The organism is Hafnia alvei (assembly GCF_034424155.1).
Lineage (GTDB): Bacteria > Pseudomonadota > Gammaproteobacteria > Enterobacterales > Enterobacteriaceae > Hafnia > Hafnia alvei.
In genome coordinates, this window is sequence record NZ_CP139992.1 from 921,438 (window position 1) to 979,108 (window position 57,671).

45 protein-coding genes (2 of these 45 cut by a window edge) are annotated in these 57,671 nt (G+C 50.2%); 38 read left to right on the forward strand and 7 right to left on the reverse strand.

The window, feature by feature from the left end; translation table 11 throughout:
* The 7 genes from ydcS to U0008_RS04260 form a co-directional block, all read left to right on the forward strand.
* Positions 1 to 1,027 carry the 3' portion of a putative ABC transporter substrate-binding protein YdcS gene (gene ydcS / locus U0008_RS04230; protein WP_043491187.1) on the forward strand. It extends 137 nt beyond the left edge of the window, so the window shows 1,027 of its 1,164 coding nt (coding positions 138-1,164); its start codon lies off the left edge, out of view; the stop codon is at positions 1,025 to 1,027.
* A gap of 143 nt (positions 1,028 to 1,170) precedes the next feature.
* Positions 1,171 to 2,196 carry an ABC transporter ATP-binding protein gene (locus U0008_RS04235; protein ID WP_043491190.1) on the forward strand — a complete coding sequence of 342 codons (1,026 nt, stop codon included), beginning with the start codon at positions 1,171 to 1,173 and terminating at the stop codon, positions 2,194 to 2,196.
* A 13-nt stretch (positions 2,197 to 2,209) separates the two neighbouring features.
* The gene (locus U0008_RS04240) at positions 2,210 to 3,142 is read left to right on the forward strand and encodes an ABC transporter permease (RefSeq protein ID WP_369828313.1); all 933 of its coding nucleotides are present in this window, start codon (positions 2,210 to 2,212) and stop codon (positions 3,140 to 3,142) included.
* Positions 3,132 to 3,944, forward strand: a complete 813-nt coding sequence (locus U0008_RS04245) for an ABC transporter permease (protein ID WP_040047057.1) — start codon at positions 3,132 to 3,134, stop codon at positions 3,942 to 3,944. The genes U0008_RS04240 and U0008_RS04245 overlap by 11 nt, the downstream gene beginning before the upstream one ends.
* 196 nt (positions 3,945 to 4,140) lie before the next feature.
* Complete coding sequence (gene patD, locus U0008_RS04250; protein WP_025800402.1) at positions 4,141 to 5,568, forward strand: aminobutyraldehyde dehydrogenase; 1,428 nt, start codon at positions 4,141 to 4,143, stop codon at positions 5,566 to 5,568.
* Positions 5,569 to 5,792: 224 nt separating this feature from the next.
* Positions 5,793 to 7,703, forward strand: a complete 1,911-nt coding sequence (locus U0008_RS04255; protein ID WP_043491194.1) for an NAD(P)/FAD-dependent oxidoreductase — start codon at positions 5,793 to 5,795, stop codon at positions 7,701 to 7,703.
* Positions 7,700 to 8,884: a cytochrome c gene (locus U0008_RS04260; RefSeq protein WP_043491196.1), complete on the forward strand. Its 1,185-nt coding sequence runs from the start codon at positions 7,700 to 7,702 to the stop codon at positions 8,882 to 8,884. The genes U0008_RS04255 and U0008_RS04260 overlap by 4 nt, the downstream gene beginning before the upstream one ends.
* 81 nt (positions 8,885 to 8,965) lie before the next feature.
* Here the strand turns inward: U0008_RS04260 and U0008_RS04265 are convergent, their stop codons facing one another.
* Positions 8,966 to 10,165: an ROK family protein gene (locus U0008_RS04265; RefSeq protein WP_043491200.1), complete on the reverse strand. Its 1,200-nt coding sequence runs from the start codon at positions 10,163 to 10,165 to the stop codon at positions 8,966 to 8,968.
* 116 nt (positions 10,166 to 10,281) lie between these two features.
* On the opposite strand from U0008_RS04265, the gene U0008_RS04270 reads away from it, so the two are divergent.
* From U0008_RS04270 to U0008_RS04280, 3 genes are all read left to right on the forward strand, one after another.
* Positions 10,282 to 13,551: a DUF5107 domain-containing protein gene (locus tag U0008_RS04270; protein ID WP_043491202.1), complete on the forward strand. Its 3,270-nt coding sequence runs from the start codon at positions 10,282 to 10,284 to the stop codon at positions 13,549 to 13,551.
* Positions 13,552 to 13,632: 81 nt separating this feature from the next.
* Positions 13,633 to 15,063 (forward strand): sugar porter family MFS transporter, encoded by a 1,431-nt coding sequence (locus tag U0008_RS04275; protein WP_043491204.1) that lies wholly within the window; start codon positions 13,633 to 13,635, stop codon positions 15,061 to 15,063.
* Positions 15,060 to 15,917: an aldose 1-epimerase gene (locus tag U0008_RS04280; protein ID WP_193065674.1), complete on the forward strand. Its 858-nt coding sequence runs from the start codon at positions 15,060 to 15,062 to the stop codon at positions 15,915 to 15,917. Before U0008_RS04275 ends, U0008_RS04280 begins: the two co-directional genes overlap by 4 nt.
* A gap of 548 nt (positions 15,918 to 16,465) precedes the next feature.
* On the opposite strand, the gene hmpA is transcribed toward U0008_RS04280, so the two are convergent.
* On the reverse strand, positions 16,466 to 17,656 hold the full coding sequence (gene hmpA / locus U0008_RS04285; protein ID WP_025800409.1) for an NO-inducible flavohemoprotein: 1,191 nt from the start codon (positions 17,654 to 17,656) through the stop codon (positions 16,466 to 16,468).
* Between the two features lie 370 nt (positions 17,657 to 18,026).
* Here hmpA and glyA point away from each other — a divergent pair, with 370 nt between their 5' ends.
* Positions 18,027 to 19,280, forward strand: a complete 1,254-nt coding sequence (glyA, locus tag U0008_RS04290; protein WP_043491206.1) for a serine hydroxymethyltransferase — start codon at positions 18,027 to 18,029, stop codon at positions 19,278 to 19,280.
* A gap of 61 nt (positions 19,281 to 19,341) precedes the next feature.
* Here glyA and U0008_RS04295 read toward each other — a convergent pair whose 3' ends face one another.
* Positions 19,342 to 20,352, reverse strand: coding sequence for a PRD domain-containing protein (locus tag U0008_RS04295; protein ID WP_043491209.1), 1,011 nt, complete (start codon positions 20,350 to 20,352; stop codon positions 19,342 to 19,344).
* A 179-nt stretch (positions 20,353 to 20,531) separates the two neighbouring features.
* Between U0008_RS04295 and U0008_RS04300 the strand changes: the two genes are divergently transcribed.
* Complete coding sequence (locus U0008_RS04300) at positions 20,532 to 21,197, forward strand: DUF1007 family protein (protein ID WP_043491214.1); 666 nt, start codon at positions 20,532 to 20,534, stop codon at positions 21,195 to 21,197.
* Positions 21,188 to 22,210: a nickel/cobalt transporter gene (locus tag U0008_RS04305; protein ID WP_043491215.1), complete on the forward strand. Its 1,023-nt coding sequence runs from the start codon at positions 21,188 to 21,190 to the stop codon at positions 22,208 to 22,210. The genes U0008_RS04300 and U0008_RS04305 overlap by 10 nt, the downstream gene beginning before the upstream one ends.
* A gap of 599 nt (positions 22,211 to 22,809) precedes the next feature.
* Here U0008_RS04305 and suhB read toward each other — a convergent pair.
* Entirely contained in the window at positions 22,810 to 23,613 is an 804-nt protein-coding gene (gene suhB / locus U0008_RS04310) for an inositol-1-monophosphatase (RefSeq protein ID WP_025800414.1), read from the reverse strand.
* A gap of 251 nt (positions 23,614 to 23,864) precedes the next feature.
* On the opposite strand from suhB, the gene trmJ reads away from it, so the two are divergent.
* The 24 genes from trmJ (at position 23,865) to U0008_RS04430 (ending at position 52,247) form a co-directional block, all read left to right on the forward strand.
* Entirely contained in the window at positions 23,865 to 24,596 is a 732-nt protein-coding gene (gene trmJ / locus U0008_RS04315; protein WP_043491218.1) for a tRNA (cytosine(32)/uridine(32)-2'-O)-methyltransferase TrmJ, read from the forward strand.
* A 232-nt stretch (positions 24,597 to 24,828) separates the two neighbouring features.
* Positions 24,829 to 25,326, forward strand: coding sequence for a Fe-S cluster assembly transcriptional regulator IscR (gene iscR, locus U0008_RS04320; protein WP_004847474.1), 498 nt, complete (start codon positions 24,829 to 24,831; stop codon positions 25,324 to 25,326).
* A 71-nt stretch (positions 25,327 to 25,397) separates the two neighbouring features.
* Complete coding sequence (locus tag U0008_RS04325; protein WP_004847473.1) at positions 25,398 to 26,612, forward strand: IscS subfamily cysteine desulfurase; 1,215 nt, start codon at positions 25,398 to 25,400, stop codon at positions 26,610 to 26,612.
* A gap of 30 nt (positions 26,613 to 26,642) precedes the next feature.
* The gene (iscU, locus tag U0008_RS04330) at positions 26,643 to 27,029 is read left to right on the forward strand and encodes a Fe-S cluster assembly scaffold IscU (protein WP_025800417.1); all 387 of its coding nucleotides are present in this window, start codon (positions 26,643 to 26,645) and stop codon (positions 27,027 to 27,029) included.
* 100 nt (positions 27,030 to 27,129) lie between these two features.
* Positions 27,130 to 27,453, forward strand: a complete 324-nt coding sequence (gene iscA / locus U0008_RS04335) for an iron-sulfur cluster assembly protein IscA (RefSeq protein WP_025800418.1) — start codon at positions 27,130 to 27,132, stop codon at positions 27,451 to 27,453.
* Between the two features lie 195 nt (positions 27,454 to 27,648).
* Entirely contained in the window at positions 27,649 to 28,167 is a 519-nt protein-coding gene (gene hscB / locus U0008_RS04340) for a co-chaperone HscB (protein ID WP_043491221.1), read from the forward strand.
* 80 nt (positions 28,168 to 28,247) lie between these two features.
* Positions 28,248 to 30,098, forward strand: coding sequence for a Fe-S protein assembly chaperone HscA (hscA, locus tag U0008_RS04345; RefSeq protein WP_043491223.1), 1,851 nt, complete (start codon positions 28,248 to 28,250; stop codon positions 30,096 to 30,098).
* A gap of 2 nt (positions 30,099 to 30,100) precedes the next feature.
* Positions 30,101 to 30,436 (forward strand): ISC system 2Fe-2S type ferredoxin, encoded by a 336-nt coding sequence (fdx, locus tag U0008_RS04350; RefSeq protein WP_025800421.1) that lies wholly within the window; start codon positions 30,101 to 30,103, stop codon positions 30,434 to 30,436.
* A 33-nt stretch (positions 30,437 to 30,469) separates the two neighbouring features.
* Complete coding sequence (gene iscX / locus U0008_RS04355; protein ID WP_025800422.1) at positions 30,470 to 30,670, forward strand: Fe-S cluster assembly protein IscX; 201 nt, start codon at positions 30,470 to 30,472, stop codon at positions 30,668 to 30,670.
* A 180-nt stretch (positions 30,671 to 30,850) separates the two neighbouring features.
* Positions 30,851 to 32,149 (forward strand): aminopeptidase PepB, encoded by a 1,299-nt coding sequence (pepB, locus tag U0008_RS04360; RefSeq protein ID WP_025800423.1) that lies wholly within the window; start codon positions 30,851 to 30,853, stop codon positions 32,147 to 32,149.
* Positions 32,150 to 32,298: 149 nt separating this feature from the next.
* The gene (gene sseB, locus U0008_RS04365; protein ID WP_025800424.1) at positions 32,299 to 33,135 is read left to right on the forward strand and encodes an enhanced serine sensitivity protein SseB; all 837 of its coding nucleotides are present in this window, start codon (positions 32,299 to 32,301) and stop codon (positions 33,133 to 33,135) included.
* 125 nt (positions 33,136 to 33,260) lie between these two features.
* Positions 33,261 to 38,270, forward strand: coding sequence for an alpha-2-macroglobulin family protein (locus U0008_RS04370; RefSeq protein ID WP_043491262.1), 5,010 nt, complete (start codon positions 33,261 to 33,263; stop codon positions 38,268 to 38,270).
* Positions 38,271 to 38,283: 13 nt separating this feature from the next.
* Positions 38,284 to 40,605 carry a peptidoglycan glycosyltransferase PbpC gene (gene pbpC, locus U0008_RS04375; protein WP_043491265.1) on the forward strand — a complete coding sequence of 774 codons (2,322 nt, stop codon included), beginning with the start codon at positions 38,284 to 38,286 and terminating at the stop codon, positions 40,603 to 40,605.
* 293 nt (positions 40,606 to 40,898) lie between these two features.
* Entirely contained in the window at positions 40,899 to 41,330 is a 432-nt protein-coding gene (ndk, locus tag U0008_RS04380; protein ID WP_025800427.1) for a nucleoside-diphosphate kinase, read from the forward strand.
* 297 nt (positions 41,331 to 41,627) lie between these two features.
* Complete coding sequence (gene rlmN / locus U0008_RS04385; RefSeq protein ID WP_046359275.1) at positions 41,628 to 42,887, forward strand: dual-specificity RNA methyltransferase RlmN; 1,260 nt, start codon at positions 41,628 to 41,630, stop codon at positions 42,885 to 42,887.
* A gap of 88 nt (positions 42,888 to 42,975) precedes the next feature.
* On the forward strand, positions 42,976 to 43,728 hold the full coding sequence (gene pilW / locus U0008_RS04390) for a type IV pilus biogenesis/stability protein PilW (protein ID WP_043491267.1): 753 nt from the start codon (positions 42,976 to 42,978) through the stop codon (positions 43,726 to 43,728).
* Positions 43,718 to 44,731 carry a cytoskeleton protein RodZ gene (gene rodZ, locus U0008_RS04395; protein ID WP_043491269.1) on the forward strand — a complete coding sequence of 338 codons (1,014 nt, stop codon included), beginning with the start codon at positions 43,718 to 43,720 and terminating at the stop codon, positions 44,729 to 44,731. The genes pilW and rodZ overlap by 11 nt, the downstream gene beginning before the upstream one ends.
* A 203-nt stretch (positions 44,732 to 44,934) precedes the next feature.
* Entirely contained in the window at positions 44,935 to 46,059 is a 1,125-nt protein-coding gene (gene ispG / locus U0008_RS04400; RefSeq protein ID WP_025800431.1) for a flavodoxin-dependent (E)-4-hydroxy-3-methylbut-2-enyl-diphosphate synthase, read from the forward strand.
* 132 nt (positions 46,060 to 46,191) lie between these two features.
* Entirely contained in the window at positions 46,192 to 47,466 is a 1,275-nt protein-coding gene (hisS, locus tag U0008_RS04405) for a histidine--tRNA ligase (RefSeq protein WP_043491271.1), read from the forward strand.
* A 13-nt stretch (positions 47,467 to 47,479) separates the two neighbouring features.
* Complete coding sequence (locus tag U0008_RS04410; protein WP_043491273.1) at positions 47,480 to 48,100, forward strand: YfgM family protein; 621 nt, start codon at positions 47,480 to 47,482, stop codon at positions 48,098 to 48,100.
* 11 nt (positions 48,101 to 48,111) lie between these two features.
* A complete protein-coding gene (bamB, locus tag U0008_RS04415) occupies positions 48,112 to 49,290 on the forward strand; it encodes an outer membrane protein assembly factor BamB (protein ID WP_043491277.1) in 1,179 nt (392 codons plus the stop codon).
* A 147-nt stretch (positions 49,291 to 49,437) separates the two neighbouring features.
* Positions 49,438 to 50,925: a ribosome biogenesis GTPase Der gene (gene der / locus U0008_RS04420; RefSeq protein WP_043491279.1), complete on the forward strand. Its 1,488-nt coding sequence runs from the start codon at positions 49,438 to 49,440 to the stop codon at positions 50,923 to 50,925.
* 131 nt (positions 50,926 to 51,056) lie between these two features.
* Positions 51,057 to 52,013: an AEC family transporter gene (locus U0008_RS04425; protein ID WP_025800436.1), complete on the forward strand. Its 957-nt coding sequence runs from the start codon at positions 51,057 to 51,059 to the stop codon at positions 52,011 to 52,013.
* 9 nt (positions 52,014 to 52,022) lie between these two features.
* Positions 52,023 to 52,247 carry a zinc ribbon domain-containing protein gene (locus tag U0008_RS04430; protein WP_043491283.1) on the forward strand — a complete coding sequence of 75 codons (225 nt, stop codon included), beginning with the start codon at positions 52,023 to 52,025 and terminating at the stop codon, positions 52,245 to 52,247.
* 56 nt (positions 52,248 to 52,303) lie between these two features.
* Here U0008_RS04430 and U0008_RS04435 read toward each other — a convergent pair whose 3' ends face one another.
* From U0008_RS04435 to xseA, 3 genes are all read right to left on the reverse strand, one after another.
* A complete protein-coding gene (locus tag U0008_RS04435; protein WP_043491284.1) occupies positions 52,304 to 53,491 on the reverse strand; it encodes a MalY/PatB family protein in 1,188 nt (395 codons plus the stop codon).
* Positions 53,492 to 53,505: 14 nt separating this feature from the next.
* On the reverse strand, positions 53,506 to 55,077 hold the full coding sequence (malX, locus tag U0008_RS04440) for a maltose/glucose-specific PTS transporter subunit IIBC (RefSeq protein ID WP_043491287.1): 1,572 nt from the start codon (positions 55,075 to 55,077) through the stop codon (positions 53,506 to 53,508).
* 375 nt (positions 55,078 to 55,452) lie between these two features.
* The gene (gene xseA / locus U0008_RS04445) at positions 55,453 to 56,829 is read right to left on the reverse strand and encodes an exodeoxyribonuclease VII large subunit (RefSeq protein WP_043491289.1); all 1,377 of its coding nucleotides are present in this window, start codon (positions 56,827 to 56,829) and stop codon (positions 55,453 to 55,455) included.
* Positions 56,830 to 56,999: 170 nt separating this feature from the next.
* Here xseA and guaB point away from each other — a divergent pair, with 170 nt between their 5' ends.
* A protein-coding gene (guaB, locus tag U0008_RS04450; RefSeq protein WP_040046758.1) for an IMP dehydrogenase crosses the window boundary here: on the forward strand, positions 57,000 to 57,671 show its 5' portion. The gene runs 795 nt beyond the window's last position; the window shows 672 of its 1,467 coding nt (coding positions 1-672); its start codon is at positions 57,000 to 57,002; its stop codon lies beyond the right edge, outside the window.

A 57,671-nucleotide genomic window follows, 5' to 3' on the forward strand; every position in this document is an offset into this window, starting at 1 on the left:
TTATATCGAACGTGGTCAAAGCGATAAAAACTATGACTGGGTGACCCAGTTTGAAAAAGACACCGGCTGCAAAGTTAATATCAAAACGGCAGCTACCTCCGATGAGATGGTTAGCCTGATGGCCAAAGGCGGCTATGACTTGGTCACCGCGTCCGGCGATGCCTCATTGCGCCTGATTTATGGCAAACGCGTTCAGCCGATCAATCCTGCTTTAATTCCGAACTGGAAAAACCTCGATCCTCGAATGGTTAACGGCCCGTGGTACACCGTTAAAGGCGAAGTGTACGGCACCCCGTATCAGTGGGGGCCAAACCTGCTGATGTACAACACCAAAGTATTCCCAAAAGCGCCTGATACGTGGGGCGTGATCTTCGAACCACAAAATCTGCCGGATGGTAAAAGCAACAAAGGGCGTGTACAGGCCTATGACGGCCCAATCTATATCGCCGATGCCGCGCTCTACTTAAAAACCGCCAAGCCTGAGCTAGGGATCAAAGATCCGTATGAGCTGAACGAAACCCAGTATCAGGCTGTGCTCGATTTACTTCGCACTCAACATCCGTTGATTCACCGTTATTGGCACGATGCTTCCGTACAGATGAGCGACTTCAAAAACGAAGGTGTCGCTGCCGGTAGTTCATGGCCATTCCAAGCTAACAGCCTGAAAAACGAAGGCCAGCCAATCAATGCGGTATTCCCGAAAGAGGGCGCGACAGGCTGGGCGGACACCACCATGGTTCATGCACAGGCTAAGCATCTGACCTGCGCCTACAAGTGGATGAACTGGCAGCTCACACCAAAAGTTCAAGGTGACGTCGCCGCATGGTTTGGATCTCTGCCAGCCGTACCGGAAGGCTGTAAAGCCAGCACCTTATTAGGTGGCAACGGTTGCGAAGCGAACGGATATAAATTCTTCGACAAAATTGCCTTCTGGAAAACACCGCAGGCCAAGTGTGAAAGCCAAGGCCAGTGTGTGCCGTATAGCCGTTGGACGCAGGACTATATCGCCATCATGGGTGGCAGATAATTCATTGTTATCTCTTCTGAAACCTTCTTAACGAAGGTCACCGAATCGCGCGGTATTTATATGCGCGTTCGATGTGCTCCTCCCCCTGTTAAGGGGGAGGCTGGGAGGGGGACGCTGTTAAAGTTTTGTCGGAGAACATAAAAATGAGCGGCTCTGTTGAATTAATTGATGTATCCAAACTCTACGGCGACGTTCATGCGGTCGATCGCGTTTCGTTGACGATTAAAGAGGGGGAGTTTTTCTCTCTGCTCGGGCCTTCAGGTTCGGGAAAAACCACCTGTTTGCGTTTGATTGCGGGCTTTGAGCAGCCAACAAGCGGTTCTATTCGTATCCAAGGTCAAGAGGCTGCTGGGCTGCCGCCTTACCAGCGTGATGTGAACACCGTATTTCAGGATTACGCGCTATTTCCCCATATGAGCGTGCTGGAGAATATTGCCTACGGGCTGATGGTGAAAGGCGTCGCTAAAAATGATCGCCTGAGCCGTGCTCGTGAAGCGCTTAATAGTGTTGCGCTGGCCGATTATGGTGAGCGTAAACCTTCCCAACTCTCCGGTGGTCAGCGTCAGCGTGTGGCTTTGGCGCGTGCGCTGGTGAACCGTCCACGCGTTTTGCTGCTGGATGAACCGCTTGGCGCGCTCGATCTCAAACTGCGTGAGCAGATGCAAACCGAGCTGAAAAAGCTCCAACGTCAACTGGGGATCACCTTCATTTTTGTCACCCACGATCAAAGCGAAGCGCTGTCGATGTCCGATCGCGTGGCGGTATTTAGTAAAGGACGGATTGAACAGGTCGATACGCCGCAGAAGCTTTATATGCAGCCGGAAACGGCCTTCGTTGCCGAATTCGTCGGCACTTCAAACGTTATTCGTGGCCCATCGGCAGAAACTCTGCTCGGGCAGCCGGGGATCTTCTCGATCCGCCCAGAACACATTCGTTTTGCGCGTGATGTGGCGAAGCCAGAAGAGATCCACGTTCAGGGCGTTTTACGCGACGTCCATTACCAAGGGGCTGCAACGCGCTATGAAGTGATGATCGACAACGGTGTGCGTTTGTTCGTGAGTCAGGGCAATACGCAAGAGCAGCTTTTACAGCCGGTGCGGAATACCGGTGAACCGGTTCGCCTGTGCTGGGAAAGGAATGCGATGGTGGCGCTGGCGGGAGATCGCTGAGATGGAGATGGGCATGGACTACACCGAAGTTCGTAACCGTCCGGCGCGCCGGTTCTCAACGTTTTTATACCGCCGCCCGACGCTCTATTTACTGCTGTTACTCACGCCGCCGCTGCTGTGGTTTGGAGTGATTTATCTAGGGTCATTGTTCACCTTGCTGTGGCAGGGGGCATATACCTTTGATGATTTCACCATGACGGTGACGCCGGATTTCACGCTCGACAACCTCAAGGCGCTGTTCAACCCATCGAATTACGACATCATTGTGCGCACGCTAACGATGGCGATTCTGGTTTCTCTGGCCTGTGGATTGCTGGCGTTTCCCATCGCGTACTACATGGCACGTTACACCAGCGGCCGTAGCAAAGCCTTCTTCTACATCGCCATTATGATGCCGATGTGGGCCAGCTATATCGTCAAAGTGTATGCGTGGACGCTGCTGTTAGCGAAAGACGGTGTTGCGCAATGGTTCCTGCACTACATGGGATTAGAGCCGGTGCTGGCGTGGGTGCTGGGGATCCCAGATATTGGCGGCAGTACGCTGTCAACGTCAGGCCTTGGGCGCTTCATGGTGTTTGTTTACATCTGGCTGCCGTTCATGATTTTGCCGATTCAGGCTGCGCTGGAGCGCTTGCCGCCAACGCTGTTACAAGCCTCAGCGGATCTCGGTGCGCGTCCGGTTCAAACCTTCCGTCATATCGTGCTGCCCTTGGCGATTCCTGGCATTGCCGCAGGATCGATTTTTACCTTCTCCCTCACGCTAGGTGATTTCATTGTGCCACAGCTGGTGGGGCCTCCCGGTTACTTCATCGGTAGCATGGTCTATGCCCAGCAAGGGGCGATTGGCAATATGCCGATGGCCGCGGCCTTTACGCTGGTGCCTATCGTGCTGATTGCTATCTATCTAACCATCGTGAAACGTTTGGGGGCTTTCGATGCGCTCTGATCTCAACGCTGCACCGTGGGGACTCAAAATCGCCGCGTGGGGTGGCTTAGTGTTTTTACACTTCCCGATTTTAATTATTGCCGCCTATGCCTTTAACACCGAGGACTCGGCGTTCAGCTTCCCGCCAAAAGGCTTCACTCTGCACTGGTTTGAGGTTGCAGCGGGGCGGCAGGATGTTTGGGATGCCCTATGGCTCTCGGTGCAAATCGCCGCAATGGCAACCACCATCGCGCTCATTCTTGGCACGTTGGCGGCGGCTGCGCTGTATCGCCGCGAGTTTTTTGGTAAGCAGACCATCAGCTTTCTGATCCTGTTACCGATTGCGTTACCCGGCATCGTCACGGGTATCGCGCTGCTCTCGGCGTTTAAAACGCTCAACATGGAACCGGGGATGATGACGATTGTGATTGGTCACGCCACTTTCTGTGTGGTGATTGTATTCAATAACGTTATTGCCCGTTTCCGCCGCACGTCGCACAGCTTGATTGAAGCCTCAATGGATTTGGGCGCGGATGGCTGGCAAACCTTCCGTCACGTGATGCTACCGAGTCTGGCATCCGCCATGCTGGCGGGCGGAATGCTGGCGTTCGCTCTGTCATTTGATGAAATTATCGTCACCACCTTCACCGCAGGCCATGAGCGCACCTTGCCGCTGTGGCTGCTAAATCAGCTTAACCGCCCGCGTGATGTACCTGTGACGAACGTGGTTGCGCTGTGCGTGATGTGCCTGACGGCGATCCCAATCTTAGGCGCGTATTACCTGACGAAAAGCTCAGAAGATGTCGAAGGGGCGGGTAAATAAAAGATGCATGCCCCCCCAACCCTCCCCTTGGCAGGGGAGTGAGCCGAGCTTTTCACGGTGATTATTACGAGCTAGGTCTGCTCCTCCCCCTGAGAAGGGGGAGGTTGGGTGGGGGAAAAGGGTGCTCAGATTGCTAAGTGATTCACTAACAACCGGCAGCGCTGCGCTGCCACCTCTCTTAATGAAGGATAAAACAATGCATACACAACTGCTGATTAACGGGCGTTTGGTCGAAGGTCAAGGTTCTGCACTGCCTGTGTACAATCCCGCCACGGGGGAGGTTATTGCACATATTGCACAGGCAAGTGCCGCGCAGGTTGAGGAGGCGGTGAATGCGGCAGACAAAGCGTTCACCGAATGGGGACAAACGACGCCGAAAGAGCGTGCCGCGCTGCTGTTGCAGGTCGCGGATGTGATTGAGCAGCAGGGCGAAGTGCTGGCGAAGCTGGAATCACAAAACTGCGGTAAGCCCTATCAGCGCGTATTGGAAGATGAGATCCCTGCGATTGCCGACGTATTCCGCTTCTTTGCCGGTGCGACCCGCTGCTTAAGCGGCCCCGTTGCCGGTGAGTATCTGCCGGATCACACCTCGATGATCCGCCGCGATCCGGTTGGCGTGATCGCGTCGATCGCACCGTGGAACTACCCGTTGATGATGGCGGCGTGGAAATTAGCACCCGCGCTGGCGGCAGGCAATACCGTGGTGCTGAAACCATCGGAACAAACGCCGCTGACCGCTTTCCACCTGTGCCAAACGCTGGCCGATTTGTTCCCAGCGGGCGTCGTTAACGTTCTGTTCGGTTTGGGTAAAGACGTAGGTGACGTGCTAACAGGCCACCCAAAAGTGCGCATGGTTTCCCTTACCGGCTCTATCGGCACGGGGGCGCATATTATTGAGCACACAGCGTCTACCATTAAACGCACACACATGGAGTTGGGCGGCAAAGCGCCGGTTATCGTGTTTGATGATGCCGATGTGGAAAAAGTGGTCGAAGGCATTCGCATTTTTGGTTTCTATAACGCCGGTCAAGACTGTACAGCGGCTTGTCGCTTGTATGTGCAGAAATCAATCTATCAAAAAGTGGTGGATGCGCTAGCGCAGACGGTTTCTACGCTTGATATGGGGAATCCAGGCGATGAAAGCACCGAGCTAGGGCCATTAATCACCGAGCAGCACCTGCAGCGCGTAGAAGGTTTTGTTGAACGCGCCAAAGCGCTGCCGCATATCACGGTGGCTACCGGTGGTTCGCGCGTCAATGGTCCTGGTTTCTACTTCCAGCCAACCATTTTAGCGGGCGCCAAACAAGACGACGAAATCGTGCAAAAAGAGGTGTTTGGGCCAGTCATCACCATCACACCGTTTGACGATGAAGCGCAGGTCTTGGGTTGGGCGAATGACTCCAACTATGGCTTAGCCTCCTCCGTATGGACGCGTGATGTGGGCCGTGCTCACCGCATGAGCGCACGCTTGCAATACGGCTGCACATGGGTGAATACCCACTTTATGCTGGTGAGTGAAATGCCACACGGTGGGCAAAAACTCTCAGGCTACGGCAAGGATATGTCGATGTTTGGCCTAGAGGATTACACCGTGGTGCGCCATGTGATGATTAATCACGGGTAATCAGTTTCCCCCTTCATGTCTTCCGCTTTTGGGGAGATATCGTTTAAGCGCTAAATTCATCCTAAACGTGACTCTGCGTCCTCCCCTACGAAGGGGAGGGCCGGATGAGGTCATATCAATATTTAACCTGAGAATATTTGGTGGCTGACCTATACGTTGTCATCATGTAAAATAATTGTGATTTTCCTTCGATTTCAAATCTTAAAATAAAACTGGGAAGCATTATGAGCATCACAAGACGTGACTTTCTCAATGGGATGGCAATTACCATTGCAGCGGGATTAACACCGTGGCAGGCACTTCGAGCATCTCCTCAGGCTTTAACCCAAAGCCTTTACTATCCGCCGACCTTGACTGGTTTACGCGGCAACCATCCGGGATCGTTTGAAGCGGCTCATTTACTAGGGCGTGAAGGCAAACATTTCGATCCTAAAAGCGCGCCGATTGAAGATCGGTTTGATCTGGTGGTAGTCGGTGCGGGGATCAGCGGCTTAGCGGCGGCCTGTTTTTGGCAACAGCTGCATGGCAAAAAGCAGCGCATTCTGTTGCTCGATAACCATGATGATTTTGGCGGGCACGCCAAGCGCAACGAATTCAACGTTGAAGGCAAAACGATACTCGGCTACGGCGGCAGTGAATCTTTCCAATCGCCGCGCACTAACTTTAGCCCCGTCGCAATGGGGTTGCTGAAAACTCTCAACGTTGATATTGAACAGATGGCGAAAGATTTCGATCAGAATTTCTATCCTGATATGAAACTGAGCCGTGGCGTCTATTTCGATCGCAAAAACTTTGGCGTTGATAAAATTGTTAACGGCGATCCCGGACGAGCGGTTGCCGATGATATTGCCCCTGACCGCTTAAACGGCCGAGACATCACCGCGTTCATCAGTGATTTCCCGCTAGCCGAATCCGATCGTCAGGCGCTGATCGCGCTACACACGGAACAAAAAGATTATCTGCCTGAACTCAATACCGATGAAAAAGTGGCTTGGTTAGACAGCCATAGCTACAGCCAATTTTTACGAGAAAAAGTGGGCCTCAGCGAAATGGCGATCCGCTATTTCCAGCAGCGCACCAACGATTTCCAAGCGGTTGGCATTGACGCCACATCGTGCAGCGATGCCCGTATCTGCGCATTGCCTGGGCTAGATGGTATGAATTTGCCTCCGCTAGACGCCGAGTCATTGGCCGATCTCGACGAGCCCTATATTTTCCACTTCCCAGATGGCAATGCGGGTTTAGCTCGCCTGATGGTACGTCATTTAATTCCGGCCGTTGCACCCGGAGACACGATGGAAAGTATCGTGTTAGCGAAGTTTGATTACAGCCAGTTAGATAAACCAGATTCTCCCGTTCGGCTGCGTTTAAACAGCACCGGTGTCCATGTCGCGAACGTGAATGAGCAGGGCAAACCTGCCGTGGACGTGACGTATCTGACGGGGGACAAACTGCATCGTGTTCGTGCCGGGCAGGTGGTGATGGCGGGATACAACATGATGATCCCATATCTCGTACCGGAAATGCCTGAAACGCAGGCCGCTGCGCTGAAAGAAAACGTGAAATCGCCGCTGGTGTATTCGAAAGTGGTGATCCGCAACTGGCAGCCATTCGTAAAACTTGGGGTGCATGAAATCTATTCTCCCGCCGCGCCTTATAGCCGCGTGAAGCTAGATTATCCGGTCAACATGGGCGGCTACCAGCATCCACGCGATCCTAACCAACCGATCGGGCTGCATATGGTGTATGTCCCCACGCTGCCGGGCAGCGGTCTAAGCCCGCGTGAACAGTCGCGTAAAGGACGTGCGTTGCTCTTAGGCACGCCGTTTGAAGTGCATGAAAAAATGATCCGAGAGCAGCTACAGGGCATGTTCGGCGAGGCAGGCTTCGACCATCAGCGTGATATTCAAGCCATTACGGTTAACCGCTGGTCGCACGGCTACTCTTATTTCTTGAACGGGTTGTTCGATGATGAAAAAGAAGCCGAGCAAATTATTCATACCGCACGCCAGCCGATAGGGCGCATCACCATCGCCAACTCGGATTCAGATTGGAGCCCATACGCCAACTCTGCGGTTGATCAGGCGTGGAGAGCGGTGAATGAGCTAACCGCGATGAACAAGGAGAGCGCATGAAACCGTTACTGATTTTAACGTTGTTAGCCACCAGCGCGGGCGCAAGTGCAATGTCGGCCGGTGAATACGTGGCCAAAGCGGGCGACTGCTCGGCCTGCCATACCTCTCCCGAAGGACAAGCGCTGGCGGGGGGGATGCGCTTCGCAACGCCGTTGGGCGATATTTATGCCACCAATATTACGCCAGACAAAAAATACGGCATTGGTAGCTACAGCTTTGATGATTTTGACAAAGCGATGCGTAAGGGCGTGGCAAAAGATGGTCATCATCTTTACCCCGCCATGCCGTACACCTCTTATGCCAAAATGACGCCTGAAGATATGCGGGCGCTGTATGACTACCTGATGACCGAAGTGAAGCCGCAGGCGGTTGAAAATAAAAAGAGCGATATTCCATGGCCGCTCTCTATGCGTTGGCCTTTAGGCATCTGGAATTCATTGTTCTTACAAGAGGGTATCTACCAGCCACAGACGGAAAAAGGCGATGAATGGAATCGCGGTGCTTATTTGGTTCAAGGCGCTGGGCATTGTGGTGCCTGCCATACGCCGCGCGGTTGGGCGATGCAGGAACAGGGTATGGATCAGGCCGAGCTGCGTTTCTTGAACGGTGCAGAGCTGGATGGTTGGTATGCGCCTTCTTTGCGCGGTCTAAACGTCAGCAAAGATGATTTAGTGGCACTGCTCAAGACCGGCCGCAGCCGTCATGCCGCGCTCAGTGGCCCGATGGGTGAAGTGGTTACGCACAGCTCGCAATATCTGACAGACAGCGATTTAAACGGTATTGCCACTTATCTGCTCAGCTTGGAAGCGTTACCGAGTGATGCGAAACCAATTAAACCAGCGGCGGGTGCGATGCTATCTGGCGCTCAAACTTATGCCCGCTATTGTTCCACCTGCCATACCCCGAAAGGCGAGGGCGTTGATTTCACCATCCCGCGTTTGGCTGGGAATCTCACGGTGAATGCGGATAATCCGCAAACGCTTATCCGCGTGGTGTTGGACGGCGCACAAACGCCGGTCACGCAACAGCATATGTCTTATGGAATGCCGGGCTATGGTTGGGCGCTGAATGACCAAGAGGCCGCTGATTTAATGAGTTACCTGCGTGGTAGCTGGGGAAATAAAGCGGCACCTGTGACGGCTGAACAGGTAGGTAAAGTGCGGGCTGAAATTAAGAAGTAGTATTGGCCTAATGCGCGATAACCCTCCCCTTTGAAGGGGAGGGAATCGATAAAATAAGAAAAATTAAACTAGCGCAGACGTTCAAACTCCCTCCAGCGCCTTCTCCGCATACAAATAGCCAATTCCCATAATTTGCTGTGGCCGAGTCAGCTGGCCAAAGCCAATGCGCGTGGCGTTTGTCATATTCGGATCTGCGGGATCAAAAGGATTAAACCCCGTTTGGCGCATAATGGCACTGAGCCAACGATCGCCAAACGCACAGCTGCGGCCGTAGAAATAGATCCGATTGATATTCAAAATATTCAGGAAGTTATACAGGCTAAGGCCAATGGCGCTTGCCGCACTATCCACCCATGATTGCACCTGCAGATCGCCTTGATGATAACGCTCGATAAGCTGTTTACTGCTGAGTGAGTCCCAATCAGTTTGAATGCTGTTGTGTGGCTGAGATTTCAGCCAAATGCGCGCACGTTTTTTTAGCGCAGAAAGTGAGGCGACGGTTTCTAAACAGCCGTAGCGGCCGCAGTCGCAGGCCACGCCGTCGGGATTCACGATGGTATGCCCAATTTGTCCGCTGCCGTATAAGCTGCCGCGATAAATCTGCTGGTTAATCACAAATGACGAACCGATCCCATAATCCACGTTGATGACGCAAAAATCCTGCTGATTGTCCGTATTTTGCCATTTCTCCGCCAACGCCAGCATTACGCAGTCATTGTCGAGTAAAACGCGCGTTTTCAGCTTTTCCTCCAACAGATACTTCATCTCAATATGCTCTTTCCACGGTGCCTGCGGCATATTTTGTGAAACGCCGGTGACAGGATCGACCTGACCGTGAATGGCCAGTGCTAACTGGATCGTGCGCTGTGGGTAAAGCTTTCTCTGCTGATAATAGACCTGCTCGATGGCTGTCAGCAGGTCTTGAGGATGAGGAGCTGAAACGGCCGTAAATTGATATTCACCTAAGGGCAAAATTTGGCTGTTAACCAGCTGGCTCTCAATACAGTTTGGCGTTACGTTCATGCATAGAATAAGAGCATTACCGGCCGGGATTTGATAGCTCCCACCGCTTAATCCACGGTTGCTGAGCATGCGATCTGAATGCTCTATTTTTCCTTCATCAAGCAGTTCTTCCAGTATTTTGCCAATCGCCGGAATCGATAGCCCAGTGTGCTGCGCCAGCATTGATTTGCTGGCGTGCTTATAGCGATAGATCAACGCCAGCAGTATCCGCTTGTTGAGATGGCGCACCCGCTGATTATTCAATCCCAGATCAAACATTTCACTTAACTCCGTTAACTGTATTGCGTGAGCGTTGCTCACAACGGAAAAGAATCGCTCACATACACTGCAAACATACATCAGTTCACTGTCATTTTTTTACTGGAGATACGGAAATGTACGGCGACGTCAAAGTTTGGCAAGAAAGAGTGACCTTACCGACCTATCGCACCGGAGCGGAAGATCCCAACCCGATGTTTTTAGAAACGCGGGTTTACCAAGGATCGTCTGGCGCGGTTTATCCCTATGGCGTCATCGATACGTTAACCGGTGAATGTGAAGATCGCGAATATCTGGCCGTATGGCTAGAAAACGATTTTATTCGCGTCATGTTGCTACCCGAGCTGGGAGGCCGAATTCATCGTGCCTACGACAAAGTGATGCAGCGTGATTTTGTCTACTACAACGAAGTGATTAAGCCCGCGCTGGTGGGATTGGTTGGGCCATGGATCTCCGGCGGAATTGAATTTAACTGGCCGCAGCACCACCGCCCAACGACGTTTATGCCGGTGGATGTGACGATTAGCCAGCAGGATGACGGCAGCAAAACGGTTTGGCTGGGGGAAGTTGAGCCGATGCGCGGTTTGCAGGTCATGACCGGTTTTACGCTGTATCCACAAAAAGCGTTGATCGAAATTAAGGGCAAAGTTTTCAACGGCAACGCTACGCCGCGTCATTTCCTGTGGTGGGCCAATCCCGCGGTGAAAGGCGGCGACGATCATCAAAGCGTGTTCCCGCCCGATGTCACGGCGGTATATGATCACGGCAAGCGTGATGTTTCGGCTTTCCCTATTGCCACCGGCACCTACTACAAAGTGGATTACTCCGCTGGCGTTGATATTTCCCGCTACAAGAATATTCCCGTGCCAACGTCATATATGGCGGATAAGTCAGATTATGATTTTGTTGGCGCATACCATCATGGCGAGCAAGGCGGCCTGCTGCATATTGCCGATCACCACGTTTCTCCAGGCAAAAAACAGTGGACGTGGGGCAACTGTGATTTTGGGCTTGCGTGGGATCGCAACTTAACCGATCACAACGGCCCTTACATTGAGCTGATGACGGGCGTATTCACCGATAACCAGCCGGACTTCACCTGGCTTGCGCCTTACGAAGAGAAGGTGTTTGTGCAGAACTTTTTGCCATACAGCCAGCTCGGAACCCTACAGAATGCCAACACGCAGGCCGCGATTAAGCTAGAACGTACTAACGGAGCATTACAGCTTGGGCTATACGCCATTGTTCCGCTGAATGAGGTGTCGCTGGTGGTGAAAGGCGAAGGCGAAGAAATTTTCCGCCAGCCGATTTCTCTTCAACCGGCGCAAGCATGGCTGCACGCGTTGCCCGATTGTTCGCCACAGCGTTTAACGCTTTCGCTGGTGGATCGCGATGGCCGCGAAATTATCAGCTATCTCGAGCACATTCCTGAAGAAACCCCGCTGCCACAGGCGGCGACCGCGCCGCAAAAACCAGAGAAAATCACCAATACCGACGAGCTCTATTTTATCGGCCAGCATCTTGAGCAATATCTCCACGCCAGCCGTTCTGCCTTTGATTATTACCGCCGTGCATTGGATATCGATCCTCTCGATTATCGCTGCAACGTTGCGCTGGCAACGCTGGAATTTAACCGTGCTGATTTTGAGCAAGCGGCAAGCTATGCCAATACCGCTCTGCAACGCGCGCAGCGCTGGAATAAAAATCCGCAGTGCGGTCAAGCAAGCATGCTGCTGGGTTCTGCTCGTGAAAAACTAGGACAAGAAACCGAAGCCTATGATGACTATTTCAAAGCCACGTGGAGTGGAAATTGCCGTGATGCGGCGTTTTATGCTCTGGCACGCTTAGCGTTACGCAAAGGCGACGCGGAACAAGCCCTGACGTTTATCAATCAGAGCCTGAACTTCAACGCTGCAAACAATTTAGCCATGGGGCTGAAAGCGCTGGTTTTACAGCAGTTGGGAGAGCGCCAACAGGCGCTGGAATATGTCGCTTCCCAACTGGCTCACTATCCGCTGAGCTATGTCCTGCTGTATGCGCAGTCTGTTTTAAACGGTGACGCGAGTGCATTGACTCAGGTTGCGGGAGCGCGAGGAGTGAACGCCTGCGTATTAGCAGGATGGTTGATGGGATTAGGCCGAGAAAAAGAGGCCTTAGTGCTCCTAAAGCTTCTGAACAATCAAGAATCGCTCCCGCTGCTGTATCGTGCGGCATTAACTCAGGACGCAAGCGAGCGAAGCCACTGTTTGCAGCTAGCGCGTGAAAACTTTGCGCTTAAAGTCCGCTTCCCTAACACCTTAGATGATATTGCGGTTCTGCAACGCCTCCCTCAATACGGGTTTGCTCAATATCTACTGGGCTGTTTCTTCTACAGCAAGCGTAGCTATGCCCGCGCCGAATCTTGTTGGCTGTTTGCGTTACGGCAGCTACCAGATTTTGCTGCGCTACACCGCGTGCTGGGGATTTATGCGTTTAACAAGCAGGGCAATTTGGATCAAGCCGCAGAGTATTTCCAGCGCGCGCTGGACCTTGAGCCTGAAAATCCACGTTTGCTGTTTGAATTCAGCTATCTGCAAAAACTAACGGCGGTTCCAACCGCACAGCGCCTGCAACTGTTGGACGATCGCCGTGATGTGGCGCTTAAACGCGACGATCTCACCGCCGAGCTGCTCAGCCTCTATCACATTCATCACAAAGTAGATGCGGCCGCTGAAATTCTATGGCGTCGCCAATTCCACCCATGGGAGGGAGGTGAAGGCAAAGTCACGGGGCAATTTTTGATTAACCATCAGCGCCGTGCGCTGGCTTTGATGCAGGAGCGTCATTACGCCGAAGCCTATGACGTGCTACGTCAGTCGCTCAGCTATCCCTCCAATCTCGGTGAGGGGCGTTTGGTCGGACAAAGTGACAATGATATTTGGTTCTTAATGGCTATCTGCGCCGAGAAAATGGGCGAAAAAGAGCAGTCTCAATCTGCGTTACAACACGCACTTCAGGGCGGTTCTGCGCTGAGTGCCGGGCGCTACTACAACGATCAGCCGGTTGATTATCTGTTTTACCAAGCGATGGCAGCCGCGCGTTTAGGTGAAAGAGAGCAGGCTCAGCAGCAGTTCCAATCCATGATCGATTGGGCCAAGCAGCATAGGCATGATTTATCTGAACCTGATTTCTTTGCTGTTTCTCTGCCCGATCTGATTGTGCTGGATGCATCGGCGCAGGAGCAGCATAGCCATCACTGCTTGTGGGTTGAAGCATTGGGGCATTTAGGGCTGGGCGATGAAGTGAGCTTTATACGCCTCACCGATGAGTTGTTAAAACGTAACCCTGCTCATGATAAAGCGCATTTGTTACGTCTAGCAGTACAACACGGCATTTTTAATCACTAAGCCACAACGGGCCACGGTTGTGGCCCACATTTTCATGACTGCGTAAGCCTCTATCCTACAAGGTTAAAATAAGGTGAAAAAATGAAAAACACGCAGAACCATCTCAATATGTCTTACGTCTGGATGATATGTCTGGTCGCTGCCTGTGGCGGGTTACTTTTTGGCTATGACTGGGTAGTGATTGGCGGTGCCAAACCCTTCTATGAAGCCTATTTTGGGATCACCGATCCGGCTCAGTCAGGATGGGCGATGAGCTCCGCATTGGCGGGCTGTGTTTTTGGTGCCCTGATTTCTGGCTGGTGCGCCGATCGTTTTGGTCGCAAGCTGCCGCTGATCATATCAGCCATTCTATTCTCTGCCTCTGCGTGGGGAACGGCGGTAGCAACGCACTTTGACTGGTTCGTGTTTTACCGCATCGTTGGCGGCGTAGGCATTGGTCTTGCTTCAGCGCTGAGCCCAATGTATATCGCTGAGGTAAGTCCGGCTGAAAAACGGGGAAAATTTGTAGCCATTAACCAGCTGACCATCGTTATTGGCGTTTTGGCCGCTCAGTTGGTTAACCTGATGATCGCTGAACCCGTTGCCAGCTCAGCAACCATGCAAGACATCGTGCAAAGCTGGAATGGACAAGTTGGCTGGCGCTGGATGTTTGGCGCTGAGTTGCTTCCGGCGGTGCTGTTTTTACTCCTGATGTTCTTAGTACCCGATTCCCCGCGCTGGTTGGCGAAAGCAGGTAAACAAGACAAAGCGGAGCGCATGCTGCGACGTATTGGTAGTGCAGAATATGCGCGAGAAACGATGGCGGATATTCGTGCAACGCTCGGTGAAAATACGCAAAAAGTGGCGGCAAGTGAACTCCTGAATCCACGCGTCAGGCCCATTATCGTGATTGGGATCGTACTGGCGGTTTTCCAGCAATGGTGTGGGATCAACGTGATCTTTAACTATGCGCAGGAGATCTTTGCGTCGGCCGGTTTTGATATCAACAGCACGCTTAAATCGATAGTGGCGACGGGGCTGATTAACCTGATCTTCACCATCATCGCTTTACCGCTGGTGGATAAGCTGGGGCGTCGCAAATTAATGCTGCTGGGAGCGGCTGGCCTAACCATTATTTACGTGCTGATTGCCGGTGCCTATGCGCTGGGCATTATGGGGTTACCGGTTTTGCTGCTGGTGCTTGCCGCGATTGCGATTTACGCCCTGACCCTTGCACCGGTCACGTGGGTATTGCTGTCTGAAATCTTCCCTAACCGCGTGCGTGGTATGGCGATGTCAGTCGGGACTCTAGCGCTGTGGATTGCCTGTTTCTTACTGACTTACACTTTCCCGCTGTTAAATGCGAATTTAGGGGCATCGGGAAGCTTCCTACTTTACGGCATTATCTGTGCGCTCGGGTTTGTGTTTGTATTACGCAGCGTGCCTGAAACCAAAGGCGTTACCCTTGAAGCGCTAGAACATCAACTGGCGGGCAGCACCAAACCCGTTGAACCCAGCGTGAAACAAGCATGATGGATATTTATACCCTCTCAAACCCGCGGTTTCGGCTGCGGGTGACTCCACAGTCAGCGGCAATCTTAAGTTTTGACGACGTGGGGAGTGGCGCGGCCATTCTACGCCCTTATCAGCAGGATGCGGGATGGCATCCGGGCGAAAGCGCGTTGTTTCCCATGTTACCTTTGGCAAACCGAGTGCGGGATAATCGCTTTTGCTTAGCCGGACGTGAAATTTGCTTGCCAGACAGCGCCTTGGATAACCAATTCTTTTTACACGGAGATGGCTGGCTACAGCGCTGGCAGCTGCAAGATTTGAGCTGCACACACATTACACTCGGGCTGCGTGTGCAACATAGCTGTGGTTTTGATTATTCGGCGAGTTTGGTTTATCGGCTCACGGACGAGGGGCTTAGCGCGCATCTCACGTTACGTCACTGTGGCGCAGAACCCATGCTGTATGGGGTAGGTTTTCATCCTTTTTTTGTGAAAACCCCGCGGACACAAATTCAGTTTTTCTCTTCCGGCTATTGGCCGGAGGGCGAACTGCATTTGCCTTTAGCATGGCAGGGCAATGTGCCAGCGGCGCTGGATTTCACCCGCACGAAAGTGCCGGATAATGCGTGGATGAATCACGGCTATTCGGGATGGAACGGTGTGGCACATTTAGCGACGCCGAATCAGCCGACGATATCGTTACGCAGCTCTGCGTCCTACCTGATGCTGTTTCAAATGCCTGATGAACCGTTTATCTGCCTTGAACCGCAAAGCCATCCTGTCGATGCCCACAATATGGATGGACAACCGGGGCTGGTGTTGTTGGGAAAAGGGGAGGTGACGGAGATGGGGATGAGGGTGGGGGTGAAAGACTGATCGGTTACTGCTTTCTTTTTTATGTCAGAGCAGTGAAGGTTTTCGTCCGCCCGTTAGCAAATAGCGCTCTATGAAACCACTGGCGTAGGCGTCCGACGAGAGGTTGCCAGCGCGCAACCTCTCGACTCTCGCGCTTTTTACCGAGCCGTTTGGCCGACCGGTTTCGGAGCGTACATCCTGTACGCCCTCAACCTGCCACCAGCATCCCTGCTGGCGGCTCTAAAATGCATTCCATCTAACATTAACAAGACAAAGATTTTCTTATCTCTGCTTTCTTGTTTTTTGTCTTTTCATTGTTTAAGTCTTGGCAGTTAGAGCAGTGGAAACAGGATGTTTCTACGAGGGGAGGAGGCGCCATGGATGGCGCATGCCGACCCGGCGCGGAGATGGCATTGCGGATAAAAGAGCGCGGGTTAAGGGTGGGCGCTCTGGCCCACCCTTATCGGACGCCTTCGACTTAGTTTGTATGTGAATACCGGTGCTGATAGGCGGTCGAAACCTTACACCGTGATCACATAATCACATCATTACTCGATGATGCAAAAAACTCACACCACCTTATGTGGCCCAAAACACTCATAGTGCATACGGTCGGCATCGACGCCTAATGCTTGTAGCTGCTTGGCGACATGCTGCATAAATCCAACTGGGCCGCAGAAGTAGTAGTGCATTTCTGGGTTATTCAATTTATCAGCGAGTGGGGTGATATCCATCAATCCCTGATAGTTGAAATCGATATCAATACGATCGTCAGCGCTGGTTTCTTGCAGCCAAACGTGGCTTTGAGCCTGAGGCATTGCGGAGATAATAGTATTTACTTCATCAGCAAAGGCGCGAACCTTGCTGTTTTCTGCTGCGTGTAGCCACTGAATCTCGCCCTGATGGCCGCGAGCCTGTAAGGTGCGCAGCATGCCGAGCATTGGCGTTTGGCCGACGCCGCCAGAAATCAATGCAACAGGCGTGTTTTCTTTAACTTCTAAGAAGAAATCACCGTGCGGAGGCGCGATTTGGATCACGTCGCCTTCTTGCGCGATATCATGCATAAAATTCGAGACTTGCCCCTGACCTTCACGTTTCACGGCAATACGATAGTATTCGCCGTTTGGCTCATTGGTTAGAGAATATTGACGAATTTCCTGATGCGGCAGGCTTGGGTGGCGAATATAAACAGCCAAATATTGACCCGGCTGGAAATCGGCTACGCGGCTGCCATCTTCAGGCACCAAAATGAAGCTGGTGATTAGGTCGCTTTGCTTCTCTTTCTTGAGGATTTTGAACGGTCGAAGTTCACGCCAGCCGCCCTCAGTGGTTTCACTTTGCTGGTAAATCTGGGATTCACGCTGGATAAAGACATCGGCCAAAACCCCATAGGCTTTGCCCCACGCCTCTATAACTTCGTCACCCGGATTAAACATTTCTTCTAAGGTTTTCAGCAGGTGATGACCGACGATCTGATACTGTTCTGGCTTAATATTAAAGCTGGCGTGCTTCTGGGCAATGCGTTCAACGGCGGGCAGCAGCGCGGCTAGATTTTCAATATTAGTGGCGTAAGCACAAATCGCGTTAAACAGCGCTTCACGCTGATCGCCATTGCGCTGGTTACTCATATTAAAAATCTCTTTTAGCTCGGGATTGTGCTCAAACATCCGATCGTAAAAGTGCGCAGTGAGCTTTGGCCCCGTAGCCGCTAATAGTGGAATAGTGGATTTAACGGTGGCGATGGTTTGGCTATCCAACATAAAAATGTCCTCGTTGTTGCAGGTGTTTTAATTGATGTATTTTAAATGCAACTTACAGATTTTTCTTTGAGCTGTAAATCCCTATTTTTGTTGTGCTGATGTTATTTACATAGCGCTTTTATCGCTTTTGTTTCACCAAGGTGAAATTGTTGCATATCACATTTGAAGAAAACTCCTGCTGGCATACGTCTTCATGTGCAGTATTAAAGCCTTATGCAGCGCCAAGCCAAACGTTTGCGTAAAAACATGGTCTAGGGTCTATCGTAACAAGGTGAAAACATATTACACTGTGGGCAGTCGCCTTACGGGGTGTGTTTTTATTGAACAATAGCGAATAGACAATTCAGGTTAGCTGAGTCAGGAGAAGCGGATGTTAAAGCGTGAAATGAACATTGCCGATTACGATGCCGAGCTGTGGCAGGCAATGGAGCAGGAAGTCGTGCGTCAGGAAGAGCACATTGAGCTTATCGCATCAGAAAACTATACCAGCCCGCGTGTTATGCAGGCTCAGGGCTCTCAGCTGACCAACAAATATGCTGAAGGTTACCCAGGCAAGCGTTACTACGGCGGTTGCGAATACGTTGATGTTGTTGAACAGCTGGCCATCGATCGTGCAAAAGAGCTATTTGGCGCTGATTATGCCAACGTACAGCCGCACTCCGGTTCTCAGGCAAACTTTGCCGTATACACTGCGCTGTTACAGCCAGGTGATACCGTGCTGGGTATGAACTTAGCGCACGGCGGCCATTTAACTCACGGTTCTCCGGTTAACTTCTCCGGCAAACTGTACAACATCGTTCCTTACGGTATCGATGAAAGCGGTCATATCGACTATAACGACTTGGCCGCCCAAGCTGAAAAGCACCAGCCGAAAATGATCATCGGTGGTTTCTCTGCTTACTCTGGCGTGGTTGACTGGGCGAAAATGCGCGAAATTGCTGACCGCATCGGTGCTTATCTGTTTGTTGATATGGCTCACGTGGCTGGTTTAGTGGCTGCGGGTGTTTATCCAAACCCTGTTCCTCATGCGCATGTTGTGACGACCACGACGCACAAAACCTTGGCAGGTCCACGTGGCGGCCTGATTTTGGCCAACGGTGGCAGCGAAGAGATGTATAAAAAGCTGAACTCAGCGGTATTCCCTGGCGCACAGGGTGGCCCTCTGATGCACGTGATTGCGGGTAAAGCCGTTGCTCTGAAAGAAGCGATGGAGCCTGAGTTTAAGGCTTACCAACAGCTGGTTGCTAAAAACGCCAAAGCGATGGTCGAAGTATTCTTGAACCGTGGCTACAAAGTGGTTTCCGGCGGTACTGAAAACCACCTGTTCCTGCTGGATCTGGTTGATAAAAATATCACCGGTAAAGATGCTGACGCCGCGTTGGGCCGTGCAAATATCACCGTGAACAAAAACAGCGTGCCTAACGATCCGAAGAGTCCGTTTGTGACTTCAGGTGTTCGTGTGGGTACTCCGGCTATTACCCGCCGTGGCTTTAAAGAAGCTGACGCGCGTGAACTTGCTGGCTGGATGTGTGACGTGTTGGATAACATCAACGACGAAGCCACCATCGAACGTACTAAACAAAAAGTATTGGATATTTGCGCACGCCTGCCGGTTTACGCATAATCTTTTTGCTTGATGTAAAAAGCCCGCTTTGAAAGCGGGCTTTTTTGTCTCTGATAACCGTCTATTTGTCTGCCAGTACGCCTTCCTGTATCAACCATGCACCAAAACTCACGGCGATTAGGCACAGCTCTTCAGGTGGAAAATGAATATGGTACTCCAGTTCAATATGATGAACGGCCTGTTGAGTCATATTCATCAAACCGGGATAAAGCAGTTCGATTTCATCCAATAGCAGATTACTGATTTTTAGGCCAAATAAGCATCGTTCAATCGCGGGCCCCATATGGGCAAACAGCTGAGTACAAAGCTGTTCTCGATGGCTAAATGTCACGTGGGTGGCATTTTCTATTTGCTGAATAGCAAACTCGATCTCATCCATCAAACGCCGATCTTCTGGGTAAATCTGGGGTAAATAGCGGTAGGTTTTAAGCTGCGTTAATAACAGCGTGGTAAATTCTGATTCAAGCTCCAGCGCCGGATCAGGCAATTGCCCATAGGCGGCATGGCATAGATTTTTCGCCACACCGTATTCTTCTTTGGCTTGCAGCCAGCGTTTTAGATGTGCTGGAAAGACAGGGAGCGGTGTCGTTTGTCTTTGGTAATGACTGTAGTGTAAAAAAGACTGAATAAGATCGCGATGTTGGTCGCTAAAAATACGCTGCAAAGTGGCTTCGGCCTGCGTAAGCACATCGATGATTTGCTGCGAAAAATGCGCTGTAGTAATACCCGCCGGGCTTTCATTGATGCGGGGCACAAAAATAGTTTCAATACTGTTGGGAACAAGCCGCTGAGAGCGCCTTAACCAATGCAGCAAACAAAGTCGCTGATCGTAAGCCGAGCCTTGTAGCCGATAGCCTTGTTTAGGATGGAAGATCACACGCAGTGCATGAAAACGCATGATTTCCTGCGCCACGCTGTGAATGTCTAGTTCGGCTTGTGCAGGCAAAACGCGATTAATCCGGCCAATGGTGGCCAGATGCAGCGGGGTTGTCGGTGTGAAAAGCAATAGCACAAGATTACAGTGCCTTTGCTGTGCTGAGAGCTCAGGCACCAGAGGTGTGTCTAAACTCATATTCATATCTCTTTAGTTTCGGTCAGTGAATGAACATGTTTTGTTGGCTAAGAATAGCAAAGTTGTGCAAAGGCGCGGTGCTGGTGTGCCATGTTTTTGTATTTTTGTGATACAGAAATGAATGAATTTGATTACCCGCCGCGTTTTGCGGCTGTTGCTAAGGATTAAACAGGACGTTTATGTTGCATTTTGAGATTAAAAAACAGCGATTTCTACGCTGGTCTGGTTGGTTAATCACGATCATCGGGCTCATTTTTTCTCGCTCGGGGTTTGCACACCCGCATAGTTTTATTGAAATGAAAAATGCGTTTGTGGTGAACAATAACCAACTGATCGGAATGAACATGACGTGGACGATGGATCCGCTTACATCGGCTGACTTGCTTTACGATGCGGGCAATGCGGCGAACGGGTCGGAAATCTGGAAACAGCTAGCTGCAGAAGTGATGGCAAACGTGATTGGTCAGCACTACTTTACTGAATTCTATCATGATGGCAAAAAGGTCAAATTCCTCGATCGTCCTCGTGAATATCATCTCAGCCGCGATGGTAATAACGCTATTTTGTCATTTGAAATGCTGCTGGCAAAACCACAGCCTTTGAACGCCGATTTTTCCGTGCTGACTTACGATCCCACTTATTACGTTGATATGACCTATGCCGATGCGGCTTCCATCACTCTGCCTGTCGATGTTCAGGCAAGGTGTAAATTAGCATTGATAACGCCTAAACCAGATACGTCGTTGCAAGCCTATGCGCAGAATCTTGATAAAGCAGATGCTCCTGACGAAGACATGGAGCTAGGGAAGCAGTTTGCGCAGCGCGTGGAGATCACATGTCATTGATCATGCCGACAACCCGCAAAAAACCGACACGATGGCGCTACGTGCCTTTGGCTATAGCAGCACTGCTGCTGATTTCAGCGTTAGCGTATGGCGCTGTTCACTGGAACGAATGGCTTTTTGTCGCGATCGAATGGCAAAAATCATTGCATCAATCGATGTCCCAGCTTCTGCAGGAGGTTGGGAATAATTCCAAACAGGCTGGTTTAACCCTAGTTGCGCTAAGTTTTGCCTATGGCGTCCTGCATGCTCTGGGGCCGGGGCATGGCAAAGTCGTGATAACGACTTATTTAGCCACTAACCCATCTCGATTACGCAGCAGTGTACGCCTGACATTAGCCGCTTCGTTGCTACAAGGTCTGGTCGCGATAGCTCTTGTTTCGGGAGTGTTAGGTGTTTTACAACTTTCGACGCGCTATCTGCATCAAAGTAGTTTCTGGCTAGAGAAAGCCAGCTATCTGCTGGTTGTGGTCTTAGGTGCGATTCTCTGTTGGCGTGCTTTGAGGAAGGTCTTGGCGCTTAGGCGCCGGACGCCTTCGACTCCCTTGCAGATTTCAGCGATTAAACCGTTGAATCATAAAACTCATCAAGAGCACCGGCACTCGGCTAACTGTGGTTGTGGGCATAAACATGTGGCGAGTGATGGCGAGATTGCGGCGGCGACGACCTGGAAAACGCAGTTTGCCGTTGTAGCAGCGATGGGAATGCGACCATGCTCAGGGGCTATCTTGGTGCTGTTATTTTCCAAAGTGATCGGCGTTTACAGTTGGGGCATTTTAGCGGCGATGGCGATGGCGGCGGGGACGGCATTAACGATCAGCGGAATTGCGCTTTTGGTTCATATAGCGCGACAGATTGTTGTTCGCTGGTCGGTTGAACGAGGTCGTAGCTTTAGCCCATATTGGGGATTAGTGCTGATGTTTATCGGCGGTGCGTTACTTATTGTTATTGGTTTGCTGATGTATCAAAGCGCAATTCCAGTAGGGATGGGTAGTGGTAGAATTTTTGGTCGTTAAAGCATCATGATAAAAACAAAAAAACCGTCTTTAAGACGGTTTTTTTGTGCCAGTTAGGTTAGCGGCCTTTCTGGCGAAGTCTCATTATCGAGGTAATGTACGGTAGTAAAATTACCGAGATAAACAAGCGCATCACAGTGGTTTATTTTTAACCTATCCTGCGCTGGAAGTCAAAGAGACTATGGAGCCTAGTGGGCGTTTTTAATGTAAATGTTTTTTGTTGTTTTGATAAAAACGTCATGTTTAATAAACGATTAATTACGGAGTATGATTCCTAACGGCCCTTTTCGCTGCCTTGCAAGCAGGCACCGGATCGAAGGAAAGGAAATCCGCTGATCGTTAATACAAGCGCATCACAGTGCTTGTTTTCACGGCAGGATCTCCGGTGGTGTTGCTGTGAAGCGGTCTTTGCATGGATCGCACAATGAAACGGTACGTTTGTATCCTGCTTATTGTTTCTGGCTCGTTACTATCGCAGGGAAAGGGGAGTTGGAGTATTTCCAATAATTCCGTCTCGGTGATGGTTAACCTGTCTGGCAAGTCGCTAAAATGAAAAAACCGCCCGAAAGGGCGGTTTTTTTACTCAACGAGCGGAAGTCTTAACGCTTCAACGCTTCGCTCAGTTCGTCACGGACATTGGCCAGAATGGCTTTCACTACGCGAGGGTTACCCGCGATGATGTTGCCAGAGCTCAGGTAGTTGTGGCCGCCAACAAAGTCGGTAACCAGACCGCCTGCTTCACGAACCAGCAATTCGCCACCGGCAAAATCCCAAGGCTTCAGGCCGATCTCAAAGAAACCGTCAACGCGACCAGCGGCAACATAGGCCAGATCAAGCGCTGCAGAGCCGGTGCGACGGAAGTCTGCACACTGGGTAAACAGCTTGCCAAGGATCGCAATATAAGCAGGTGCGTGCTGTTTAACTTTGAACGGGAAGCCGGTCGCCAGAATGGTGCCGTCTAAATCTTTAGCGGTTGTGCCGCGCAGACGATAGCCGTTCAGCTGTGCACCCTGACCGCGGGTTGCAGTGAACAGTTCGTTACGCATTGGATCATAGACCACAGCAACTTCTGTACGGCCTTTGATGCGTACAGCGATAGATACCGCGAAGTGTGGAAGACGTTTGATGAAGTTTGCAGTGCCATCCAGTGGATCAACTACCCATTGAATGTCGTGATCTTCACCGACCAATTCACCGCGTTCTTCGCTGATAATCGTGTGCTTAGGGTAAGACTTACGGATAGTCTCAATGATCAGGTGTTCAGCGTCACGGTCAACGTTGGTCACGAAATCGTTGCTGCCTTTCTGTGTAGTTTCAACAGCGTCAGGAGTTTCGTAATTTTTGGCAATCAGGTTACCAGCCTTACGCGCAGCGCGTATGGCGATATTCAGCATCGGATGCATGGGTATCTTCCACGGGATGTTAAAGAACAGGAAACGGCGCGCAGTATAGCAGGCTGCGAATTAAACAGCCACGCCTGATTTCAATTCGTTTCTTCTTTATATTTGGCAGAACTATCGCGATGGGGCGTTTTGCTAGGTCAACGAAAAACCAAAAATGAGAATTCTATTAGAAACGGATTAAATCAATAGAAACGATCAATACGCGCTTTATGTTAAGATATTGCGATTATCCAAACCAAATCAGAGTTAGCATGCTGGACAACATTCGTATTGTGCTGGTGGAGACTTCCCATACCGGAAACATGGGTTCGACTGCACGAGCTATGAAAACTATGGGGTTAACCAACCTCTATCTCGTTAATCCACTGGTCAAGCCAGATTCTCAGGCTATTGCCTTATCTGCGGGTGCCAGCGATGTGATCGGTAATGCCACTATCGTAGATACTTTCGATGAAGCAATTGCCGGTTGTAGCTTGGTTGTCGGAACGAGCGCCCGTTCGCGTTCACTGCCGTGGCCAATGCTAGAGCCACGTGAATGTGGTCAGCGCAGCGCGATGGAATCTGAACATGCGCCAGTCGCGATTGTGTTTGGTCGTGAGCGCGTGGGCTTGACCAATGATGAGCTGCAAAAGTGTCATTATCATGTCGCCATCCCAGCTAACCCAGAATATAGCTCTCTGAATTTAGCCATGGCGGTGCAGATCATCGCGTATGAAATTCGCGTAGCGCATCTGGATCGTATTGCCGCTCACCAGCCGGTAGCAGAAGAAGAGCCATATCCGTTGGTGGACGATCTCGAACGTTTCTACGCTCATCTAGAAGAAACGTTGCATGTGACAGGCTTCATTCGCCCAACGCATCCTGGAAATATCATGAGCCGTTTGCGTCGATTGTTTACGCGTGCGCGTCCTGAAGCGCAAGAATTGAACATTTTGCGCGGTATTTTGGCTTCAATTGAGAAGCAAGAGCACGGAAAGCACTAATTCATGACTGCTTTCGTCGGAATATCATAGTAAAATACACAGGTATTTCGATGAGTAAGATGCTGATAGTAAACAGGGATTGTTGTTCCAGTGGTAACGTTTTTTTAACAAGATGTAATAGTTGAGTGAATTACTAGGTTAAATAGTTGACTGTTTTACTCAGGAATGAGAAAATTAACACGTTCGATAAGTAAGCGTGTTTCATCTTTTTTCTTAAAGGTTACTATTTGCCATGAGACTGACATCCAAAGGCCGTTACGCTGTTACAGCTATGCTTGATGTAGCATTGCACTCCCAGGAAGGGCCAGTTCCACTGGCAGATATTTCCGAACGTCAGGGCATCTCGCTCTCTTATTTGGAACAATTATTTTCACGTCTGCGCAAAAATGGATTAGTTTCCAGCGTGCGTGGGCCAGGCGGTGGTTATTTGCTGGGTAAAGACGCAGCCGAAATCGCCGTAGGTACCGTGATCACTGCCGTTGATGAATCTGTTGATGCAACGCGCTGTCAGGGTAAAGAAGGTTGTCAGGGTGGAACCCGTTGTTTGACGCACACGCTATGGCGTGACCTGAGTGAGCGTATCAGCGGTTTTCTGAATAACATCACTCTGGCTGAATTGGTGAATAACCAAGAAGTGCTGGATGTTGCCGATCGCCAGAATTCCGATACGCGTCGTGGTGCTAATACTAACGGTCGTCAGGACACGATTAACGTGAATCTGCGCGCATAAGCAGCTGCGACGACGAGTCATAACACTTTCTTTAAATGTACTAATTTGGAAGTGATGTACGGAGCAAGAGAATGAAATTACCGATTTATCTAGACTATTCAGCCACTACGCCAGCCGATCCGCGCGTAGCTGAGAAGATGATGCAGTTTTTAACCTTGGACGGTACTTTCGGTAACCCGGCTTCGCGTTCCCACCGTTTCGGGTGGCAAGCGGAAGAAGCGGTAGATATCGCACGTAACAACATTGCTGAACTGGTCGGTGCCGATCCGCGTGAGATCGTCTTTACCTCCGGAGCAACCGAATCTGACAACCTGGCGATTAAAGGCGCTGCCAATTTCTATCAGAAAAAAGGCAAGCACATTATCACCAGCAAAACCGAACACAAAGCTGTGCTGGACACCTGCCGTCAGTTAGAACGTGAAGGCTTTGAAGTGACCTATCTGGCACCGCAGCGTAACGGTATTATCGATCTTAAAGAGCTGGAAGCCGCCATGCGTGAAGATACCATCGTGGTTTCTATCATGCATGTGAACAATGAAATCGGCGTGATTCAGGACATCGAAGCTATCGGTGAACTGTGCCGCAGTCGTGGCATCATCTTCCACGTTGATGCGACGCAAAGCGTTGGCAAACTTCCGATCGATTTGAGCAAATTGAAAGTCGATTTGATGTCCTTCTCCGGCCACAAAATTTATGGCCCGAAAGGAATTGGTGCCCTGTACGTTCGCCGCAAACCACGCGTTCGTATCGAAGCACAGATGCACGGTGGCGGTCATGAACGTGGTATGCGTTCAGGCACATTGCCTGTTCATCAGATCGTCGGTATGGGTGAAGCTTACCGTATCGCTAAAGAAGAAATGGCTACCGAAGTTCCACGTCTGCGCGCGCTGCGTGACCGTCTGTGGGATGGCCTGAAAGATCTTGAAGAAGTGTACCTGAACGGCTCTTTAGAGCACGGTGCACCGAATATCCTGAACGTAAGCTTTAATTACGTCGAAGGCGAATCGCTGATTATGGCTCTGAAAGATCTGGCCGTGTCTTCTGGTTCTGCCTGTACTTCTGCGAGTTTGGAGCCGTCATACGTGCTGCGTGCTTTGGGAATGAACGATGAGTTAGCACACAGCTCAATTCGTTTCTCATTGGGTCGCTTTACCACGGAAGAAGAGATCGACTACGCCATTGCTCTGGTTCGTAAGTCTATTGGCCGTCTGCGTGACCTGTCTCCGCTGTGGGATATGTTCAAGCAGGGCGTAGACATCAGCACCATTGAGTGGGCTGCTCATTAATCTCAGGATTCAAATTTAAGGAGTAACGTTATGGCTTACAGCGACAAAGTTATTGATCATTATGAAAACCCGCGCAACGTCGGTTCCTTCGACAACGAAGATCCGAGCATTGGTAGCGGTATGGTCGGCGCACCAGCGTGTGGCGACGTGATGAAGTTGCAGATTAAAGTCAACAATGAGGGTATCATTGAAGACGCCCGCTTTAAGACTTATGGCTGTGGTTCAGCGATCGCATCAAGTTCACTGGTTACCGAATGGGTAAAAGGCAAATCTTTGGATCAGGCTCAGGCTATCAAGAATACTGATATCGCTGAAGAACTGGCGCTGCCTCCGGTGAAGATCCACTGTTCGATTCTGGCTGAAGACGCCATTAAAGCGGCGATTGCTGATTATAAAACCAAGCATTCCGCTAAGTAATCTGTAGACGTTTTTCAGTGGGTTTCAGGACTGGCGATTTAAGATTGAATCGCCAGTAGCCGTTATCAGAGAAACGCTTAATAAGAATTGAGGTTGTTGTATGTCTATTAGCATGAGCGACGCTGCCGCACAGCGCGTACAGACATTTTTGGCTAACCGCGGTAAAGGGTATGGCTTACGTCTGGGAGTGAGAACTTCTGGCTGTTCGGGAATGGCGTATGTACTGGAATTTGTTGATGCACCTAACGAAGATGATGTGGTGTTTGAAGACAAAGGCGTAAGAGTGATCGTTGATGGTAAAAGCTTGGCGTATCTTGACGGTACTCAGCTGGACTTCGTGAAAGAAGGCTTGAACGAAGGCTTCAAATTCAACAACCCAAACATGACTAGCGAGTGCGGCTGCGGCGAAAGCTTTAACGTCTGATTGGCTGGGCTGCTGACGTATCGCAACGTTTTGTATATCCGCCATAATACGAGCCGCATGTGTGTTGGCTACGTTTGTTTATCCTAGCCAATTTCTAGGGTTCCACAAACTTGCCGTCTTCCTGCAACTCGAATTATTTAGGGTATATGAGGTATTTTGGGATACCTCATCCACAGACTAACATCAGAGCACGGCATGGATTACTTCACATTATTCGGGCTGCCGGTTCGCTACCCAGTGGACGGCAGCCTTCTTGCTTCACGCTATCAGGAATTGCAGCGCCAATTCCATCCCGATCGCTATGCGTCTAAACCTGAACGCGAGCGCATGCAGGCTATTCAACAAGCTGCCACCATCAATGATGCCTACCAAACGTTAAAACATCCCCTTAAACGCGCAGAGTATATGCTGTCATTACAAGGGTTTGACTTAGGCAATGAACAGCACACTATGCGCGATACGTCGTTCCTGATGGAGCAACTTGAACTGCGTGAAGAGCTGGATGGTATTGCGCGGCATGCCGATCCCGAAGAGGCGCTGATGGCCTTTTCTGCGCGGATCGCTAAAATGACCAAAACGCGCAGTGCGCAAATGCTTTCCGAGCTGGATCAACAGCAGTGGGAATCAGCCGCAGACACCGTGCGTAAGCTACGTTTTCTCGACAAGCTACAGCAGCAAGTGGAACAACTCGAAGAAAAACTGCTGGGCCTATAACCGATTTTTGATTGCGTTGATTCAATGGCTGTTTTCACACAGAAATTGTTCTAACAAATCTTGTTTAACGGAAGCTCAAGATGGCTTTATTGCAAATTAGTGAGCCGGGGCTGAGTGCTGCTCCGCATCAACGCCGTTTAGCGGCGGGTATCGATTTAGGTACTACCAATTCATTGGTGGCGACCGTGCGCAGCGGCCAAGCAGAAACTCTGGCCGATGCGCAGGGCCGTCATTTGCTGCCTTCTGTCGTTCATTATCTGAAAGATGACATTGTGGTTGGCTACGATGCTCGCCAGCAGGCAGCGCAAGATCCGGTTAATACCATCAGTTCCGCTAAACGTCTTATGGGACGCTCTTTGACAGATGTTCAGGCGCGCTATCCGCATATGCCGTATCAGTTTGAGGCGAGCGAAAATGGTTTGCCGATGATGATCACGGAAGGGGGTTCGGTTAACCCTATCCAAGTCTCTGCCGAGATCTTAAAAGCGTTGGCCGAGCGCGCCAAAGTGACCTTGGAAGGCGAGCTTGATGGCGTGGTCATCACCGTTCCTGCCTATTTTGATGATGCTCAGCGTCAGGGAACTAAAGATGCTGCGCGTTTAGCCGGTCTACACGTGTTGCGTTTGCTCAATGAACCCACGGCGGCAGCGATTGCCTATGGCCTAGACTCCGGCCAAGAAGGCGTTATTGCAGTCTACGATTTGGGCGGCGGCACCTTCGATATTTCTATCTTGCGCCTAAGCCGTGGCGTATTTGAAGTGCTGGCAACCGGCGGCGATTCCGCGCTGGGCGGCGATGATTTCGATCACCTGTTAGCCGATTTCCTACGCGAACAATCTGGCTATGCCGATCGCAGCGATGCGCGTATTCAGCGCCAGTTCCTTGATGTGGCGGTGGAAGCCAAGATCGCACTCAGCGATGCTGAAAAAGTCGACGTTGAAGTTGCGGGTTGGAAAGGCTGTGTTACCCGTGAACAGTTTGATGAACTGATTGGCACATTGGTAAAACGTACTTTGCTGTCATGCCGTCGCGCGCTGAAAGATGCAGGCGTTACCGCGGATGAAGTGATTGAAGTGGTTATGGTTGGCGGTTCAACGCGCGTTCCGTTGGTTCGTGAGCTGGTCGGGGAGTTCTTTGGCCGTACGCCGTTGACCTCTATTGACCCCGATCGCGTGGTGGCGATTGGCGCAGCTATTCAGGCCGACATTCTGGTGGGTAATAAACCCGACTCAGAAATGTTGCTGTTAGATGTGATCCCACTGTCGCTTGGTTTAGAAACCATGGGCGGTTTGGTTGAGAAGGTAATCCCGCGTAATACCACCATTCCAGTGGCGCGTGCGCAAGAATTCACCACTTTCAAAGATGGCCAAAATGCCATGATGATCCACGTGGTACAGGGCGAGCGTGAGCTGGTGCAAGACAACCGCTCTCTGGCGCGTTTCACACTGCGTGGCATTCCGGCAATGCCTGCGGGTGGCGCACATATCCGTGTGACATTCCAAGTTGATGCCGATGGTCTGCTGAGCGTTACCGCGATGGAGAAATCCACCGGCGTTCAGTCGTCGATTCAGGTCAAGCCTTCTTATGGTTTGAGCGATGACGAAATCATCACCATGATTAAAGACTCCATGGCTAATGCCAGTGGGGATATCAGCGCGCGCATGCTGGCAGAACAAAAAGTTGAAGCGGCACGCGTGCTTGAGAGCCTGACCGGTGCCTTGGCAGAAGATTCTGCGCTGCTAAGTGAGTCAGAGCTGAGCAACATTAAACAGGCCGTAACTGCACTAGAGCAGGCCGCTGCGGGTGATGTTGCCGGAGATATTGAAGCTGCGATTAAAGTGCTTGATGCACAAACGCAAGAATTTGCTGCGCGCCGGATGGATGCATCTGTTCGCCGAGCGCTGGCTGGTCATTCTGTGGATGAGGTTTAAAAATGCCAAAAATCGTATTTCTTCCTAATCAGGAGCACTGCCCTGAAGGCGCAGTTCTTGAAGCTCAGGAAGGCGAAACGATTCTCGACGTTGCTCTACGTAACGGAATCGAAATTGAACATGCCTGCGAAAAATCTTGCGCATGCACAACCTGCCACTGCATCGTTCGCGAAGGTTTTGACTCGCTGGATGAAAGCAGTGAGCTGGAAGACGACATGCTGGATAAGGCGTGGGGCTTAGAGCCGGAAAGCCGTCTGAGCTGTCAGGCAAAAGTGGCGGATCAGGATCTGGTTGTCGAGATCCCGCGTTATACCGTTAACCACGCTCGCGAGCATTAAAAATAGGCGATAACGCTTGTTTGGGAGAATATTATGGGTCTGAAGTGGCAAGACAGCCGCGAGATTGGCGAAGCGCTGTATGATGCGTTTCCGGATATCGATCCTAAAACCGTGCGCTTCACCGATATGCACCAATGGATTTGCGATTTAGAAGATTTCGACGATGACCCTACAAAATCGAACGAAAAAATTCTGGAAGCTATCCTGCTAGTCTGGTTAGATGAAGCAGAGTAAAAATTAAAGGGCTGCCTGTAAAGGCGGCCCTTTTACTACAGTCTAGATATTGATAGAACACGCTAATCGCAAATCAATTTCACTGAAAAACTAACGATTAATAAAGATACCCGCGTTTACTTGACCAGCGACTTAGCGATGTGTTGCTGCAAATACGCTGGGTATATCAGGAGAAGATTTATGTCGACCGAATTTATGCCCGTAAGCCTATCCCATCAGCCAGCCGATGCACGCTGGGGCGAAAAAGCGCTGCTGAGTTCCGGCAGCGAAGGGATGGTTATTCATCTGAACGGTAATGGTGAACTTGTTGCCGTTCAGCGCGCTGCGCGCAAGCTTGATGGACAAGGTATCAAACAGGTTCATCTCGCGGGTGAAGGTTGGGACTTGGAAAAATGCTGGGCTTTTTGGCAGGGTTATCGTGGGCCAAAAGGATCGCGTCAAGTACAGTGGCCCGATCTGAGCGAATCCGATCGCGCTGAATTAGATCGTCGCTTGAAGATCGTCGACTGGGTGCGTGATACGATCAATGCGCCAGCCGAAGAAGTGGGGCCATCTCAGTTGGCACAGCGCGCGGTTGATCTGATGTGCAGCGTTGCCTGTGACAATGTGAGCTACCGTATCACCAAAGGTGAAGATCTGCGCGAGCAAGGCTACATGGGTTTGCACACGGTGGGTCGCGGCTCGGAGCGTTCTCCTGTGCTGCTGGCTCTGGATTATAACCCAACAGGAAATCCTGACGCCCCTGTTCTAGCCTGCTTGGTGGGCAAAGGCATCACCTTTGACTCCGGCGGTTACAGCATGAAGCAAAGTGCCTTCATGGACTCCATGAAATCAGACATGGGTGGTGCGGCTACGGTCACCGGAGCGTTGGCGCTGGCGGTTTCTCGTGGTTTGAATCAGCGCGTAAAACTTTATCTTTGCTGCGCGGATAATTTAGTTAGCGGCAATGCGTTCAAATTGGGTGATATCATTACCTATCGCAACGGTAAAACCGTTGAGATTATGAATACCGACGCGGAAGGGCGTTTAGTTTTGGCTGACGGCCTGATTGATGCTTCCGAGCAAAATGCGGCGATGATCATTGACTGTGCAACGTTGACCGGCGCGGCTAAAACGGCGCTAGGCAACGATTACCATGCCCTGTTTAGCTTTGATGACGCGTTGGCTGCCGACATGCTGCAAAGCGCTGAGCAAGAGAATGAAGCTTTCTGGCGCTTGCCGCTGGCTGAATTCCACCGCAGCCAACTGCCATCCAACTTTGCGGAGCTCAATAACGTTGCTGGTGCGGCATATGGCGCAGGCGCAAGCACCGCTGCGGCGTTCTTGTCTTATTTCGTTAAAGAATACCGTCAAGGCTGGCTGCATATTGACTGCTCGGCTACCTATCGCAAAAGCGCCGTCGATCAGTGGGCTGCGGGCGCAACCGGTTTAGGCGTGCGTGCGCTGGCTAATTTACTGCTGGAAAAAGCGAAAGCGTAATTATGAACGACTGACCCCCACCCAGCCTCCCCCTTCTCAGGGGGAGGGGCTGTCCGAGCACAAATTTATATTGTGCATCAATTCTGTTCCCTCCCCTGTGAAGGGGAGGGCTAGGGTGGGGTCATTACATATCGATTTTGGAGCACCCGATGAGTTCTCATCATCACGATCACCACCATGACACCCCAGAAGAGCAGCTCGAAAAAAGCTTGGAAAAGGCGGTGAAAGATCCCGCTTACCGCACTCTGTTTTACCGCACGCTGCTGGATTCTACCGTTTATATTTTGGCTGAAAGCGGCGTTCAGGATAAAGGCGAGCTTATCATTGCGCCTAACGGTGAGCTGAATGTACAGCATTGGGAAATGCAAGACGGACTCTCGACGATCCCGTTTTTCTCGTCGTTGAAGATGTTGCAGCAGGCGGTAGAAGACGAAGAACAGCCGTTTATGGCGTTACCGGTTCGCGATCTGTTTGCGATGACCAAAGGCGCTCAGCTGTTTTTGAATCCAAAATGTGAATATGGCAAAGCTTTCTACGCGCAGGAAGTGGCGATGCTGCTGCAAACGGGCGGTATGGCACAGCCGATGGAGCAAGTGGTTGATGGCGGAAGTAAAATTTTGCTTGGTCAGCCTGAAGAATATCCGTCTGCTATGGTAGATGCGTTAACCACGCTATTTACCCAACGTAAGATTGTACGTAATGCCTATTTAGCGATATTTCAGGATCAGGCGATTGATGAAAAACCTAATTTATTGATTGGGTTAGAAATTGATGGCACTGATGAAGAGATCGACTTGCTCATTCAGGAAACCGGCAGCTTGGCGAGTGAAACCGCACCAGAAGATGAGCCGGTAGATCTTTGCCTCGTCACCGATGAAAAAGGGGATGCGGTAAGTCATTATTTGAAAACGCATACCCAGCCGTTTTATCAGCGACGCTGGGGCAGTTGGCTACGCAACAGCATTCCTTCCAGCGGAACAGCCTAATCATCCAATAATGTTGAGAGCCGCAAGGCTCTCTTTGTCATTTTAGGCCTAGCATAATCCGAATTAAGGTTTCGCCATTTCACTTTCATTGTTTGTCACGGATAATAGTGTTATTCGGATTAAAAATGGAAAATGTTATGCGCCAAGGATCATCTCAGTCACAAAGCTGCCGCTCTGTCCGCATGTTGCGCCGTAGTGTACTCGTGGCAGCGCTTATTACTGCACTTTCTGCCTGTGATAATAGCGATGTGAAAACCACTACCACAGCGGATCCCGCCGCTGTCGCCACGCAAAAGAAAGCGTTGAGTGACACCGACTTGGCGCAAATGGCGAAACAATCGCAGGGCAAAACGCTCACTTTACTCGATGCCTCGGAGCTACAGCTTGATGGGGCAGCCGCCCTTGTGCTCACTTTTTCCATTCCGTTAGATCCTAAACAACAATTTGCCGATAGCGTTCACTTAGTGGATACCGAAAAAGGCAAAATCGACGGAGCATGGGAGCTTTCAGATAATCTGCGCGAACTGCGGTTGCGTCATCTGGAGCCTAAACGCAAATTACTCCTCACGATTGATCCCTCCTTAGTGGCGCTTAATGGCGCAACGTTAGGTAAAGAAACACAGAAAAAAATTGCCACCAAAGATATTCAGCCAAGCGTTGGATTTGCTAGCCGCGGTTCGTTATTGCCCGGTAAAGTGGCTGCGGGTTTGCCGGTGATGGCGCTTAACGTAAACAGCGTAGACGTCAATTTTTATCGCATTAAGCCTGCATCGTTACCTGCGTTTTTATCCGAGTGGGGCTACGGCCAATCGGTGGAGTCATGGCGATCTGATGAACTGCTAAAAATGGCGGATTTGGTCTACAGCGGCCGCTTTGATCTCAATCCTCAGCGCAATACACGAGAAAAGCTTCAGCTTCCCCTGAGCGATATCAAACCTCTGCAAGAGAGCGGAGTTTATTTGGCCGTTATGCAGCAGGCGGGGCGTTACAGCTACAGTAATCCGGCTACGCTACTAACCCTGAGCGATATCGGTGTTTCACTGCACAGCTATCACGAACGAATGGATGTCTTCACTCAGGCCTTAGCGGGCGGTGGTGCGATGTCTGATGTGGCATTGCAGGTGTTAGATGAAAAAGGGCGTGTGCTAACGGAAGGTAAAACCGATGCGCAGGGGCATGCACAGCTAAGCAAATCGCCAAAAGCGAAGCTGTTACTGGCGAACCAAAACGGGCAGACCAGTATTATCGATCTGACGCAGCCAGCGCTCGACCTCAGTGAGTTTGATATTGGTGGCCCAGAAGGCTTCAGCAAGCAGCTATTTGCTTTTGGCCCACGCGATCTTTATCGCCCTGGTGAAACGGTGATCGTGAATGCTCTGTTGCGCGATGCCGATGGGCAGCCTTTGCCTGAGCAACCGATAAAAGTCGATGTGTTGCGTCCAGACGATAGCGTGGCATCAAGCTTCGTTTGGAAGCCGGAGAATGGGTTATATCAATATCGTTATGCGCTGCCTGAAAATGCGGCGACGGGCAAATGGTCGCTACGTTTCAATCTTGGCGACAACCAGCCGCGCTACTACGCGATTAATGTTGAAGACTTCATGCCTGAGCGCATGGCATTGGAAATCAAACCGGAAAGCGCATCTCCAATTGAGATGCAGCAGAGCGCCAGTTTCAATGTGTCAGGACGCTATTTATATGGAGCTCCGGCGGCCATGAACCGTCTTCAAGGGCAGCTTTATTTACGTCCGTTGCGTGAAGCGGTGACCGAATTACCGGGTTACAGCTTTGGTTCGGCCACGGAAGAAAATCTAAAGCGCTCCTTAGATGAAGTCGATACCACGCTCGATGAGCAGGGAACGGCAAACATTGAAACGGAAAGTCAGTGGGCCGATGTTAAATCTCCTGTGCGTCTGATTTTCCAAGCGAGTCTTTTAGAGTCTGGTGGCCGTCCGGTGACTCGACGTAGCGAGCAGGATATTTGGCCAGCCAAGCAGCTGTCAGCGATCCGCCCGCTATTCGGGCAACAAGATATTTATGATTATCAAACCAATAGCTACCGTAAGCAGCCGATGGTTGATGAAAATAGCGATGCTGCTTTTGATGTGATCTATACCGATCCGCTGGGGAAACGCCTCGCTAAACAGGGGCTGAAAGCCACGCTGATCCAGGAGCGTCGCGATTATTACTGGCAGTGGTCTGAGGGCGCTGGCTGGCAGTCTCAATACGATCAAAAAGATCTGCCCGTCGGCGAGCAAACGCTAAATATTGCGGTTGACGGCAGTGCGAAAGTGAGTTTCCCCGTCGAATGGGGTTCTTACCGTCTTGAAGTTAAAGATCCAACCAACGGCCTGATCAACAGCGTTCGATTCTGGGCTGGATATCGTTGGCAGGATAATACTGACGGCACGGGAGCCGTGCGCCCCGATCAAGTGAAGCTGAAGCTGGATAAACCTAATTATCAGCCCGGCGAAAAAGTGAAAGTGACCATCAACGCGCCAACCGCTGGCAAGGGATACCTGATGCTGGAGTCTGGCGAAGGGCCTTTATGGTGGCAGGAAATTGATGTACCAGAAGCTGGTACCACGGTAGAGGTTCCGCTCAATCAAGAATGGCGTCGTCACGATCTCTATTTCAACGCGCTGGTGGTTCGTCCCGGTGAGAAAGACAAGCAGGTAACGCCAAAACGCGCGGTAGGCTTATTACATATTCCTCTCAATGAAGAAGCGCGTAAGCTGAATGTGACGCTGACAGCACAAGAGAAAATCAGACCAAACCAGACAGTGCCGGTTCAGGTCAACGTTGCTGGGGCGGGGGGCGAGAAACAAAAAGAAGTGACTGTGTTACTTTCTGCCGTGGACACCGGCGTTTTAAGTATTACTGATTTCAAAACGCCCGATCCTTACGACGCCTTCTTAGGTCGTAAACGCTACGGCGCGGATCAGTATGATGTTTACGGGCAGCTTATCGAAGGCTCTGGGCGTTTAGCAACGCTGCGCTTTGGTGGCGATGGCGAAGATGAAGATGCGCTGTCACGCGGGGGCAAGAAACCCCCAACGGAAGTGAATATCGTCGCGCAGCAGCTGCAACGCATCACGCTGGATGAAAATGGCAACGGGACGCTTCAGCTTCCAGTGCCAGATTTTAACGGTGAGCTAAGACTCATGGCTCAAGCGTGGAATGGGCAAAATTTTGGTAGCACCGAACGTAAAATGACGGTCGCAGCACCGGTTATCGCAGAGCTACAAACACCACGCTTCTTAGCGGGTGGCGATAGCAGCCAGCTGGCGCTGGACGTCACGAATCTGTCTGGGCATCCGCAAACGTTGGGTGTGGCACTCACCACGTCGGGCCTTATCAGCCTGAGTGGCGACAATAGCCAAACGGTTGAACTCGAAAATGGACAGCGTAAAACGATCACTATTCCTGTTAGCGCAAAAGATGGATTTGGGGACGGTAACGTTGCGATCCGTATCGTCGGAATGCAGCTACCGGGCGAACAAGTCAGTGATTATGAACATAGCTGGAAAATCGGTGTACGTCCGGCATACCCTGCTCAAACTCGCCATTTGGCGAGCATTATTAAACCTGGTGAAAACTGGCATGTAGATCCTGAGCAACTTTCAGGCCTCGTTGCGCCAGAAGCATCACTACTACTGACTAGCCGACCACCGCTGAATATTGCGCGTTACGTACGTGCACTGTATGCCTATCCGTACGGCTGTCTGGAGCAAACTACCAGCGGCCTGTTCCCATCGCTGTATACCAATCAACAGCAGTTGGCGCAGCTAGGTATCAAAACCTCTCCGGATGACATTCGTCGACAGAATATTGAAACAGGAATTACCCGTCTGCTGGGTATGCAGCGCTATAACGGCAGCTTTGCGCTGTGGAGCAGCGATGGACCAGAAGAGTATTGGTTAACTGCTTATGTTACCGATTTCTTGCATCGTGCGCGTGAACGCGGTTTTGCCGTACAGGATGACGGGTTGAAACAGGCGGATGCCGCGCTATTGCGCTATCTCCAGGATCGCAATCAAATCGATGTTAACAGCAGCGCACGTCCAGATGCGACGCGTTTTGCGGTGCAGGCTTATGCAGGGCTCGTTTTAGCACAGCAAAAACAGGCACCATTAGGTGCTTTGCGCCAGTTGTATGAGCGTCGTACTCAGGCTGAGTCCGGTTTACCTCTCATTCAGCTAGGCATTGCGCTTAAGCTGATGGGAGATACACCGCGCAGCGAAGAAGTGCTCAAGCAAGGTTTGGCATTGCAGCGCTCGGCAACGAACTATTGGCTGGAAGACTACGGTAGCCCAGTGCGCGATGACGCGATGATTCTAGCGCTGATGGAAGAGTTTAACCTCGAGCCAAAAACGCAGGAACAGCGCTTACTTTCATTGTCGGATCGATTAACGACCACTGAATACCTTTCGACCCAAGAACAGAATGCGGTATTTATGGCAGGCAAAGGTTTTATCGGCCAGCCGGAAAGTGAATGGAAAGGCGTGATTTCATCGGCTAAAGGTGTCGATTTAGCCTATGGCGAGCAAGCTCAGGTCAAAAGCTATGATGAATCTTGGCTCTCTAATGGTTTGGTGATTAATAACCAAGGCGAGTCCACGTTATATCCGCGTTTTGACGTGGTGGGTTATCCAAATAGCGCGCCACAGCCAATGAGCAATATTCTCAATATTAAACGTGATTTCTTAGGATTAGATGGCAAGCCGGTTGATTTGGCGCAGCTGAAAAGTGGGCAGCTAATTTTGGTTCATCTGGATGTGTGGGCGTCAGAGCATGTGCCGGATGCGCTGGTGGTTGATCTGCTGCCCGCAGGCGTTGAGCTGGAAAACCAGAACCTGAATGATGCTAGCGCAAGCTTAGATGATGCGGCAACCGAGGTGACTTCGTTGCTTGATGCATCACGGCAGACCACGCTCAAACATCAAGAGTTCCGAGACGATCGTTATGTGGCCGCGGTGGATATTCAGTCTGGTCAGCATACGACTCTGCTGTATCTGGCAAGAGCGGTAACGCCGGGTAAATATCAACTGCCTGCGCCGCAGGTTGAATCAATGTATATCCCGCAGTGGCGCGCCGTTGGGGAAACGCCTGCAACTGTGAGTATCGCTCAGTGATAGCTGATTGAGGATGTCACTAAAACGCTTACGCAAGTGGTGCGTGATAATCGCACTGCTTGCGCTGTTGATTTGTAGTGGGTTGTGGCTGGCTGATAAGGTCTGGCCGCTACCACTGAGTGACGTACAAGTGGCGAGGGTTGTTGTCGCTGAGGACGGCTCGCCGCTGTGGCGTTTTGCTGATGGGCAGGGGGTATGGCGCTACCCTATTACGATCAAGCAAGTGTCGCCGTATTATCTTCAGGCATTGTTAACTTACGAAGATCGCTGGTTCTATAAACACCCTGGCATTAACCCTTTTGCTATTGCGCGAGCGGCTTGGCAAGATCTTAGTCACGGTGAGATTATTTCCGGTGGAAGCACCCTGTCGATGCAGGTTGCGCGTTTACTCGATCCCCATCCTCGCACCTTTGGTGGAAAAGTGCGTCAAATCTGGCGCACCGCACAGTTAGAATGGCATCTCTCCAAGACTCAAATCCTTGAACTCTATCTTAATCGTGCGCCCTTTGGTGGCACGCTACAAGGCATCGGTGCGGCAAGTTGGGCCTATTTAGGTAAGCCGCCTGATGAGCTTACTCGTGGAGAAGCCGCCTTGCTGGCTGTGTTACCTCAGGCGCCAAGCCGTTTACGTCCAGATCGTTACCCAGAGCGCGCGCAGGCGGCGCGCAACAAGGTGCTAGACCGTTTGGTGCAGTATCAAGTATGGACAAAACAGCAGGCGGATGATGTTAAGCAAGAGCCAGTTTGGTTAGCTTCACGACAAATGCCGCAGACAGCGCCACTGTTAGCACGGCGCATGGTGCAAACCTATCCACATCAGGATGTCATTGAAACAACTATCGATGCAGCTCTACAGCGGCAGCTTGAAACGTTAGCGCAGGGATGGCTTTCACGTCTGCCGGCGAAAACATCAGTAGGCGTGCTGATTGTTGATCACACGGATATGCAGGTGAAAGCCTACTTAGGATCGCTGAATTTTGCCGACCGCTCGCGCTTTGGCTATGTGGATATGGTGAGCGCGTGGCGTTCTCCCGGCTCCACTCTCAAGCCTTTTTTGTATGGGCTTGCGCTGGATGATGGGATTATCCACAACGAATCTTTGTTGCAGGACGTGCCGCGCCGTTTTGGCGATTATCGGCCGGGAAATTTTGATACGGGATTTCATGGCGCCGTGGCGGCAAGTGAAGCACTCACGCGTTCGTTGAATCTCCCCGCGGTACAGCTGATGGAAGCCTATGGCCCAAAGCGATTTACCGCCGAGCTGCGCAATGCAGGGCTAACGTTACGTTTTCCCGCTTATGCTGAGCCTAACTTATCACTCATTTTAGGCGGCGCGGGCATTAGGTTAGATCAGCTGGTTTCTGCCTACAGTGCGCTAGCGCGGCATGGACAAAGTGCAGATTTGCGTTTTGTACCCACGCAAAAAATTCATAATCGGCCGCTGATGTCTCCGGGGGCTGCGTGGATTATCCGCCGTACGCTGGCAGGGCAGGCAAGGCCTGAACCGGATGATTCCCTGTCTGCGGTGGTTCCGCTGGCATGGAAGACGGGAACCAGTTTTGGCTATCGTGATGCATGGGCCGTCGGCCTGAATGCACGCTACACCATTGGTGTGTGGGTTGGACGCCCAGATGGTACTCCGGTTGCAGGGCAATTTGGCTATGCGACGGCGATACCGCTGCTGTTTCAGCTCAATAATTTGCTGCTGAATAATCCACGCCTGCGTGGCAATGGATGGCCGATAGACCCTCGGCCGCGCTCGGTTTCCAGTGCGGTGATCTGCTGGCCCGGCGGTCAGTCGCTAAACGCGCAGGATACCAACTGTCGCCAACGCCGCTCCGCATGGATACTGGATGGCACTATTCCGCCTACGCTCGTTGCCCCAGGGCAGGAAAGCAGTCAGGGAATTTGGCTGCGTCAATGGTTAAACGATAAAGGCGAGCGTGTTGCCCCTGAATGTGTGGGAGCGGTTGAGAAAAAGCTCGCGCTATGGCCGTTGCCGCTAGAGCCTTGGCTCCCAGAGGCCGAAAAAAGATCCCACCGTTTGCCTATGGCAAGCCAAACTTGTCCGCCACCGGTCGAGACAGTTTCTGCACCACTCATTTTAATTGGGCTCAATAATGGTTCGATTCTGCGCCGTCCGCCGGGTAAGACTCGCATCGATTTGCGCTTAACGACGCAAGGGGGAAAAGGGGAACGCTGGTGGTTCTTAAACGGAGAACTGGTTTCTCAGGCACCACAGTTTGCCTATAGCTTTACGCGTGCAGGACGATATCAGCTAACGGTTATGGACGACGGCGGCCAGCTGACTAGCGCTGATTTTCAGGTGGAGTAAATTCGCACTGTGCTTCAAATCAAAAAAGTAATATTTCCTTAACATTTTTATCTCATTTCAATAGGCAAATATTAGCCGCCCATCTATAATCGGCGGCGATTCACGGCCGGGGTTCGGCTTTCGAGGTGTGAAATAAGAGAATAATCCTTTCATTCAAATGGTTAGTGCTCTAAAAATATTCCATCTGCCTCTTACTGCTCGTAAACTCATAAAAAGTATCCCTATAATCATTGGTGTTATACCAAGGTCTAGTGGAAATAACGGCTCTCATTGGAAGTTAGACAGAGGTTTAAATGACAGTAGAACGTACCTTCTCCATCGTAAAACCGAATGCGGTGGCTAAAAATGTTATCGGCGCTATTTATTCTCGTTTTGAAGCAGCAGGCCTGAAAATTGTTGCGGCAAAAATGGTTCATCTGACTCGTGAACAGGCGGAAGGTTTCTACGCCGAACACAAAGGTCGTCCGTTCTTTGACGGTCTAGTGGATTTCATGACTTCTGGCCCAATCATGGTTCAGGTTCTGGAAGGCAAAGATGCGGTTCGCCGTAATCGCGAAATCATGGGCGCGACTAATCCTGAAAATGCTTTAGCTGGCACGTTGCGTGCTGACTATGCGGATAGTCTGACTGAAAACGCTGCTCATGGTTCTGATTCATTAGAGTCTGCTGAGCGCGAAATCGCCTATTTCTTTGCAAACAATGAAGTTTGTCCGCGCACTCGTTAATCGATCACGCAAATCGGGAATTCATTCATAAAGCTAGGTCTAATGGCATAGCATACCGATGAGAGACCGAGTACAATACCGCGCCCTGAGTGATTATCCTCAGGGACATTTTTTTAGACACATTGCTAACCGCTTTATTTAATAAGTGTTTTTAATGTGTTGTACCGAGCAAGACTGAATGAGATGCAAACTGGGTTTGTATCTGTCGCCAACAGGCACTACGCTTGTCGGGTCAGTCACTTTAATACCGTGCCGCAAAGTGTAACAACGAGGCCAGAGTTTAGTATGTCTATACGCATGTCTGAAGATCCAACAACTACCCCCCATTCATCCAATTCAGATGCTATATCTGAATCTATTGTCGTCGAGTCAAACTTGTCTGAAATTAGCGCACCTGTAAATGCTGCGCAGGTTGATATTGTGCAACCTGCCCCGGCCAATCCGTCGGAAAAAATTAACCTTCTCGATCTTGATCGCCAACAACTGCGCGAGTTCTTCGCCAAGCTAGGTGAGAAACCGTTCCGCGCCGATCAGGTGATGAAATGGATGTATCACTATTGCTGCGATAATTTTGATGAGATGACCGACATCAATAAGGTGTTGCGTAACAAGCTCAAAGAAATCGCTGAAATTCGTGCGCCAGAAGTGGCAGAAGAGCAACGTTCAACTGATGGCACCATTAAATGGGCGATTCAGGTGGGCGACCAACGGGTAGAAACGGTTTATATCCCAGAAGACGATCGCGCTACGCTGTGCGTCTCTTCGCAGGTGGGTTGTGCGCTGGAATGTAAATTCTGCTCTACCGCCCAGCAGGGCTTTAACCGTAACCTGCGTGTATCTGAAATTATCGGTCAGGTATGGCGTGCAGCTAAGATTATCGGCGCTCATAAAGTTACCGGCCAGCGCCCGATCACCAACGTGGTGATGATGGGAATGGGCGAGCCTTTACTGAACCTGAATAACGTTGTTCCAGCCATGAATATCATGCTGGATGACTTTGGTTTTGGCCTGTCTAAGCGCCGTGTCACCCTGTCAACATCAGGGGTTGTTCCTGCGCTGGAAAAACTGGGTGATATGATCGACGTAGCGCTTGCTATCTCTCTGCATGCGCCGACGGATGAAATTCGTAACGAAATTGTTCCTATCAACCGTAAATACAATATCGAAACTTTCCTTGGGGCTGTACGCCGCTACTTAGAGAAATCTAACGCCAACCAAGGACGTGTCACGGTTGAGTACGTGATGTTGGATCATATTAATGATGGCATGGATCACGCACATCAGTTGGCAGAGTGTCTGAAAGATACGCCATGTAAGATTAACTTGATCCCATGGAACCCGTTCCCAGGTGCACCTTACGGACGTAGCTCAAACAGCCGCGTGGATCGTTTTTCTAAGGTTCTGATGGAATACGGCTTTACCGTAATTGTGCGTAAAACGCGTGGCGATGATATTGATGCGGCCTGTGGGCAGTTGGCTGGTGATGTTATTGACCGCACCAAACGTACGATTAAGAAAAAAATGGCCGGTGAACCTATCACGGTTCGCGAGGTCTGACGCAGAGTGCATGCATATTAGTGATTTCCCTAGCATTGTTGGTCAGATTTTTTGATGATTCAGCGGAAAGGATAACGGGGTAAAAGCAATGAAGCTAAAAATGGGATGGGTAATAGGGCTACTAACGACGAGTTTGTTGGTGGGCTGTTCAAGCTCTAAACCTGAAGGAGAGCAGATGGCTGCGGCGTCGCAGAGTCGGCTCGAACTTGGGTTGGAATACTTGAATCAGGGCGACTTAAAAGCCGCCCAACAAAATCTGGAAAAGGCGCGAGATGCGGCTCCAGACGATTACCGAACCCAGCTTGGCATGGCGCTTTACCAGCAGCGCGCAGGCGATAACAATGCTGCGCAGAAAAGTTATCAAACAGCGATGAATTTAGCGCCACAGAATGGCACTGTGATGAATAATTACGGTGCGTTTCTGTGTAGTTTAGGGCAGTATGTAGCGGCACAACAACAGTTTAGTTCAGCTGCAAATCTTCCTGATTACGGTCAGGTTGCAGATAGCTTCGAAAATGCAGGTTATTGTTTTCTAAAAGCAGGACAGACTGACGAAGCGCGAAAATTATTTAGTCGCGCTTTAAAGAGCGATCCGGATAAGGGAGTTTCGCTAATTGCGGAAGCTATCCGAGAATTTGACCAAGGGAAGCGCGGAGATGCGCGAGTAATGTCGGATGTTTACAATCATATTCTACCGGCGAGTGCCAATAGCTTATGGTTACAAATCCGCTTCGCTGCGTTAGATGGGCGCCAAACGAACTTAGAGCGTTATGGCAAACAACTGGCGCGAAATTTTCCACAATCTCAACAGTACCAGCAGTTCCTAGCGAATGAATACTGAAGCCCCCCAAGATCAAACAGCTCCATTGACTACAGGCGAACGCCTGCGCCAAGGGCGCGAAAAGTTAGAACTTACACAGCAGGCTGTTGCAGAACGTCTGTGTCTGAAAGTTTCAACGGTTCGCGATATTGAAGAAGACAAGGCTCCGGCTGATTTGGCCTCAACGTTTTTGCGTGGATATATTCGTTCCTATGCAAAACTGGTCCACATCCCGGAAGACGAATTAACGCCGCTGTTAGAAAAGCAGGCGCCGTTGAAGGCGGCAAAAGTTGCGCCGATGCAAAGCTTCTCACTGGGTAAAAAACGCAAAAAGCGCGATGGTTGGCTGATGATGTTTACCTGGTTGGTGGTATTTGTGGTTATTGGCATCACCGGTTCTTGGTGGTGGGAAAATCACAAAGCTCAACAAGAAGATATTGCGACAATGGCGGATGAGTCTTCTGCTCAGCTGGCAAAAAATGGTCAGTTACAACCGTCAGAATCGGCTAATGGTTCTGATGAAGCTGCGCAATCTGCGGATACTCAAGAGTCTGTCGGTACACCGCCAGATTCTTCAGTGACCACGGCAGACAATGGTCAAGCGGCCGCGGCACCTACTGATGCCGCTACCGCGCCAGCCGCAACGGCTCAAACCCAGCCAAACCAAAGCAATAATACCGTTGTTGCTCCGAGTCAGGCTCCGGTTGATGCCACCTCCACTGTGAATGGTGCAACTTTACCAACCGCAGGGGCGACCGTTGATTCTGCTGCGTCAGCATCCAACAACTTAGTGATGAAATTTAAAGCTGATTGCTGGTTAGAAGTTAAAGACGCAACGGGTAAAACGCTATTCAGCGGAATGCAAAAATCTGGTGCTTCATTGGATTTAGCCGGTACGGCACCGTATAAGCTGAAAATTGGTGCACCAGCCGCCGTGGATATTACGTATCAAGGTAAGCCCGTTGATTTGAGCCGTTTTATTAAATCAAGTCAGGTTGCTCGTTTGACGTTGAATGCTGAGTGATTCGATAGAGTCGCTTATGGTGAGCGCAGCGCGCTGTAGAAACAAAATGAACCGCTCTGACATTCTGCATTAAGCAGGGACAAGGCGGTTTGTTTTGTGCAGCGTTAGCAGTATAAGTACTTTGTTTACCTGATTGCCGGTTAAATGTTGGAAGCAGAATATGCGTGCTTCAATTGATAGTACGGCATTCATGGAGAATTAATATGCATAATGAGTCACCCATTAAGCGGAGAAAATCGACCCGCATTTATGTCGGTAATGTGCCTATCGGTGATGGTGCACCGATTGCCGTACAGTCGATGACCAACACCAAGACAACGGATGTTGATGCCACGGTAAAACAAATACGCGCACTCGAACGTGTTGGCGTAGATATTGTACGTGTGTCAGTTCCGACTATGGATGCTGCTGAAGCATTCAAACTCATTAAGCAGCAGGTTTCAGTGCCGCTGGTGGCCGATATTCATTTCGACTACCGCATTGCGCTGCAAGTTGCTGAGTATGGCGTTGATTGTCTGCGTATTAATCCAGGCAACATCGGCAATGAATCACGTATTCGCTCAGTTGTTGACTGTGCTCGTGATAAAAATATCCCCATCCGTATAGGAATTAACGGCGGATCGCTGGAAAAAGATATCCAAGAGAAGTACGGCGAACCCACGCCTGAAGCATTGCTGGAGTCAGCGATGCGTCATGTCGATATTCTTGATCGTCTTAATTTCGATCAGTTTAAAGTCAGCGTAAAAGCGTCAGACGTATTCCTCGCGGTGCAGTCTTATCGCCTGTTGGCGTCACGTATCGATCAGCCTCTGCATCTCGGGATCACCGAAGCAGGCGGCGCGCGTAGCGGCTCGGTTAAATCTGCGGTGGGCTTAGGCATGCTGCTGGCCGAAGGGATTGGCGATACGCTGCGTATTTCGTTGGCGGCAGATCCTGTTGAAGAAGTGAAGGTGGGCTTTGATATTCTTAAATCGCTGCGTATTCGTTCGCGTGGGATTAACTTTATCGCTTGCCCGACCTGTTCACGGCAAGAATTTGACGTTATTGGTACGGTAAATGCCCTAGAGCAGCGTTTAGAAGACATTATCACACCAATGGATGTATCCATTATTGGCTGTGTGGTGAATGGTCCAGGCGAAGCCTTGGTTTCAACGATTGGCGTGACAGGCGGACATAATAAGAGCGGCTTCTATGAAGACGGTGTGCGTCAAAAAGAGCGTTTTGATAACGAACAGATGATCGATCAGCTAGAGGCTAAGATCCGCGCCAAAGCATCGATGCTGGATGTTAACAAGCGCATCGAAGTCAGCCAGATCGACGAGAAGTAACTGAATAGCAGGTCGCTTTAGGCGGCCTGTAATCTCATTTGCTTTGAATAAACAATGCTCCCGATTGATGAGATTGCTTCAATCCTCCATAATCGGGGTCATTTTTTGAATTACATAGTATAGAGAATTGACGTGGCGAAGAATATCCAAGCTATTCGTGGCATGAACGACTACCTGCCGGAAGATACGGCGCTTTGGCAGCCGATTGAAGCTGCGCTCAAACAAGTCCTGACCAGCTACGGTTACAGCGAAATCCGTTTGCCGATTGTAGAGCAGACCCCGTTATTCAAACGTGCGATCGGTGAAGTGACCGACGTCGTTGAAAAAGAGATGTACACCTTCGATGACCGTAATGGTGACAGCCTGACGCTGCGTCCTGAAGGGACGGCTGGCTGTGTGCGCGCCGGTATCGAACATGGTCTGCTGTACAATCAAGAACAACGTTTATGGTACATCGGTCCGATGTTCCGTCATGAACGTCCGCAAAAAGGTCGCTATCGTCAGTTCCATCAACTGGGCGCCGAAGTCTTTGGCCTAAATGGCCCTGACGTAGACGCAGAACTTATTCTGCTGACGGCTCGTTGGTGGCGTGCGCTGGGGATCTCTGAGCACGTTGCTCTGGAGTTGAACTCAATCGGTTCTCTGGAAGCTCGCGCTAACTATCGTGATGCGCTGGTGGCCTATCTGGAACAGTTCAAAGATAAGCTGGACGAAGACTGTAAGCGTCGTATGTATAGCAACTCGCTGCGCGTTCTGGACTCTAAAAATCCAGACGTACAGGCATTGCTCAACGATGCTCCGCGTCTGTCAGAGTATCTGGACGAAGAGTCTCGCGAGCATTTTGCTGGCCTGTGCAAATTGCTGGATGAAGCGGGCATTGCGTATACCGTCAATGAGCGTTTGGTTCGCGGTCTGGATTATTACAACCGTACCGTATTTGAATGGGTGACGAATAGCTTAGGCGCGCAAGGTACGGTTTGTGCCGGTGGCCGCTATGATGGCTTGGTTGCTCAGCTTGGTGGTCATGCAACGCCAGCGGTTGGTTTTGCCATGGGCTTAGAGCGTCTGGTTCTGTTGGTTCAGGCGGTAAATCCTGATTTCCAGCCTCAGCGCGCCGTTGATGTCTATCTGATTTCCTCTGGTGAAGGCACGCAAAGCGCTGCCATGCGTTTGGCAGAAAAGATTCGCGATGCGTATCCGCAGGTCAAACTGATGACTAACTATGGCGGCGGCAACTTTAAGAAGCAGTTCGCTCGTGCTGATAAGTGGGGCGCTCGCGTTGCACTGGTATTAGGCGAAAATGAAATGAATGCGGGTCAGGTGAATGTTAAGAACCTGCAAAGTGGCGATCAGCAAACTCTTGCTCAGGACGACGTTGCGGCGTTCCTGGCATCAATGTTGGCGTAAGGAGTAGAGAACAGTGGAAGTCTATAGCACAGAGAACGAACAAGTTGATGCCCTGCGCCGCTTCTTTATCGAAAACGGTAAGGCGTTGGCGATTGGTGTTGTCATTGGGATTGGTGCACTGCTCGGTTGGCGTTACTGGCAGAATCATCAGCAGGCAGAAATGACCGGCGCATCCCAGTCATATCAGCAAGCAAGTGAAGCGCTGACCGGCGGTAAAGCTGATGGCGTGGCGCTGGCTGAAAAGTTTATTGAAAAAAACGCTAACAATTATGGTGTTTTGGCTGCCTTGCAGTTAGCGCAACATGAAGTTGACCAGAAGAACTTTGCCAAAGCTGAACAGCAGCTGGCTTGGGCTCAAGGTCAAACGAAAGACGAAAATCTGAAATCCCTGATTGATTTGCGTTTAGCTCGTGTACAGCTACAGGAAAATAAGCTGGACGACGCACTCAAAACATTGGATTTAATTAAAGCGACCGGCTGGGTTGCTATGGCGCAGGATATTCGCGGTGATGTACTGGTTAAGAAAGGCGACGTAAAAGGCGCCCGTGAAGCATACAGCAAAGGCTTAGCCTCTGATGCTTCCCAGTCATTGCAGGGTTTACTGCGCATGAAACTGAACAATTTATCCAACTAAGGGGATAATCAATGCAATTGCGTAAAACGCTCTTGGTCGGATTGCTGTCTGTGACGTTTTTGAGCGGATGCTCGTGGTTCAGCAGTGAAACTGATGTGGTCACCATGTCACCGTTGCCAAAAGTTGAAAACCAATTCACACCGAACAAGGTGTGGAGCACGTCAGTAGGCGATGGTGTGGGCGAATTCTATTCCCACCTGCGTCCAACTTGGCAAGATAACCGCATTTACGCGGCTGACCGCATGGGCGTTGTAAAAGCCATGGACGCGGATAGCGGCGACGTTGTTTGGTCTGTGAACTTGGCTGAGAAAGATGGCTGGTTCTCGCATAAAACGGCTCTGTTGTCTGGTGGTTTAGCGGTATCTGGCGGAAAAGTCTTTGTTGGTTCAGAACGTGCTGTTGTTTATGCGCTGAGCACTGAAGACGGTGCCGAAGCGTGGAAAACGACGGTGGCTGGTGAGGCTATTTCTCGCCCAGTGATTAGCGATGGTCTGGTATTAATCCATACCGCTAACGGTATGCTGCAGGCGTTAGATGAAGCTGATGGTTCCATTAAGTGGACCGTTAACCTTGATATGCCTTCTCTGACCTTACGCGGTGAGTCAGCACCTGCTACGGCATTTGGTGCAGCCATCGTTGGCGGTGATAATGGTCGCGTTAGCGCAATCATGATGCAGCAAGGCCAAATGATTTGGCAGCAGCGTGTTGCTCAGCCTATGGGTTCAACCGAAATCGACCGCTTAAATGACGTGGATACTACCCCTGTCGTAGTCGATGGTGTTGTATACTCTCTGGGTTACAACGGTAACTTGGCGGCGCTGGATCTGCGTTCTGGACAAATCCAATGGAAACGCGAGATGGGTTCAGTGAACGATTTCATCGTTGATGCTGGCCGTATCTATGTGGTTGACCAAGACGATCGCGTTGCGGCATTAAGCGCCGATGGCGGTGTTTCTCTGTGGAAACAAAGCGATTTATTGCACCGTAATCTGACCGCGCCTGCGCTGTATAACGGCTATTTGGTTGTGGGTGATAGCGAAGGCTATCTGCACTGGCTGAATACTGATGATGGACGTTTTGTCGCTCAGCAAGAAGTAGACAGTTCTGGTCTACTAAGCGCGCCTCTGGTAGCCAGCGATAAGCTGATTATTCAGGCTCGCGGCGGTAAAGTTTACGCATTTACTCGCTAATAAAACAATTATTTAGGGCGGCGAATTAGCCGTCTGGGAACGGCTCCTGATCACCTCAGGGGCCGTTTCGTCTTCTGAAAAGTCCTTGCTCGGGAGTGAATGTTCCCCGCGTATTTGGAATTAAATTAAGTAATAGAGGCTTCAACAATGATACCTGTCGTCGCGCTGGTCGGGCGCCCGAATGTGGGTAAATCCACCTTATTTAACCGCTTAACGCACACTCGTGATGCGTTGGTTGCGGATTTCCCAGGGTTGACCCGTGACCGTAAATACGGCCGTGCTGAAGTTAATGGGAATGAATTCATTATCATCGACACCGGTGGTATTGATGGCACTGAAAATGGCGTTGAAACGCATATGGCCGAACAATCGTTAATGGCGATTGAAGAAGCGGATATCGTGCTGTTTATGGTTGATGCTCGTGCGGGTTTAATGCCTGCCGATGAAGGCATTGCCCAGCACCTGCGTAGCCGTGAAAAAGCCACTTTCTTGGTTGCTAACAAAACTGATGGTATCGATCCTGACGTTGCCATCGGCGATTTTTACTCATTAGGCTTTGGCGAAGTTTACCCAATTGCCGCCTCCCATGGCCGTGGCGTGGCTCAGCTGATTGAAGAAGCGCTGATCCCCTTCGTTGATGCGCCAGAGCCTGAGCGTGAGCTGACGGAAGAAGAAGCTAACGCAGCCTACTGGGCTGAGCTTGAAGCGGATGAAGCCGATGAGATGGCTGAAGAGGAAGAAGATGATTTTAATCCTCAAGATCTGCCTATCAAGATTGCTATCGTTGGGCGTCCGAACGTCGGTAAGTCCACACTAACCAACCGCATTCTGGGCGAAGATCGTGTTGTGGTTTACGACATGCCGGGAACAACGCGTGACAGCATTTATATCCCAATGGTACGTGATGAGCGCGAATACGTGCTGATTGATACCGCTGGGGTGCGTAAGCGTGGGAAAGTGACCGATACGGTTGAGAAATTCTCCGTCATCAAAACGTTGCAGGCGATTGAAGACTCTAACGTTGCGTTGCTGGTGATTGACGCTCGTGAAGGTATTTCAGACCAAGACTTGTCGCTATTAGGCTTTATCCTGAATAGTGGGCGCTCACTGGTCATTGTGGTCAACAAGTGGGATGGCCTGTCTGAAGACGTCAAAACTCAGGTTAAAGAGATGCTGGATCTGCGTTTAGGCTTTGTAGACTTTGCGCGAATTCACTTTATCTCTGCATTACACGGCAGCGGTGTGGGCAATCTGTTTGAATCCATTCAAGAAGCCTATGACTGTGCAACTCGCCGCGTAAGTACATCCTTACTAACGCGTATCATGAACATGGCGCAGGAAGACCATCAGCCGCCGTTAGTTCGTGGTCGTCGTGTAAAACTGAAATATGCCCATGCCGGTGGTTATAACCCGCCGATTGTGGTGATCCACGGTAATCAGGTGAAAGACCTTGCGGATTCTTACAAGCGCTACCTGATGAACTACTTCCGTCGCTCGCTTAAAGTGATGGGGACACCTATTCGCATTCAGTTTAAAGAAGGCGACAACCCGTATGCGGGTAAACGTAACATGCTGAATCCAACTCAGCTGCGTAAACGTAAACGTCTGCTTGCTCATATTAAAAAGAGCAAATAACGTATAGCAAATACGCAATGTTATGGTGGGGCGCAGAATATGCGCCCCATTTTTTTATGGTAGCGCCGTGAATTTTCAGTGTATTCTCTTCGTCTGCAAACTATTTTTTCAGCGCCAACAAGGATTTGAGTATGTCGTGGGAGACGTGGAGTTTTGCCTTTGGTGTTACGGTGCCCAATTTATTGATGCTGCTACTGGGCGTTGTGCTGCGTAGGTTTCGTCTATTGGATGATGCTTTCTGCGATGGTGCAACCCGTCTGGTTTTCAATCTCTCACTTCCTTGCTTACTCTTTTTCAGCATTGCGACCAATCATTCGACGCTCGGCAATAATTTAGCTTTTGTTGTTTATGGGGGCGTGGCAACGGTGGTGAGTTTCTTGCTGCTGGAATTAGTTGCGCTCAAATTGGTAAAAGAGCCGCGTGAGCGAGGTATTTTCGTTCAGGGGGGCTTTCGTGCGAACACCGCCATCGTGGGGCTGGCCTATTGCGCTAGCGCATACGGCAGCGAAGGCGTTGCCGTTGGGTCGATGTATATGGCTGTAACGGTGATCTTGTTTAACGTGCTTTCCGTGGTGACGTTGACCCGAACATTGAGTTCGGACGGCCAGCAGAAAATCAGCTGGGGTAAGATTTTACGCGGGGTGATCACTAACCCGCTGATCATCGGCATTGTTCTTGGCCTATGCTATTCGCTGACCAAACTACCGGTTCCAGAAGTCTTATCCTCGACTGGGAAATTTATTTCAGCGATGGCGCTACCGTTGGCGCTGCTGTGCACCGGAGCCAGTATCGATTGGCATGCTATGTTTAGCTCTTCTAACGTGGCGGGCTATTCTAGTGCGGCTAAGTTAATTGCCGTTCCGGTGCTTATGACGTTGGGCGGCTGGTTGTTCGGATTTCGCGGTGTGACATTAGGGGTTATTTTCTTGTTCACCTCTACGCCAACCGCCGCAGCTAGCTACGTGATGACGCGAGCGATGGGCGGAAACGCGACCCTAGCGGCGAATATTATTGCGATTACTACCGTAGGATCTTTTTTCACCACGGCGCTGGGACTTTATTTTCTACGCGGCTGGGGGGTTATTTAGGAGGTTAAAATGGATGTGTTTTGTCCGAAGTGTCAGCATGAAATGGAGTGGCAGCAGGGTGATTATTATTGCCCGCATTGTCAGCAAACTTACCAGCAACATGCCGATTGCCCAGATTGCGGCAAGTCCCTTCAGGAATTAAAAGCCTGTGGTGCCGTTGATTATTTTTGTCCGAACGGCCATGGAATGATTTCTAAAAAGCGCGTGGTGTTTAGCTACGTGGTTAAAGAGTAAATATAAAACATAGGCGCATCCGTGCGCCTAGTTTTACGTATTCTTAATACGGTTACCTACGCGCTGTGCCTTTGGACAAAGTCTTCCAGACGAGCCATCGCTTGTTCAATAAGCGCTTTCGGCGTGCCAAAATTAATGCGGATATAGTGTTCACCGTTTTGTACATAGTGGGTGCCATCTTCGACAACTACGCCGGTTTCATGAGCCAGTTGATGAGTGAAGTCATAGGCATTCATCCCTGTTGCGCTAACGTCAATCCAGGCGAGATACGATGATTCGGTGCGCATCATCTTTAATGTTGGTAGGCGCTCACTTATAAACTCATAGAGATAGCGTTCGTTTTCAGCTAAGTAGGTATTCAACGCTTTGAGCCAATCTAATCCTTGCGTATAGGCATAAATTAATCCCCATACCCCGAACATATTCGGCGAGGTAATCGAGTTTTTCTCTAACTGCTGACGAAAACGTGCACGCAATTGTTCGTTGGGAATAATGCTATAGGAAGTCTTAAGCCCGCCGAGATTAAAGGCCTTATTGGGCGAGGTAAGCAGAATAAGGTTGTCTGCATGCGCACAACCTTCATTTAATGCATTGATAAACGTACCATGCAGAATATGTTCAGCGTGAACTTCATCAATAACTAAAATCACCTGATACTTTTGGCAAAGCTCAGAGACTCGACGGATCTCCGCCGCCGTCCAAATTCTTCCCGATGGGTTGTGCGGTGAGCAAAATAGGTAAAGTTTTGGCTGATGCTCTTTTATCTGCTGCTCTAATTTTTCAAAATCGAGTTGATAGCGCTGATTGACGGCGACCAAAGGATTAGCTATGACGCGTACTTTTTGGCGCTCTGCCGCCAATGCGAAAGGATCGTACACCGGCGTGTTCATGAGAATGGCATCGCCTGCGTTGCAGAATGCCTGAATGGTGTAATGCAGAGTTGAGACCGTACCATAGGTCAGCGTGATCCATTCCCGTGCAATATCAGCATTATGCTGCTTAGCTTGAAAATTGATGACGGCCTGATAGAACTCATCAAAGCAATAGGTATAGCCGAAAGTACCATGCTCCACGATTTGGCGCAGTCCTGCGATGACCTCCGGAGGCGATTTAAAGTCCATGTCCGCAATCCACATGGGAATAAAATCTTTTGGCACAGCCCCAAAGCGTGAGCAGACGTAGTCATAATCCCACTTGCGGCATTTATCAACGCTACGATCGATAATCTCATCAAAATTATACATACGGTTCCCTTGGGCTAGATTAATGCTTCAATGCCGGTTTTTACGCTTTGTACCTGAGGCCCGATAATAACCTGTAGGCTGTGGTTATCGAGTACCACGACGGCAAGTGCACCTGCTTTCTTTAGTATATCTTTGTTGATAAGCGCCATATCTTTTACCACCAAGCGCAAGCGAGTGATGCAGTTATCTAAAGAGTCGATATTGTCCTTGCCACCTAACGCAGAGAGAATTAATTCAGGATCGTATTTTGAACCTTTATTGTTTTTGGCTTTCTGCTCTACTTTCTCAGCTACGCTGATATCATCATCTTCTCTGCCTGGTGTTTTAATATCGTGCTTGAGGATGTACCAACGGAATACAAAGAAATAAACGGCAAACCAAATAATACCGACTGGGAATATGAGATACCATTTTGTTGCTGTGCCTTGCATGATACCAAATATTAATAAGTCTAATATTCCACCGTCAGTATTCCCTATAGTTACACCTAACAGTGCCATAACCATCAGCGCTAAACCCGACATGATAACGTGGAAAACATATAAGAAAGGTGCAATAAATAGGAATAAGAACTCAATTGGCTCTGATATTCCTGTGACGACAGAAACCAAAACACCAGAAAGCAAAAGCCCTTTTATAATTGGTCGGTTTTCTGGCTTTGCGGTACGATAAATAGCATAAGCAACGGCAGGTAAGCCAAAGATAAAGGTTGGCATAAAGCCTTGAGAAAGAAACGCTGTCACGTGTGGACTAAAGGGCAAACCGGCCTTTAGTTCAGCATAGAAAATATTAAGGGCACCTGATATTTCTTGTCCGCCAACAAATTCAGTACCACCTGCCGGTGTGAATCTTACCATTGCTAATAATATATGGTGTAAACCAAAAGGCTTTAATAATAGAACTCCGACGCCATATAAAAAAGGGCCAAAGACGTTAGTGCTCTGAATTAATCGCCCAATGGCAGTGATGCCGATGGCAACATATTCCCACAAAAATGGAATAATTAGCCCAACGATAGAGAGCGTTAGTGCCGTAATAATAGGGACAAAGCGGATGCCGCTAAAAAATGCAAAGGCATCATGGAGCTGCGTATCTTGAAAACGTTCATGTAGGAAATAGGTAATAACCCCAACGACAATTCCTCCGAGAACCCCCATTTCAAGCGACTGAATGCCTAATACCATGGCTTGTCCAGCCTGTTTCATATGTGCTGCGTCGGCAAGTTGATGGCTACTCATAAGATAATAATTAATTGAAAGGTTCATTATCATATAGCCAACAAAACCAGAGAATGCGCCAATAGCTTTATTACGTTTAGCAAGACCTAATGGAATGGCCATTGCAAACATAATCGGTAAGTAAGTGAAAGCGAACCCGCCGACGGTTGCAACAAACCCAAACGTTAGCTGTACTAATTCATTGCCTAGGAATGGAAAGCTTTTGATGGTGGAGGGGCTCGTAATTGAACTTCCAACGCCTAATAACAAACCCATAAAAGCTAATAAAGAAACGGGAAACATAAAAGTCTTTCCTAGACTTTGAAAAAATTCCCATAACCTTGACTTAAAAGACTTTGTGTCCGACATGTGGGCACTCCCAATAAACAGGTAATGATAATAAACCGCCATTGTTAGAAACGAATGGTGATAATGTTTTATCTGTGAACTAGGAGATGTTTAATAAATATGATGATCCCCTAATAGCCTTAATGGGCTGTGAGGAATTAAAACAAAGCGGGTGTTTATAGAATGCACTGAGGATCACAGTTTTATTTTGCGTCGATTTCACGCCATTTTGCTTTCGATTCATAACCAATCAAAAGCAAAGTGAAATTTAAATGCGTTGTTTTTATCTATAAAGCAAGGAAGGGATGACAGAATAACGAAAGTGGGTATAAACAGGATTCAGGCCACCGCTTTTATTATGCGAAGTGACCTATATCACAGAACTCACTATTAGGCTTATGAGTTATATTTTGCACTACGTTTTTTAGGCAGCGCTGCGGTTGAAGTCACCGTGCTTTCTACCCACCCGTCTTGTACTCGGGTTTTTAACAGATCGCCATGAGCTACCTGCTTAATGCTTTTCAGCACACCGCCGCTGGGTGGCTGCGTCACGCTAAACCCACGTGCCAGCGTGGCGAGTGGGCTAACGCCTTCTAACTGTGAACACAGTGCGCCAAAGCGTTCACGATTGCCGCTAAGCTGGCGTTGGACGAGTAATTCCAGCCGGTTGTGAAGCTGCTCGATGCGCTGTTGATGGCGCTGAATACGCGTAGAGGGCTGCTGTTGATTAAGGCGTTGGCTGGTACGCTCTTGCTGGCGTTCCGCCAAGCGCAGGCGTGTTTGCACGGCTTCGTCCAAACGGCGACGTAGCTTAATCAGCAATGTGTGCTGACGAGCCAGACGCAGCTGCGGGTGCTGCTGCTGTAAACGATGATTCAGACGAGTAAAACGCTGCTGATGACGGGCGAGATAATAATCCATCGCCATTTCCATGCGCTGCTGCTGTGAAAGCATTTGGCGCATGAGCTCGGTTTGATTTCGGCTGACTAACTCTGCTGCCGCGGACGGCGTTGGTGCGCGCAGATCGCCGACGAAATCAGCGATAGTGACATCGGTTTCATGACCAACGGCGCTGACGATAGGGATAAGGCTGGCAAAAATAGCCTGCGCCACGCGCTCATCGTTAAAGCTCCATAAATCCTCAAGCGAGCCACCGCCACGGCCGACAATCAGTACATCACACTCTTTACGCTGGTTGGCTAATTCAATGGCGCGCACAATTTGCATCGGTGCATCGGCGCCTTGTACCGCGGTTGGATAAATGACCACTGGCAGAGACGGATCCCGTCGTTTTAATACGTTCAGAATATCGTGCAGCGCGGCACCGCTTGATGAAGTCACAACGCCAACGCAGTGGGCTGGCGACGGTAATGGTTTTTTGTGGGCAGGATCAAACAGCCCCTCTTCCTGCAAGCGTTGCTTCAACTGCTCAAACTGCTGTTGCAGCAAACCATCACCGGCTGGCTGCATACTTTCAGCAATCAGTTGGTAATCACCGCGAGGTTCGTACAGCGTAATGGTGGCACGCATCAAAATCTGCTGCCCGTTTTGCGGGCGGAAAGTGACACGGCGGTTGCTATTACGGAACATCGCGCAGCGAACCTGAGCACGATCGTCTTTAAGCGTGAAGTACCAATGGCCCGATGAAGGCTGAGATAAGTTGGAGATTTCGCCTGATAACCAGATCTGCCCCATTTCCATTTCTAACAGCTGACGGACGGTCTGATTTAACCGGCTAACGGTAAAAATTGGTGGGGAAGATGGCAGTGACATGTGACGTAGATCAAACTCTAAATCAAGGTGTTAATCAGTCGATACTACATGCTTGAATGACCTTCGCAAGACTTTTTTGTAAAAAGTACTGGAGGCAACCGTTTTCGGCCTGTATAATGCCGCGGCAATATTAAATCTATTTGATTTACCACCCTGGTGAGATATTGCCCATGCTACGTATCGTAAAAGAAGCCCTAACGTTTGATGACGTTCTCCTAGTTCCTGCCCATTCTACCGTTCTGCCAAACACTGCCGATCTTAGCACTCAGCTGACTTCATCCATTCGTATGAATATCCCAATGCTGTCTGCGGCAATGGATACCGTTACCGAAGCGCGCCTCGCGATCGCGTTGGCACAGGAAGGCGGTATTGGTTTCATCCACAAAAACATGTCTATTGAGCGTCAGGCTGAAGAAGTTCGTCGCGTCAAAAAACATGAAAGCGGCGTGGTAAAAGATCCTCAAACTGTGACGCCAACCACTACTCTGCGCGAAGTGAAAGAGCTGACCGAGCGTAATGGCTTTGCGGGTTATCCGGTTGTCACTGACGATCTGGAGCTGGTGGGTATCATCACCGGTCGTGACGTGCGTTTTGTTACCGATTTGGAGCAGCCAGTGACTGCGGTAATGACGCCGAAAGAGCGTTTGGTTACCGTGAAAGAAGGTGAGGCTCGCGAAGTTGTTCTACAGCGCATGCACGAAAAACGTGTGGAAAAAGCGCTGGTTGTTGATGAAAACTTCCACCTGTGCGGCATGATCACCGTTAAAGACTTCCAGAAAGCAGAGCGCAAGCCTAACGCATGTAAAGACGAGCATGGCCGTCTGCGCGTAGGTGCTGCGGTA

What these genes read in the sequence shown, in the direction of transcription:
- U0008_RS04235 (WP_043491190.1), top strand. Translation starts at nt 1,171, where the DNA reads ATGAGCGGCTCTGTTGAATTAATTGATGTATCCAAACTCTACGGCGAC.
- U0008_RS04240 (WP_369828313.1), top strand. Translation starts at nt 2,210, where the DNA reads ATGGACTACACCGAAGTTCGTAACCGTCCGGCGCGCCGGTTCTCAACG.
- U0008_RS04245 (WP_040047057.1), top strand. Translation starts at nt 3,132, where the DNA reads ATGCGCTCTGATCTCAACGCTGCACCGTGGGGACTCAAAATCGCCGCG.
- patD (WP_025800402.1), top strand. Translation starts at nt 4,141, where the DNA reads ATGCATACACAACTGCTGATTAACGGGCGTTTGGTCGAAGGTCAAGGT.
- U0008_RS04255 (WP_043491194.1), top strand. Translation starts at nt 5,793, where the DNA reads ATGAGCATCACAAGACGTGACTTTCTCAATGGGATGGCAATTACCATT.
- U0008_RS04260 (WP_043491196.1), top strand. Translation starts at nt 7,700, where the DNA reads ATGAAACCGTTACTGATTTTAACGTTGTTAGCCACCAGCGCGGGCGCA.
- U0008_RS04265 (WP_043491200.1), bottom strand. Translation starts at nt 10,165, where the DNA reads ATGTTTGATCTGGGATTGAATAATCAGCGGGTGCGCCATCTCAACAAG.
- U0008_RS04270 (WP_043491202.1), top strand. Translation starts at nt 10,282, where the DNA reads ATGTACGGCGACGTCAAAGTTTGGCAAGAAAGAGTGACCTTACCGACC.
- U0008_RS04275 (WP_043491204.1), top strand. Translation starts at nt 13,633, where the DNA reads ATGAAAAACACGCAGAACCATCTCAATATGTCTTACGTCTGGATGATA.
- U0008_RS04280 (WP_193065674.1), top strand. Translation starts at nt 15,060, where the DNA reads ATGATGGATATTTATACCCTCTCAAACCCGCGGTTTCGGCTGCGGGTG.
- hmpA (WP_025800409.1), bottom strand. Translation starts at nt 17,656, where the DNA reads ATGTTGGATAGCCAAACCATCGCCACCGTTAAATCCACTATTCCACTA.
- glyA (WP_043491206.1), top strand. Translation starts at nt 18,027, where the DNA reads ATGTTAAAGCGTGAAATGAACATTGCCGATTACGATGCCGAGCTGTGG.
- U0008_RS04295 (WP_043491209.1), bottom strand. Translation starts at nt 20,352, where the DNA reads ATGAGTTTAGACACACCTCTGGTGCCTGAGCTCTCAGCACAGCAAAGG.
- U0008_RS04300 (WP_043491214.1), top strand. Translation starts at nt 20,532, where the DNA reads ATGTTGCATTTTGAGATTAAAAAACAGCGATTTCTACGCTGGTCTGGT.
- U0008_RS04305 (WP_043491215.1), top strand. Translation starts at nt 21,188, where the DNA reads ATGTCATTGATCATGCCGACAACCCGCAAAAAACCGACACGATGGCGC.
- suhB (WP_025800414.1), bottom strand. Translation starts at nt 23,613, where the DNA reads ATGCATCCGATGCTGAATATCGCCATACGCGCTGCGCGTAAGGCTGGT.
- trmJ (WP_043491218.1), top strand. Translation starts at nt 23,865, where the DNA reads ATGCTGGACAACATTCGTATTGTGCTGGTGGAGACTTCCCATACCGGA.
- iscR (WP_004847474.1), top strand. Translation starts at nt 24,829, where the DNA reads ATGAGACTGACATCCAAAGGCCGTTACGCTGTTACAGCTATGCTTGAT.
- U0008_RS04325 (WP_004847473.1), top strand. Translation starts at nt 25,398, where the DNA reads ATGAAATTACCGATTTATCTAGACTATTCAGCCACTACGCCAGCCGAT.
- iscU (WP_025800417.1), top strand. Translation starts at nt 26,643, where the DNA reads ATGGCTTACAGCGACAAAGTTATTGATCATTATGAAAACCCGCGCAAC.
- iscA (WP_025800418.1), top strand. Translation starts at nt 27,130, where the DNA reads ATGTCTATTAGCATGAGCGACGCTGCCGCACAGCGCGTACAGACATTT.
- hscB (WP_043491221.1), top strand. Translation starts at nt 27,649, where the DNA reads ATGGATTACTTCACATTATTCGGGCTGCCGGTTCGCTACCCAGTGGAC.
- hscA (WP_043491223.1), top strand. Translation starts at nt 28,248, where the DNA reads ATGGCTTTATTGCAAATTAGTGAGCCGGGGCTGAGTGCTGCTCCGCAT.
- fdx (WP_025800421.1), top strand. Translation starts at nt 30,101, where the DNA reads ATGCCAAAAATCGTATTTCTTCCTAATCAGGAGCACTGCCCTGAAGGC.
- iscX (WP_025800422.1), top strand. Translation starts at nt 30,470, where the DNA reads ATGGGTCTGAAGTGGCAAGACAGCCGCGAGATTGGCGAAGCGCTGTAT.
- pepB (WP_025800423.1), top strand. Translation starts at nt 30,851, where the DNA reads ATGTCGACCGAATTTATGCCCGTAAGCCTATCCCATCAGCCAGCCGAT.
- sseB (WP_025800424.1), top strand. Translation starts at nt 32,299, where the DNA reads ATGAGTTCTCATCATCACGATCACCACCATGACACCCCAGAAGAGCAG.
- U0008_RS04370 (WP_043491262.1), top strand. Translation starts at nt 33,261, where the DNA reads ATGGAAAATGTTATGCGCCAAGGATCATCTCAGTCACAAAGCTGCCGC.
- pbpC (WP_043491265.1), top strand. Translation starts at nt 38,284, where the DNA reads ATGTCACTAAAACGCTTACGCAAGTGGTGCGTGATAATCGCACTGCTT.
- ndk (WP_025800427.1), top strand. Translation starts at nt 40,899, where the DNA reads ATGACAGTAGAACGTACCTTCTCCATCGTAAAACCGAATGCGGTGGCT.
- rlmN (WP_046359275.1), top strand. Translation starts at nt 41,628, where the DNA reads ATGTCTGAAGATCCAACAACTACCCCCCATTCATCCAATTCAGATGCT.
- pilW (WP_043491267.1), top strand. Translation starts at nt 42,976, where the DNA reads ATGAAGCTAAAAATGGGATGGGTAATAGGGCTACTAACGACGAGTTTG.
- rodZ (WP_043491269.1), top strand. Translation starts at nt 43,718, where the DNA reads ATGAATACTGAAGCCCCCCAAGATCAAACAGCTCCATTGACTACAGGC.
- ispG (WP_025800431.1), top strand. Translation starts at nt 44,935, where the DNA reads ATGCATAATGAGTCACCCATTAAGCGGAGAAAATCGACCCGCATTTAT.
- bamB (WP_043491277.1), top strand. Translation starts at nt 48,112, where the DNA reads ATGCAATTGCGTAAAACGCTCTTGGTCGGATTGCTGTCTGTGACGTTT.
- der (WP_043491279.1), top strand. Translation starts at nt 49,438, where the DNA reads ATGATACCTGTCGTCGCGCTGGTCGGGCGCCCGAATGTGGGTAAATCC.
- U0008_RS04425 (WP_025800436.1), top strand. Translation starts at nt 51,057, where the DNA reads ATGTCGTGGGAGACGTGGAGTTTTGCCTTTGGTGTTACGGTGCCCAAT.
- U0008_RS04430 (WP_043491283.1), top strand. Translation starts at nt 52,023, where the DNA reads ATGGATGTGTTTTGTCCGAAGTGTCAGCATGAAATGGAGTGGCAGCAG.
- U0008_RS04435 (WP_043491284.1), bottom strand. Translation starts at nt 53,491, where the DNA reads ATGTATAATTTTGATGAGATTATCGATCGTAGCGTTGATAAATGCCGC.
- malX (WP_043491287.1), bottom strand. Translation starts at nt 55,077, where the DNA reads ATGTCGGACACAAAGTCTTTTAAGTCAAGGTTATGGGAATTTTTTCAA.
- xseA (WP_043491289.1), bottom strand. Translation starts at nt 56,829, where the DNA reads ATGTCACTGCCATCTTCCCCACCAATTTTTACCGTTAGCCGGTTAAAT.